Source organism: Pseudomonas fluorescens (assembly GCF_001902145.1).
GTDB classification, from domain to species: Bacteria; Pseudomonadota; Gammaproteobacteria; order Pseudomonadales; family Pseudomonadaceae; genus Aquipseudomonas; species Aquipseudomonas fluorescens_BV.
Window position 1 is genome coordinate 346,030 of record NZ_MRST01000025.1, and the last position, 57,671, is coordinate 403,700.

45 protein-coding genes and 2 pseudogenes (2 of these 47 only partly in view) are annotated in these 57,671 nt (G+C 62.3%); 19 read left to right on the top strand and 28 right to left on the bottom strand.

Annotated features, from left to right (window positions below; translation table 11 throughout):
* Positions 1 to 223, top strand: the 3' end of a protein-coding gene (locus BUE92_RS18020) for an NAD(P)H-quinone oxidoreductase (RefSeq protein WP_073525422.1). Its footprint begins 776 nt before the window's first position; the window shows 223 of its 999 coding nt (coding positions 777–999); its start codon lies beyond the left edge, outside the window; the stop codon is at positions 221 to 223.
* A gap of 177 nt (positions 224 to 400) precedes the next feature.
* Here BUE92_RS18020 and BUE92_RS18025 read toward each other — a convergent pair whose 3' ends face one another.
* Together BUE92_RS18025 and BUE92_RS18030 are read right to left on the bottom strand one after the other, a co-directional pair.
* On the bottom strand, positions 401 to 1,531 hold the full coding sequence (locus tag BUE92_RS18025) for an alkene reductase (RefSeq protein WP_073525423.1): 1,131 nt from the start codon (positions 1,529 to 1,531) through the stop codon (positions 401 to 403).
* 78 nt (positions 1,532 to 1,609) lie between these two features.
* The gene (locus BUE92_RS18030) at positions 1,610 to 2,287 is read right to left on the bottom strand and encodes a type 1 glutamine amidotransferase domain-containing protein (RefSeq protein WP_073525424.1); all 678 of its coding nucleotides are present in this window, start codon (positions 2,285 to 2,287) and stop codon (positions 1,610 to 1,612) included.
* 166 nt (positions 2,288 to 2,453) lie between these two features.
* On the opposite strand from BUE92_RS18030, the gene BUE92_RS18035 reads away from it, so the two are divergent.
* The gene (locus tag BUE92_RS18035; protein ID WP_073525425.1) at positions 2,454 to 3,392 is read left to right on the top strand and encodes a GlxA family transcriptional regulator; all 939 of its coding nucleotides are present in this window, start codon (positions 2,454 to 2,456) and stop codon (positions 3,390 to 3,392) included.
* 535 nt (positions 3,393 to 3,927) lie between these two features.
* Here the strand turns inward: BUE92_RS18035 and BUE92_RS18045 are convergent.
* The gene (locus tag BUE92_RS18045; RefSeq protein ID WP_073525427.1) at positions 3,928 to 4,566 is read right to left on the bottom strand and encodes a GNAT family N-acetyltransferase; all 639 of its coding nucleotides are present in this window, start codon (positions 4,564 to 4,566) and stop codon (positions 3,928 to 3,930) included.
* A 48-nt stretch (positions 4,567 to 4,614) separates the two neighbouring features.
* Here BUE92_RS18045 and BUE92_RS18050 point away from each other — a divergent pair, with 48 nt between their 5' ends.
* On the top strand, positions 4,615 to 5,487 hold the full coding sequence (locus BUE92_RS18050; protein ID WP_073525429.1) for an undecaprenyl-diphosphate phosphatase: 873 nt from the start codon (positions 4,615 to 4,617) through the stop codon (positions 5,485 to 5,487).
* A gap of 106 nt (positions 5,488 to 5,593) precedes the next feature.
* Here the strand turns inward: BUE92_RS18050 and BUE92_RS18055 are convergent, their stop codons facing one another.
* From BUE92_RS18055 to BUE92_RS18075, 5 genes are read right to left on the bottom strand one after another with little or no spacing between them, the layout of a single operon-like run.
* Positions 5,594 to 6,547 (bottom strand): Dyp-type peroxidase, encoded by a 954-nt coding sequence (locus BUE92_RS18055; protein ID WP_073525430.1) that lies wholly within the window; start codon positions 6,545 to 6,547, stop codon positions 5,594 to 5,596.
* A gap of 48 nt (positions 6,548 to 6,595) precedes the next feature.
* A complete protein-coding gene (locus BUE92_RS18060) occupies positions 6,596 to 7,414 on the bottom strand; it encodes a sugar phosphate isomerase/epimerase family protein (RefSeq protein ID WP_073525432.1) in 819 nt (272 codons plus the stop codon).
* Positions 7,415 to 7,416: 2 nt separating this feature from the next.
* Entirely contained in the window at positions 7,417 to 8,616 is a 1,200-nt protein-coding gene (locus BUE92_RS18065; protein WP_073525435.1) for an NAD(P)/FAD-dependent oxidoreductase, read from the bottom strand.
* The gene (locus BUE92_RS18070) at positions 8,613 to 8,939 is read right to left on the bottom strand and encodes a MocE family 2Fe-2S type ferredoxin (RefSeq protein ID WP_044272333.1); all 327 of its coding nucleotides are present in this window, start codon (positions 8,937 to 8,939) and stop codon (positions 8,613 to 8,615) included. The genes BUE92_RS18065 and BUE92_RS18070 overlap by 4 nt, the downstream gene beginning before the upstream one ends.
* The gene (locus tag BUE92_RS18075; protein ID WP_073525436.1) at positions 8,936 to 10,030 is read right to left on the bottom strand and encodes a fatty acid desaturase family protein; all 1,095 of its coding nucleotides are present in this window, start codon (positions 10,028 to 10,030) and stop codon (positions 8,936 to 8,938) included. Before BUE92_RS18075 ends, BUE92_RS18070 begins: the two co-directional genes overlap by 4 nt.
* 161 nt (positions 10,031 to 10,191) lie before the next feature.
* On the opposite strand from BUE92_RS18075, the gene BUE92_RS18080 reads away from it, so the two are divergent.
* On the top strand, positions 10,192 to 11,241 hold the full coding sequence (locus tag BUE92_RS18080) for a LacI family DNA-binding transcriptional regulator (protein WP_073525439.1): 1,050 nt from the start codon (positions 10,192 to 10,194) through the stop codon (positions 11,239 to 11,241).
* 18 nt (positions 11,242 to 11,259) lie between these two features.
* Here BUE92_RS18080 and BUE92_RS18085 read toward each other — a convergent pair whose 3' ends face one another.
* Entirely contained in the window at positions 11,260 to 13,221 is a 1,962-nt protein-coding gene (locus BUE92_RS18085) for a sigma-54-dependent Fis family transcriptional regulator (RefSeq protein WP_073525440.1), read from the bottom strand.
* Positions 13,222 to 13,408: 187 nt separating this feature from the next.
* On the opposite strand from BUE92_RS18085, the gene BUE92_RS18090 reads away from it, so the two are divergent.
* The 3 genes from BUE92_RS18090 to BUE92_RS18100 are packed head-to-tail and all read left to right on the top strand — an operon-like array spanning position 13,409 to position 16,150.
* Positions 13,409 to 14,425: a Gfo/Idh/MocA family oxidoreductase gene (locus BUE92_RS18090; protein WP_073525441.1), complete on the top strand. Its 1,017-nt coding sequence runs from the start codon at positions 13,409 to 13,411 to the stop codon at positions 14,423 to 14,425.
* Positions 14,425 to 15,204, top strand: coding sequence for a TIM barrel protein (locus BUE92_RS18095; RefSeq protein WP_073525442.1), 780 nt, complete (start codon positions 14,425 to 14,427; stop codon positions 15,202 to 15,204). Before BUE92_RS18090 ends, BUE92_RS18095 begins: the two co-directional genes overlap by 1 nt.
* Before the next feature lie 19 nt (positions 15,205 to 15,223).
* Positions 15,224 to 16,150, top strand: a complete 927-nt coding sequence (locus BUE92_RS18100) for a sugar ABC transporter substrate-binding protein (RefSeq protein WP_073525443.1) — start codon at positions 15,224 to 15,226, stop codon at positions 16,148 to 16,150.
* A gap of 128 nt (positions 16,151 to 16,278) precedes the next feature.
* Here BUE92_RS18100 and yghU read toward each other — a convergent pair whose 3' ends face one another.
* Both yghU and BUE92_RS18110 read right to left on the bottom strand, forming a co-directional pair.
* On the bottom strand, positions 16,279 to 17,106 hold the full coding sequence (gene yghU, locus BUE92_RS18105) for a glutathione-dependent disulfide-bond oxidoreductase (RefSeq protein ID WP_073525444.1): 828 nt from the start codon (positions 17,104 to 17,106) through the stop codon (positions 16,279 to 16,281).
* 42 nt (positions 17,107 to 17,148) lie between these two features.
* The gene (locus BUE92_RS18110) at positions 17,149 to 18,375 is read right to left on the bottom strand and encodes an MFS transporter (RefSeq protein ID WP_073525445.1); all 1,227 of its coding nucleotides are present in this window, start codon (positions 18,373 to 18,375) and stop codon (positions 17,149 to 17,151) included.
* A gap of 65 nt (positions 18,376 to 18,440) precedes the next feature.
* On the opposite strand from BUE92_RS18110, the gene BUE92_RS18115 reads away from it, so the two are divergent.
* Positions 18,441 to 19,427, top strand: a complete 987-nt coding sequence (locus tag BUE92_RS18115; protein ID WP_073525784.1) for an AraC family transcriptional regulator — start codon at positions 18,441 to 18,443, stop codon at positions 19,425 to 19,427.
* Positions 19,428 to 19,512: 85 nt separating this feature from the next.
* Positions 19,513 to 20,109: a glutathione S-transferase family protein gene (locus tag BUE92_RS18120; protein ID WP_073525447.1), complete on the top strand. Its 597-nt coding sequence runs from the start codon at positions 19,513 to 19,515 to the stop codon at positions 20,107 to 20,109.
* Positions 20,110 to 20,241: 132 nt separating this feature from the next.
* Here BUE92_RS18120 and BUE92_RS18125 read toward each other — a convergent pair whose 3' ends face one another.
* Positions 20,242 to 21,009 carry an SDR family NAD(P)-dependent oxidoreductase gene (locus BUE92_RS18125; protein ID WP_073525449.1) on the bottom strand — a complete coding sequence of 256 codons (768 nt, stop codon included), beginning with the start codon at positions 21,007 to 21,009 and terminating at the stop codon, positions 20,242 to 20,244.
* Between the two features lie 138 nt (positions 21,010 to 21,147).
* Between BUE92_RS18125 and BUE92_RS18130 the strand changes: the two genes are divergently transcribed.
* Positions 21,148 to 22,296 (top strand): aldose epimerase family protein, encoded by a 1,149-nt coding sequence (locus BUE92_RS18130; RefSeq protein WP_073525452.1) that lies wholly within the window; start codon positions 21,148 to 21,150, stop codon positions 22,294 to 22,296.
* Positions 22,297 to 22,417: 121 nt separating this feature from the next.
* Here the strand turns inward: BUE92_RS18130 and araH are convergent, their stop codons facing one another.
* From araH to BUE92_RS18165, 7 genes are all read right to left on the bottom strand, one after another.
* Positions 22,418 to 23,386 (bottom strand): L-arabinose ABC transporter permease AraH, encoded by a 969-nt coding sequence (araH, locus tag BUE92_RS18135; RefSeq protein WP_073525454.1) that lies wholly within the window; start codon positions 23,384 to 23,386, stop codon positions 22,418 to 22,420.
* A gap of 9 nt (positions 23,387 to 23,395) precedes the next feature.
* Complete coding sequence (araG, locus tag BUE92_RS18140) at positions 23,396 to 24,898, bottom strand: L-arabinose ABC transporter ATP-binding protein AraG (protein WP_073525455.1); 1,503 nt, start codon at positions 24,896 to 24,898, stop codon at positions 23,396 to 23,398.
* Positions 24,895 to 25,899, bottom strand: a complete 1,005-nt coding sequence (locus tag BUE92_RS18145; RefSeq protein WP_073525457.1) for a substrate-binding domain-containing protein — start codon at positions 25,897 to 25,899, stop codon at positions 24,895 to 24,897. Before BUE92_RS18145 ends, araG begins: the two co-directional genes overlap by 4 nt.
* A gap of 138 nt (positions 25,900 to 26,037) precedes the next feature.
* Positions 26,038 to 26,901: an SMP-30/gluconolactonase/LRE family protein gene (locus tag BUE92_RS18150; RefSeq protein ID WP_073525460.1), complete on the bottom strand. Its 864-nt coding sequence runs from the start codon at positions 26,899 to 26,901 to the stop codon at positions 26,038 to 26,040.
* Positions 26,902 to 26,917: 16 nt separating this feature from the next.
* Positions 26,918 to 28,498, bottom strand: coding sequence for an aldehyde dehydrogenase (NADP(+)) (locus BUE92_RS18155; protein ID WP_073525462.1), 1,581 nt, complete (start codon positions 28,496 to 28,498; stop codon positions 26,918 to 26,920).
* A gap of 10 nt (positions 28,499 to 28,508) precedes the next feature.
* A complete protein-coding gene (gene araD1 / locus BUE92_RS18160) occupies positions 28,509 to 29,501 on the bottom strand; it encodes an AraD1 family protein (protein WP_073525464.1) in 993 nt (330 codons plus the stop codon).
* A 16-nt stretch (positions 29,502 to 29,517) separates the two neighbouring features.
* Entirely contained in the window at positions 29,518 to 30,840 is a 1,323-nt protein-coding gene (locus tag BUE92_RS18165) for an MFS transporter (protein WP_073525465.1), read from the bottom strand.
* 191 nt (positions 30,841 to 31,031) lie between these two features.
* Here BUE92_RS18165 and BUE92_RS18170 point away from each other — a divergent pair, with 191 nt between their 5' ends.
* A complete protein-coding gene (locus tag BUE92_RS18170) occupies positions 31,032 to 32,768 on the top strand; it encodes an IlvD/Edd family dehydratase (protein ID WP_073525468.1) in 1,737 nt (578 codons plus the stop codon).
* Positions 32,769 to 32,816: 48 nt separating this feature from the next.
* Positions 32,817 to 33,539, top strand: a complete 723-nt coding sequence (locus BUE92_RS18175; protein ID WP_034126739.1) for a FadR/GntR family transcriptional regulator — start codon at positions 32,817 to 32,819, stop codon at positions 33,537 to 33,539.
* 7 nt (positions 33,540 to 33,546) lie between these two features.
* Here the strand turns inward: BUE92_RS18175 and BUE92_RS18180 are convergent, their stop codons facing one another.
* The 3 genes from BUE92_RS18180 to BUE92_RS18195 all read right to left on the bottom strand — a co-directional run bounded on the left by BUE92_RS18180 (position 33,547) and on the right by BUE92_RS18195 (position 37,910).
* A complete protein-coding gene (locus tag BUE92_RS18180) occupies positions 33,547 to 34,146 on the bottom strand; it encodes a hypothetical protein (protein ID WP_073525470.1) in 600 nt (199 codons plus the stop codon).
* 337 nt (positions 34,147 to 34,483) lie between these two features.
* A complete protein-coding gene (locus tag BUE92_RS18190) occupies positions 34,484 to 36,613 on the bottom strand; it encodes a TonB-dependent siderophore receptor (RefSeq protein ID WP_073525474.1) in 2,130 nt (709 codons plus the stop codon).
* A 205-nt stretch (positions 36,614 to 36,818) separates the two neighbouring features.
* Positions 36,819 to 37,910: an NADH:flavin oxidoreductase/NADH oxidase gene (locus tag BUE92_RS18195; RefSeq protein WP_073525476.1), complete on the bottom strand. Its 1,092-nt coding sequence runs from the start codon at positions 37,908 to 37,910 to the stop codon at positions 36,819 to 36,821.
* 90 nt (positions 37,911 to 38,000) lie between these two features.
* Here BUE92_RS18195 and BUE92_RS18200 point away from each other — a divergent pair, with 90 nt between their 5' ends.
* Positions 38,001 to 38,300: an ArsR/SmtB family transcription factor gene (locus BUE92_RS18200; protein ID WP_003190545.1), complete on the top strand. Its 300-nt coding sequence runs from the start codon at positions 38,001 to 38,003 to the stop codon at positions 38,298 to 38,300.
* 549 nt (positions 38,301 to 38,849) lie between these two features.
* Here BUE92_RS18200 and BUE92_RS18205 read toward each other — a convergent pair.
* Positions 38,850 to 39,878, bottom strand: coding sequence for a GGDEF domain-containing protein (locus BUE92_RS18205; RefSeq protein WP_073525479.1), 1,029 nt, complete (start codon positions 39,876 to 39,878; stop codon positions 38,850 to 38,852).
* A 2-nt stretch (positions 39,879 to 39,880) separates the two neighbouring features.
* Positions 39,881 to 40,732: a hypothetical protein gene (locus tag BUE92_RS18210; RefSeq protein WP_178380722.1), complete on the bottom strand. Its 852-nt coding sequence runs from the start codon at positions 40,730 to 40,732 to the stop codon at positions 39,881 to 39,883.
* A gap of 329 nt (positions 40,733 to 41,061) precedes the next feature.
* Here BUE92_RS18210 and BUE92_RS18215 point away from each other — a divergent pair, with 329 nt between their 5' ends.
* From BUE92_RS18215 to BUE92_RS18230, 5 genes and pseudogenes are all read left to right on the top strand, one after another.
* Entirely contained in the window at positions 41,062 to 41,952 is an 891-nt protein-coding gene (locus BUE92_RS18215; RefSeq protein WP_003190542.1) for a bestrophin family protein, read from the top strand.
* Positions 41,953 to 42,090: 138 nt separating this feature from the next.
* Positions 42,091 to 43,170, top strand: a pseudogene (locus BUE92_RS29325) (HAMP domain-containing protein); the annotation flags it as partial.
* Between the two features lie 327 nt (positions 43,171 to 43,497).
* A pseudogene (locus BUE92_RS29330) lies at positions 43,498 to 44,034 on the top strand (methyl-accepting chemotaxis protein); the annotation flags it as partial.
* A 221-nt stretch (positions 44,035 to 44,255) separates the two neighbouring features.
* The gene (locus tag BUE92_RS18225; protein ID WP_073525485.1) at positions 44,256 to 46,664 is read left to right on the top strand and encodes a glucose/quinate/shikimate family membrane-bound PQQ-dependent dehydrogenase; all 2,409 of its coding nucleotides are present in this window, start codon (positions 44,256 to 44,258) and stop codon (positions 46,662 to 46,664) included.
* Positions 46,665 to 46,721: 57 nt separating this feature from the next.
* A complete protein-coding gene (locus tag BUE92_RS18230; RefSeq protein ID WP_073525487.1) occupies positions 46,722 to 47,984 on the top strand; it encodes a carbohydrate porin in 1,263 nt (420 codons plus the stop codon).
* Positions 47,985 to 47,993: 9 nt separating this feature from the next.
* Here the strand turns inward: BUE92_RS18230 and BUE92_RS18235 are convergent, their stop codons facing one another.
* Positions 47,994 to 48,977, bottom strand: a complete 984-nt coding sequence (locus BUE92_RS18235) for a helix-turn-helix domain-containing protein (protein ID WP_073525489.1) — start codon at positions 48,975 to 48,977, stop codon at positions 47,994 to 47,996.
* A gap of 234 nt (positions 48,978 to 49,211) precedes the next feature.
* Between BUE92_RS18235 and BUE92_RS18240 the strand changes: the two genes are divergently transcribed.
* Positions 49,212 to 51,254: a TonB-dependent receptor gene (locus BUE92_RS18240; RefSeq protein ID WP_256673981.1), complete on the top strand. Its 2,043-nt coding sequence runs from the start codon at positions 49,212 to 49,214 to the stop codon at positions 51,252 to 51,254.
* Positions 51,255 to 52,153: 899 nt separating this feature from the next.
* Here the strand turns inward: BUE92_RS18240 and BUE92_RS18250 are convergent.
* The 3 genes in view from BUE92_RS18250 to BUE92_RS18260 are tightly spaced (at most 33 nt apart) and all read right to left on the bottom strand, a layout consistent with a single transcriptional unit that may run on beyond the window.
* Complete coding sequence (locus BUE92_RS18250; RefSeq protein ID WP_073525492.1) at positions 52,154 to 54,301, bottom strand: TonB-dependent receptor; 2,148 nt, start codon at positions 54,299 to 54,301, stop codon at positions 52,154 to 52,156.
* A gap of 33 nt (positions 54,302 to 54,334) precedes the next feature.
* On the bottom strand, positions 54,335 to 57,397 hold the full coding sequence (locus tag BUE92_RS18255) for a hypothetical protein (RefSeq protein ID WP_073525494.1): 3,063 nt from the start codon (positions 57,395 to 57,397) through the stop codon (positions 54,335 to 54,337).
* On the bottom strand, positions 57,394 to 57,671 hold the 3' end of the coding sequence (locus tag BUE92_RS18260; RefSeq protein ID WP_073525496.1) for an ABC transporter ATP-binding protein. Its footprint extends 607 nt past the window's final position; the window shows 278 of its 885 coding nt (coding positions 608–885); its start codon lies beyond the right edge, outside the window; the stop codon is at positions 57,394 to 57,396. The genes BUE92_RS18255 and BUE92_RS18260 overlap by 4 nt, the downstream gene beginning before the upstream one ends.

The following is a 57,671-nucleotide window of genomic DNA, read 5'->3' on the forward strand; positions in this document are numbered from 1 at the left end:
CGGCAAACGCGCAGTAATCACCGGTTCGCTGCTGCGCGCCCGCACGCGGGAAGAAAAGGCCGGGATTGCCCAACAACTGCGCGAACACGTGTGGCCGGTACTCAGTGCCGGACGCTGCCTGCCGATTATCGACCAGGTCTACGCCTACACCGACGCCGCCCAGGCCCATGCGCGGATGGAAGGTGGGGACCATATCGGCAAAATTGTGTTGCGGGTGGAGTGAGGCATTTTTGATGTGGAGAGGGGTCGCCTGGATGCCAGTCCGTCAAGCGCAGATCCCTGTGGGAGCGGGCTTGCTCGCGAAGGCGATGGGCCAGTCAACATACATGTTTGCTGGGCCGACGTCTTCGCGAGCAAGCCCGCTCCCACATTTGATTTTCATTGGTTTGAGCATCGCGTGTCACTGGTGTACGGCATACACCGGATAATCCACATACCCCGCCCGTGTCCCGCCATACAAGCCTTCGGCCTTCAACGCATTCAGCGGCCAGCCATTGAACAGCCGCTGGGGCAAGTCCGGGTTGGCAATGAAGGGCCGTCCAAAAGCAATCAGGTCCGCCAGCCCGGCCTCGACCAGTCGAGCACCGCGCTCGGCGGTGTAGCGCCCGGCGTAGATGATCCTGCCGCGGAAGGTGCGGCGCACGGCCTGGCGGAAAGTCTCGGGCAGGTCGGGCGCGTTGTCCCAATCGGCTTCGGCAATGGACACATAGGCGATGCCCGCCGCCTCCAGCACCTTGATCGCTTCGATATAGGTCGTATGCGGATCTTCTTCCACCAGGCCGATGTACACCCGGTCCTGATCGGTGCCACTGAACAGCGGCGAAAAGCGCACGCCCAGGCGTTCCGGCCCCACCACCTTGCACACCGCTTCGACAATCTCGCGCAGCAAGCGCAGGCGATTGTCCAGCGAGCCGCCGTACTCATCCTCACGCAGGTTGGAATGGGCCGAGATGAACTGGTTGACCAGGTAGCCGTTGGCCGCGTGAATTTCCACGCCGTCGAACCCGGCGTCCAGGGCATTGCGTGCAGCCTGGGCGTAGTGCCCTACCAGCTCTTCGATTTCCAGCGTGGTCAAGGCACGGGGCACGGGTGGCTGCACCAGTTCACCCCTACCCGGCCCGGTTTCAATGAAGGCTTTGGCTTGCAACGCCGGCAGCGCAGACGGGCCCACCGGGGCACCACCGTCAGGTTGCAGCGCGTTGTGGGACACCCGCCCCACGTGCCATAGCTGGGCGAAGATCACCCCGTCCTCGGCATGCACCGCTGCGGTGACTTTGCGCCAACCCTCGATTTGCGCCGGTGTATGAATGCCCGGCGTCCACGCGTAGCCCTGGCCCCGAGGTTCGATCTGCGTACCCTCGCTGACCATGAACCCCGCACTGGCCCGCTGGCGGTAGTACTCGGCCATCAGGTCGGTGGCGATATTACCCGGCTGGGCGCTGCGCTGGCGTGTCAGCGGCGGCAGTACGACGCGGTTGTTCAAGCGGTGATGCCCCAGCTTGATCGGGGTGTTCAAGATGCAGTCAGGCACGGCAATATTCCAAATTCAGGACGAACGAAAACCGTGGCGACTCCTGGAAGCCGCCACCGCGTAGATCGGTTGATTAACTTAAGCGCAGAGTGTCAGCAGGGCCTTGGCCACTTCGCTGGAGCTGCCTGGGTTTTGCCCAGTCACCAGCAAGCCGTCGACAATGACGAAGGATTGCCAGTCGGCGCCCTTCTCATACTGGCCGCCCAGTTTTTTGAATTCATCTTCAATCAGGAACGGCACGACCTCCGTCAACTGCACCGCGGCCTCTTCCGAGTTGGAGAACCCGGTGACGCGGCGGCCCTTGATCAACGGCTCACCGTTAACCGCCTTGACGTGACGCAAGGCACCCGGTGCATGGCACACAAAGCCGATGGGCTTGCCGGACCGCTCGAAGGCTTCGATCAGCGCGATGGACACCGGCGACTCCGCCAGGTCCCACAGCGGGCCGTGGCCGCCTGGGTAGAACACGGTGTCAAAGTCGGCGGCATTGACCGAGTCCAGCTTCACGGTGTTCGCCAAGGCTTGCTGCGCAGCCGGGTCTTTGCCGAAGCGCTCGGTCTGCTCGGTTTGCGCATCCGGTTCATCGCTCTTGGGGTCCAACGGCGGCTGGCCGCCGGCCGGGGAAGCCAACACTACCTCGGCGCCAGCGTCCTTGAAGGCGTAATAAGGTGCGGCAAATTCTTCGAGCCAGAAGCCGGTCTTGCGTCCGGTATCGCCAAGCTGGTCGTGAGAGGTCAGTACCATTAATACTTTCATTTTCCAGTGCCTCGATCGATGTGAATAACAGTTGTCCCATGTTAGGCAGCGAGGCAGTGGCTCACAATGTCATATCCGCAAGGATTGCGGACATGCACCAAAGTCGGTTGCCGTTTGCCGGGCACGCGCCGACAATCGCCTCTCCCCCGCCCCTTGGAGAGATGCAATGCACAGCGTTGCGCTGATGGTTTACCCGAATTTCCAGTCGTTGAGCCTCAGCCTGGGCTCGGTGTTCGAGTGCGCCAACCTGCTGCGCGGCGAGCCGGCCTATGAGTTTCACCTGGTGTCGGAAGGCGGCGGTGCAGTGATGACCTCCCAGGGTTTTTCGGTGAACACCAGCGCGCTCCGCCCAGAGGGCTATGACACCTTGATTGTCAGCGGCTACCTGGAGTTTCGCCTGCCGGAAGCCAACCTGCTGGAGCTGGTCAAGGCAGCGTCCGCGCAGTCGCGCCGGGTGGCGTCCTTATGCATGGGCATCTTTGTACTGGCCGAGGCTGGCCTGCTGGCTGGCAAGCGCACCACCACCCACTGGATCCATGCGCCGGCATTTCGCAAACGCTACCCGGATATCCACCTGGAAGAAGACAAGTTGTTCATTGTCGACGGCCAGGTGTGGACCGGTGCGGGCATGAGCGCCGGGGTCGACCTGGCGCTGGCGATGGTGGAGGACGACCTGGGCAGCGGCCTGGCCCGGCGCATCGCACGCAAGCTGGTGATTGCCCAGCGCCGCGGCAGCGAGCAGTCGCAACTGTCGGCCTTGCTGGAGCTGGACCCCAAGTCCGACCGCGTGCAACTGGCCTTGGCTTACGCTCGCGAGAACCTCACCCAGGATTTATCCGTGGAGGCCCTGGCCGATGTCGCCCGGCTCAGCCCGCGCCAGTTCAGCCGGGTGTTTCGCGAAGAAACCGGTCAAACCCCAGCCAAAGCTATCGAAGCCCTGCGGGTGGAAGCTGCGCGGGCGATGATGGAAATCAGCCGTCACCCGGTGGAAGTGGTGGCGCGCGAAACCGGGTTTGGTGATCGCGAACGTATGCGCCAGGCGTTTCTCAGGGCGTTCGGGCAGCCGCCCCAGGCGATGCAGCAGGTGTTGTTCAACCCGGGCTAGGCCCGTGACGGCCTGACAGCCGCCTCCATCTATCTGACACCCCTCGGTGCAAATGTGGAAGCTGGCTTGCCTGCGATGACGGCCTGCCAGCCGACGCCTATCTACCTGACACCCCGCGATCAAACTGTGGGAGCGGGCTTGCTCGCGAAGGCGGCCTGACAGTCAACACAGTTGGACTGGGTACATATCCGTTCCTGCGGTAACGGCCACTTAGGGTTCCGCTCTGACAGCGGGTCACTTTTGGAAAAGAGCCCCAAAGGTAACCAAAAGGGCTCTTGCCCCACCACTCGGCACCTCGCTTAGGCTCGGTGTGCCCGAACGCAGGCTTGAATCCGTGGGCCGCCGCCACGCGCCATCCATGGCGCGGGGCGGCTAACCCGGCGTCCTGCCGGGTTACCCACGAATTCAAGCCTGCGTTCGGCCAGCGTGGTTTGACGGGGCGCTTAAGATCAAGATCAAAAGCAGATCAAGAGCGGCTCGCTTCGCATCGTGGTTACCGTAGGATATCTATGCTCATCGGGAGAACACCCGCCCGTCAATGCAACGATGCCCGGGTAATCAGGTAGTTCACCAACTGTGGCTCATCGTCCAGTTCAATGCTCTGCACCGGGCGCGGCAGGTTATCCAGCACGGTGCGCCAGAACGCCTGGGACACTTCGTCCTGATCATAGAAACGCACCAACCAATTGGCCGTGCCGCTGCACAGCACCTGGCTGGCGATGGCACGGCCGATGCCCTTGCGGCGGTAGCGCTTGAGGATGAACAGGTCAGCCAGTTCCAGGGCGTCGATGCCCGGTAGTTCGCTGCCTTCGATCAACAGGAAACCGGCGATGTAGCCGTCTACCAGCAGCAGGTTGGCGCTCCATTGCGGGTCGCTCCAGTAGCGGGCCAGGTGTTCGTCGTGGATGTAGAAACGCCCATCGGCCTCGACATCTTCCTGTTCCCAGTCCGAAGACTCGTAGGCGTAGTACTGGTAAAGATTGCGGATCAGTTCGGCTTCTTCGGGGCCGGTCTGGATCAATTCGACGGTGGTTTCAGGCATGGGGCTCTCGGTGGAAAAACGCAGGGCGCCATTGTTCACAAAAGTGCTGCCCACGCCAATGGCCTGGCGAATCCTTTCTATTGGCTGAACCGATTGCAAATAGCGGTCACCCGGGCCGAAATCCTGAAACATTTAGAATAAACTTCGCCGGTTTCCCCCTATTGCTCAAGGACACGTATTTTGACCAACGTCTGTACCGCCGGCCTGGATGTGGGCTTTGCCTCCATGGATTACCTGCAAATCTTCATCCTTGGGGTGATCCAGGGCATTACCGAATTGCTGCCGGTGTCGTCCACCGCCCATATGCGCGTGGTGCCCGCCCTGCTCGGCTGGCAAGACCCGGGCTCGGCGTTTTCGGCAGCCATGCAATTGGCGGCGCTGGCGGCAGTGGTCAGTTACTTCTGGCGGGATGTGCAGCAGGTCACCACCGGCAGCATCAGTGCGGTGCGTCGGGGCGACTACGACGACCGCTGGTTCAAGCTCGCTGTGGCGATTGTGCTGGCAACAGTCCCGATTGGCATTGCCGGCCTGGCGTTGTCGTCGACGTTGAATGCCTGCAACTCACCCTTGCGCGGGCTGATGGTGATCGGCATTTCCTGCGTGGTGATGGCGGTATTGCTGGCCCTGGCTGAAGTGCGCGCCCGCCATACCCGCGACGTAAGCCAGATGCGCTTGCGCGATGCGCTGATTGTGGGGGTCGCGCAGATCGGCGCGTTGATTCCCGGCGTGTCGCGCTCGGGCTCCACGCTGACCGCGGCGCTGTTCCTGAACTTCAAACGCGAAGAAGCGGCGCGGTTTTCCTTCCTGTTAGGGTTGCCGGCCATCGCCCTGGCCGGTTTGAAAGAGTTGTGGGTGCTGCTGCGCGCCGACCTGCCCGTCCACGCCTGGCCGCACTTGATCTTCGGCCTGGTGGTGGCCAGCGTCTCGGCGTTCTTCGCCATTTGGGGCCTGATGAAGTTTCTGGAGCGCTTCTCCACCTGGCCGTTCGTGATCTACCGTGCGCTGCTGGGGGTGTTTTTGATCGTGGCCGTCAGCACCGGCCTGCTTACCTGACCCTTGTAGGAGCGAGCTTGCTCGCGAAAAACCCAAGGCCACCGCGTACATACAGAATGCCCGCGTTATCGTTGACGTTTTTCGCGAGCAAGCTCGCTCCTACAGATTATTGGCGGTCGGCCAGCGCTTCGAGCAAGTCGGCCGAGGGCACAAAGAACAGGCCGCCGGTCACCGCCGTGCTGAAGTCGAGCAGGCGGTCGTAGTTACCCACCGGGCGACCGACGAACATGTTTTCCAGCATCTGCTCCAACGGCTGCGGCGAGCGTGCGTAACCGATGAAGTAGGTGCCAAATTCACCGGCGCCAGGGCGGCCGAAGGGCATGTTGTCGCGCAGGATCTTCACTTCCTGACCGTCCTGGTCAGTGATGACGGTCAAGGCGCTGTGGGAGTTGCTCGGCTTGCTCTCATCATCGAGTTCGATGTCGGATAACTTGGTGCGCCCGATCACCTTCTCTTGAGCCTCCACCGTCAAGCCATTCCACGCGGTCATGTTGTGCAGGTATTTCTGCACCAGCACATAGCTGCCGCCTTCGAACTCAGGGTCTTCATCACCCACCAGGGTGAAGGCCTCGGCCTTGCGCCCCACCGGGTTCTCGGTGCCGTCGACGAAACCGATGATGCTGCGCATATCGAAGTAGCGAAAGCCCTGGACCTCATCCACCACCTTCACGCTATCGCCCAGGGCGGCCATCAGTTGGGTCGCCAGCTCGAAACACAGGTCCATCTGCTCGGCACGGATGTGCAGCAGGATGTCACCTGGGGTCGACACCGCCTTGCGCCCTTGCACACCGAACTCGCGAAACGGATGCAAGGCCGCCGGGCGCGGCACGCCGAACAGGCGGTCCCAGGCATCCGAGCCAAACCCGCAAACGCAAGTCAGGTTGCCCGAGGGCACGCGCTTGCCTACCGAGCGCACCAGGCCTGCGATGTCGGCGCACCAGGCCCGCACGTTTTCAACCGCATCGGGCGCCAGGGTGGCGACCATGAAGATCGCGCTGCTGGTGATCGGGTGGCACACCGATTGCGGTTCGAGCGGAGGTCGGACGGGACAGGTTTTCATGGGCATTCCACAGGCTGGGGGCGGTTTGAACCCGCGCAGGTTAGCAGATCATCGATGGCAACTGGCCCACACCTGGCGAATCAGGGCTTTGAGCTTGAGCGCCTCGGCCCAGCGATCGGTGAGTTCGCGGCCCTGTGCATCGGTAATCGCATAGGGTGGCGGGCCCAACTCGCAAGTGAAGGACAAGCTCTGCGGGGTGTCAGCGCGGCCCAGCCAGTGTTCGATTCCATAGCGCCACCAGCCGGTAAACCGCTCGACCCACGGTTGGTGCTGGGGAAAATCCAGGCCAACCTGCACCTGTTCGCTGCTGGCGATGCGGCCATGAAAGCCCCAGCTGTGACGCAGGATGGTGCGTATCTGTTCGTCGTCTTCCACACTGCCGGGCTCGGGCAACTCGCGGCCAACCACGTAGTGGGACAGGTCAGCGAGCAGTTTCAGATCGGGCATCTGAGCCAGCAGGTCGAGGGTGAACAGCAGGTCGTTGGTGAGCCGATAACGGTGGGTTTCCAGCAGGATCGGAAAGTCCACCTGTGCGGCCAGGCGTTGCCAGCCGTCGATCAGCCTGGCCGCCTCGGCCTGGGTATGCGGGCGCACGTCGGCTTGCAAGGTGAGGTGATGACAGCCGTAACGGCTGATCACCTCCAATGCCCTGGCCAGATCATCCACCGATTGCGGGAACAGTTGCCCTTCAATCTGCAAGCCCCTGGCCGTGGCCGCCGCGTGCAGGCGCTGCACCGATGCAGGTGCCCAGTAATGGTCGGTGATGCCGTCATAACCGGCGGCGGCGATGCGGTCCAGTTGCGCTTCGAGGCTGCCGGCCTCGGTCTGCATGGCCCACATCGATTGGAATACTAAAAACTGGCGCATGGTCAGCCTCGCAATAACGGCTTCAGGGATACGTCAGGGTCGGCCAGGCTGGCCGGGTTAAGCGGGATGTGGGCGGTGATCAAGCGCTCGCACAGCTTGATATCCTTGGCTGCACGGTTACCCAAGGCCCAACCGCAGGCACCCTGCAAACGGTGATGGTCGTCAAGGTAGAACAGCAGCAGGCCGCCGTCGGGCAATTCACGGCGAACCATCAGCGCAGTCATCACCCCGACGATGTGCAAGCCCCATGCGTATTGATCGGACCAGAAACCCGGGATCGTCTCGAACGCCAACTCCCGCCCCAGCAGGTTCAACGCCGCAAGACGGCCCTGGGCTTCGGCGTTGCGCCAGGTTTCCTGACGCTGATAAAGGCCCGCCAGGCGAAACTCGCACACATCCCCCGCCGCGTAGATATCCGCCGCACTGGTGCGCAAGTACTCATCGACGCGAATGCCCTGCCCGACGTCCAAACCTGCCGCCGCGGCCAACTCGATGTTGGGCTGCATGCCAATGCCGACCACCACCAGGTCGCAGGGCAGCCGTTGCCCGTCGACCAGTTGCACGGCGTCGGCGTGGATGCACTCCAGGGCGACGTTCAAACGCACGTCCACACCCTGCTCACGGTGCAATGCCAGCAACGCGTCACTGATCACCGGCGGCAACACCCGCCCTGCCAGCCGTGGCCCGGCTTCCAGTAGCGTCACCTCGCAGCCCAGGCCACGCGCTGTCGCCGCCACCTCCAAGCCGATAAAACCACCGCCGACCACCACCAGCCGTGCGCCAGGACGCAGGCCATCACGCAGGGCCAAGGCCTCATCATGGGTGCGCAGGTAAAACACATTCGCCTGCGCCTGGGGCAAACGCCGCGCCCGGCCTCCGGTGGCGAGCAGCAGGCCGGCATAGGTCAACCATTGGCCGTCGCCCAGTTGCAACCGGTGGTGCTGTGGCTCCAGGCAGCTGACCGGGTTGGCGGCGATATGCTCGACCCCGAGCGCCGCCAACTGCTGGCTGTCACACAGGCTGCATTGCGCCAGGTCAGTCGAGCCTTGCAGCAAGCCCTTGGACAACGGTGGCCGTTCGTAGGGCAGATGCGCTTCATCGCCGATCAGGATCAAGCGCCCACTGTAGCCTTCTTCACGCAGGGTCAGTGCCGCACGGCCACCAGCATGGCCAGCGCCGACGATGATCAGGGGGGCGTTCATCCTTCGGCCGTGACGGCGAGCAGCACCCGCCCCGCATCCACCCGCACGGGGTAGGTCTTGAGGTTGACGCACACCGGCGCACCCAGGGCCTTGCCGGAGCGGTAATCAAAGCGCCCGTTGTGCTTGGGGCACTCGATCACATGGTCCATCACCAGGCCGTCGGCCAGATGGATTTTCTCGTGGGTGCACAGGCCGGCGGTGGCAAAGAATTCATCCTCGGCAGAACGGAACACCGCATAGGTCTGCGCGCCATGGTCGAAGCGCAGCACGTCTTCTGCTTCTATTTCGCCCACGGCGCAGACGTCGATCCATTGATCGTTCATACATTTATCTCCAATGACTGGCTTTCACTCTGTGGCGAGCGAGCTTGCTCGCCACGGGTGGGGCGTTGGACGAAATAGCTGGGGTCGCTGCGCTGGCGCCAGATCGTCGGAATGATTTCCTGGTAGGCCTGCCACAGGTTGGCATACGGCGGCGGGCAGTCGCTGCGGATCTCTTCGTGCAGTTGACTGAGCGCGTGGTAAGGCACCATCGGGTACATGTGGTGTTCGAGGTGGTAGTTCATGTTCATGTAGATAAAGCGCAACACTCGGTTCATGTAGATGGTGCGGCAGTTACTGCGGTGGTCGAGCACATCTTCGGCCAGGCCCACGTGTTGGCTGAGACCAAACAGGTAGCCGAGCCAGGCGCCATAGAGGCTGGGCAGGCCCACCAGCATCAGCGGCAACCAGCTGTGCAGGTACAGCGCGGTGCCGATGATCAGGGCGTAGAGGCCGACCCAGATACGCGCATCCCGGTACACCTTGGGCCACTCGGATTCGGGGATGAAGTCCTGCTCCTGGGCGCTCATTCGCCCGAGCGCATGGCGGGCCACGCCGCTGAAGGTCTTCCAGGCCAGGGGCAGGTTGAACAGGCTGAGCGCCATCATCCATAAACTCGGCGGGCGCGGTTCGACGATCTCCGGGTCGCGACCGACGACGATGGTGTCGGTGTGATGGCGGGCATGGCTCCAGCGCCACACGTGGGGTTCGAAGAGGCACATGAAGCTCGCCACCTGATACAGCGCATCGTTCATCCAGCGGGTCTTGAACGCCGTGCCGTGGCCGGTTTCGTGCCAGCGCGGGTTGGAGGCCGTGCCGTAAAGCACACCGTAGGCGATAAAGAATGGCACGCAGGCCCAAGTGCCCCAGAACCAGTAGCCGCCGACACCGGTGGCCAACAACGCCAAGAACCACAGGGCGGTGTCGAGCAAGGCCGGGCCGTCGCGGCGTTGCATCAGGGCTTTCATGCGACTGCGCGGGATGGGCGACTGGTACCAACGGGCCGAGACCAGGCCCTTGTCGGCGGCGCGGGCCGCTTCGGGCCCGGTGAGGCTATAGTCGCGCCGAGCGCGGTGAGCGGTGTGTCCAGGCATTGTTATTGTTCTCCGCAAGCGTGGGTTTCAGGTGCTTTGCGAAACCAACGATAGAGTGCGGCTAAATCACCCTCAAGGCCTTGAATCCATTCCCTATCAAGCTATCATCCAGGCCCAGCGGGGCTTGATAGTTTTCTATCAAGACGCTCAAGGGGCCTGCCATGCACAACAACAAACGCCCAACCATCGCCACCGTTGCCGCCCATGCGGGGCTCAGCGTAGCCACCGTCGACCGCGTGTTGAACGCCCGCGCACCGGTCAACCCCGGCACCGCGGAGCAGGTGTTCCAGGCTGCCGAAGCGGTGGGCTATTTTGCTGCGCGCCTGATCGGCCAGCGCATTCGCGAACGTCGGCCCACCTACCGGTTCGGCGTGCTGTTGCTGGGGACCGCCCAAGCCTTCTATGCGCAGTTGGCCCACGCCATCAGCGAGGCAGCGCAGCATCACGCCACCGCCAACCTGAGCTGCCAGTTCGACTACATCAACGACCGCACGCCCGGCGCCATCGTCGCGCAAATCGAACAACTGGCCGTGCAATGCGACGCCCTCGCGGTGGTCAGCTTCGCCCATCCACTGATCAACGCCTGCCTGGCACAGATCCGCGAAGCCGGCGTACCGGTGGTTGCCCTGCTCTCGGATATCCATGAGCACGCCGCCGAACCCTATGTAGGCCAGGACAACCACGTGGTCGGGCGCACCATGGGTTGGCTGCTGGCGCGCACCTGCGGCGCACGCAAAGGCAGCGTGGGCATCCTGTTGGGCGGCCATCGTTTCCTCGGCCATCAGGCACGGGTCGAAGGCTTGCACAGCTACCTGGCCGAACACGCGCCGGGGCTCAAACCGTTGGAGCCGCTGATCAACCTGGACAACTGCGACATCACCGAAGAAGCCACCCTCGACCTGCTCAGCCGCCATACCGATTTACGTGGGTTATGCGTGGTAGGCGGTGGTGGCGACGGCGTAATCAACGCCCTGGCGCAACTGCCCAAGCGCCCGACGCTGTGCTGCATCCTGCAAGAGTCCACGCCGTTGTCGCGCCAGGCATTGAGCAACGGGTTGATTGATGTGGTGATGGACTCGCAGCCACGGCAGACGGCCGTGGCATTGGTGCAATTGCTGGTGCGCTTGCAGAGTGATGAGGGGTTTGACCCATTGAGGCACCGCGTGCATATACCGCCGCAGATAGTGACCCCGGAAAACCTGTGCAGCTGATCGGTTTGGCTGCAGGTTTCAGCGCTCACGGAAATCGGCGGCGCTCAAGCCAAACCGACTCATCTTGTTGTACAGCCCGCCCCGCGACACATCCAGTTGCTGTGCGGCCAGGCGAATGTTGCCGCGGGTGCTGGTGAGCGCGGCAACGATGGCGTGCATTTCATGGCTGCTCAAATCCTGTGCGGGTTGTGGCGAGTAGGCGCGTAAGGCCATGCGTTGCTGGGTTTCCAACGGCAAGTCAGCCGATTGAACCAGCTCGCCCATCGCCAGGTTGGTCGCACGCTCGATAACGTTCTCCAGTTCCCGCACGTTGCCCGACCACCCATGGGCTGACAGCAACGCCAACGCATCCGGCGCGAAACCTTGCACCTCTTTGCGTAGCGAGCGAGCACAGCGCTGCAGGAAATGCCGCGCCAGCAGTGGGATATCGTCACGGCGCATGCGCAGTGGCGGCACGGTCAGGTTCAGCACGTTGAGTCGGTAGTAAAGGTCTTCACGAAACGCGCCCTCGGCCACCGCCTGGCTCAGGTTGCGATGGGTGGCCGCGATGATGCGCACGTTTACTTGCCGCGAATGCTTGGCCCCGACGCGGGTGATTTCACCCTCCTGCAAAACACGCAGCAGGCTGACCTGGGCGTCGAAGGACATGTCGCCGATTTCATCCAGGAAGATGGTGCCGCCATCCGCCAGTTCGAACTTGCCTGCCGCCCCACCCCGGGCCGAGCCGGTGAACGCGCCTTCGACGTGGCCGAACAGTTCACTCTGCACCAGGTCCCGTGGGATCGCGCCGCAGTTGACCGCCACAAACGGACCGTTGCAACGCTCGCTGCCGTTATGAATGGCTTGGGCAAACAGTTCCTTGCCGGTGCCGCTTTCGCCGAGGATCAAGGTGGTGGACTCGCTGCGACTGGCAATGCGCCCCAGGTGCAGTGCGTCTTGTATGGCCCGCGAGGTCCCCAGGATGGTCTCGAAGGTATAGCGGGCCTGGGTGCCGATAATACGCCGGGTAATCTCGCGGATACGGCGATTTTCGCGCACCGACACAATCACCCCACCCTGCTCCAGCGGGCATACCGAAACGAGGCAGGCGAGTTGGCTGCCGTCGTGCAGGTGGAAGGTGCAATCGAGGTCGCGCACAGGCTCACCCAGTGCGCCGTTCAGTTCACTGCGGCCCAGGCGCTGGAAAGGACTGCCGATCAACTCCCGCCCTACCCCGAACAGTTGCCGCGCATAACGGTTGAGCGCCTTGATGCAACCACGCTCATCGAGCACCACCAAGCCTTCGTTCAGCACTTCGAGCACGGCCTGTTGTTCTTCCAGCAACACCTGCAGCGCCATCTGCCGCGACACCGCTTCGGCCGCCGCTTGAACGGTGCCCAGGGTATGGAAATGAAACCAGCCGGGCTCGGCGGTCAGGGTGAGCATGGCCAGGGTCTGGCCTTGGGTATCCTTGATCGGCGCGGCGGCGCAGTGCATGTGGCGCTGGCGCAGGCCGCTGGCGAAGTTTTCTTCAGCCAGCACATAGACCAGGCGATCTTCGGCCAGGGCCAGCCCGGTGCAGTTGGTGCCTTGCACCGATTCGAGCAGGCGACTGCCCACCGGGGTGATGTCCAGCCCGCAGAAATACAAGGTCGTGCCATCGGCATCCGTAAGGTTGATATGGCCGCGCGGGTTGTAAGCCAGCAATCCATGCATGACTTGCGCGGCGGCGGCGATCAGGGCGCGATGGTTGGCCAGGGTCGCCGCCAGCGCTTGAGGCGCAACAAAGCGATAGTCGCTGTTACCGGGCTCGATCCCCGCCTCGACACTGCGTCGCCAGGAATCCCAGATGACCTGGCGCACCCCGTCGGGACGCACGACTTGGCCAGTCAGGCATTGGCGCCACGCCTGTTCCAACGCAGCAATCGGCCCGTCGTTCAGCGCGGCAGGCCCCAGGCTCGTGAGGTATTCGAGGTCTTGCACACTGAACGCCTGGGACATTGCGGTTATCCATGTTCATATTTTCGACATGCCAGTATAGACATGTCATGAATATGAACACTTTTTTGTTCAATAGAAAAATAATCCACTATTAATCAATAACTTATAAATTGGCACACGCATTGCTCCTGCCACTGTGTCACTCAGGACTGTCCTGAGGACCCACAACAACAAAAGGGGTCGCTTCATGAGTACACAGAACATCCGCCTGGGTTTGATCGGTGCCGGTCGCATGGGCAGCTTCCATGGCCTTACCGCCGCACGCCACATCCCCGGTGCCTGCCTCGCCGCCATCGCCGATCCCGTTCCAGGCCAGGCCGCACGCCTGGCAGCAGAGCTGGGGGTGGACAAGGCCTACACCGACCCGCAACAGCTGCTGGACGACCCGGACATCGACGGTGTTCTCATCGCCGCCCCTGCCCGTAGCCACGCCGAGCTTGTGATCAGTGCCGCCCGCGCCGGCAAAGGCATCTTCTGCGAAAAGCCCATGGCGATTACCCTGGATGAAGCCGACCGCGCCATCGCCGCCGCTGCCGATGCACGGGTGCCATTGCAGGTCGGCTTCAATCGGCGCTTCGCCAAGAGCTTTCGCACGGCGCACCTCGACATCGCCGCGGGACGTATTGGCACGCCACAGCTGCTACGCTCGCTGACCCGCGACCCGGCGCTGAACAACCCGGCCAACTCACCGCAATGGGTGATCTTCCTCGAAACCCTGATCCACGACTTCGACACCTTGCGCTACCTCAACCCTAAGGCCGAAGTGGTACAGGTGCAGGTGATGGCCGACGCACTGATTGCCCCGCAATTCAAAAGCCAAGGCTTGCTCGATACCGCCGTGGTCACCCTGCGCTTCGACAACGGCGCCATTGCCACCGCCGAAGCCAGCTTCCAGGCCGTGTATGGCTACGATGTGCGCGGCGAAGTGTTCGGCAGCCAGGGCATGCTGAGCATGGGCAGCCTTAACGACTGCGATCTGGTGCGCTACCTGGCCCAGGGTATCCAGGCAGACACCCAGCGGATGGACACCGAGCTGCTGCGCGACGCCTACATCGCCGAGCTCAACCACTTTGTCGACTGCCTGCGCAGCGGCGCCAAGCCACTGGCCAGTGGTGAAGATGCGCGCGCAGCCCTGGCAATTGCCCGTGCGTGCATTGAGTCGTACCAAACCGGCAAGGCCGTGACCGTTCAAGGAGCCCGCTGATGATGCCGTTCAAATTGGCCGTCAGTGCCGAAATGGTGTTCCTCGACCTGCCCTTCATCGAACGGGTCAAACGTATTCATGCCCTGGGTTTCAGCGCCGAAATCTGGAGTTGGGCCGATAAGGACATTCAGGGCTTGGCCTCGACGGGCGCGGACTTCACCTCGATGACCGGCTACCTCAGCGGCACCCTCACCGACCCCGACGGCAGCCGCCAACTGCTCGATAGTGCCCGCGAATCCCTGGGCATTGCCGCGCGCCTCGATTGCCCCAGCCTCAACTTGCACGGCACCGGCCTGGGCGATGGCGGCCTGCCGGTGCAGCCGGTCAGCCAGACCAGCGGGCGCATGTGGCTGAGCGCGTGCAAAACCCTGGAAAAAATCGCACGGTTGGGTGAAGACGCCGGCCGTGTGTTCCTGTTGGAAAACCTCAACACCGCCGTCGATCACCCGGGTACACCGTTTGCACGTGCCGACGACACCCTGGCCCTGATCGAAGCCGTCGGCAGCCCGCATCTGAAGATGAACCTGGACCTGTACCACGCGCAGATTGGCGAAGGGAACCTGATCGAATTGATCCAGCGCGCTGGCAGCGCCATCGGGGAAATCCAGGTCGCTGATGTGCCTGGACGCAAGGAGCCCGGCACGGGCGAAATCCACTACCCGGCCATTGCCCGGGCCTTGCACGCCATGGGTTACACCGGTGTGGTCGGCCTGGAGGGCTGGGCCAGCGGCGACAGCGAGTCGGCCCTGGAGCGTTTCCGCCAGGCATTCACCCTATAACAATAAAAGGAACAGCCTCATGCACCGTTATTCATTACTAGTGGCCGCGCTGTTGTTGATGTTCAGCCAGTGGTCCTTCGCCGCCTATCGCATCGGCGTGAGCATTGCCCGGGTGGACGATAACTTCATGACCTATGTGCGCACCGGCCTGGAGGCGGCAGCGAAACACCAGGACGTGCAGATTCAATTCGAAGACGCCCAGGGCGATGTGGTGCGCCAGCTCAATCAGGTCGAAGGGTTTCTCAACCAGAAAGTCGACGCGGTGATCGTGTTGCCGGTAGACACCGCTGCCACCGCCAACATCACCCGCGCCGCCGTGGCGGCGAAGACGCCGCTGGTGTACGTCAACCGCCACCCGGATGAGCGTACGCTGCCTGAGGGCGTGGTCACGGTGGCCTCCAACGACATCGAAGCGGGGCAATTGCAGATGCGCTACCTCGCACAAAAACTGGGCGGCAAGGGCAATGTGGCGATCATCATGGGTGACCTTGCACAGAACGCCACCCATGATCGCACCGAGGGGGTCAAACAGGTGCTCAAGGACTACCCGGGGATCAAGATCGTCGAGCAGCAAAGCGCCGAATGGCAGCGCAGCAAGGGCATGGACCTGACCAGCAACTGGTTGCTGGCCGGCACCCCGTTCAATGCCATTGTCGCCAACAACGATGAAATGGCGATTGGCGCGGCGATGGCCTTGCAGCAGGCGGGCAAGGCCAAGGGCGAGATTGCGATTGTCGGCATCGACGGCTTGCCCGATGGCCTGGCGGCGATCAAGCGCGGGTTGTTGGCGGGCTCAGTGTTCCAGGACCCCAAGGCCCAGGCTGCCCAGGCCGTGCAAGCGGCGGTGCGGATGATCAAGGGCGAGCGGGTTGACGCGCAGGTGTGGGTGCCATTTGAGCTGATCACGCCTGAGCAGGTGGGGGTGTTCGAGCAGCGCTACAAATAGGTCGAACAACGCAGGCCCGTAGGAGCGAGCTTGCTCGCGAAAAACGTTCAGGCGCCGCGCTCATCCAGGAAGCACGCGTTATCGTTGACGTTTTTCGCGAGCAAGCTCGCTCCTACCTGGTTATCGTATCAATCCAGGTCACGCGCATCGTGCCGCTCGGGCAACTGATCATCCCCCGACACCCGGTTCACCCGCCGCCCACGCTGCACGGCCGGCCGCGCATCAATCGCATCCGCCCAGCGCATCACATGTTCGTATTCATGCACCGACAAAAACTCTGCTGCACCATACAAACGGCCTTTGACCAACCCACCGTACCAAGGCCATATCGCGATATCGGCAATGGTGTATTCATCCCCGGCGATGTATTGGCTGACCGCCAGGCGCTTGTCCAGCACATCCAATTGGCGCTTGGTCTCCATGGCGAAGCGGTTGATCGGGTATTCCATCTTGCTCGGCGCATAGGCATAGAAATGCCCGAAGCCGCCCCCCAGGTAAGGCGCGCTGCCCATCTGCCAGAACAGCCACGACAGGCATTCAGCCCGGGCGGCGGGCTCCGTGGGCAGGAACGCACCGAACTTCTCGGCCAGGTACTGCAAAATCGCGCCTGATTCGAACACGCGAATCGGTGTGGCGCCGCTGTGGTCCATCAGCGCCGGAATCTTCGAGTTCGGGTTCACCGCCACAAAGCCACTGCCGAACTGGTCGCCGTCGCCGATCTTGATCAGCCAGGCGTCGTATTCCGCGCCGCTGTGCCCCAGCGCCAGCAGTTCTTCAAGCAGTATCGTGACTTTCTGCCCATTGGGCGTGGCCAGGGAATACAGTTGCAGCGGGTGCTTGCCGATCGGCAGCTCTTTATCGTGGGTAGCACCGGCGATAGGCCGGTTGATGCTGGCGAAGGTGCCGCCGCTTTCGGTGTCCCAGGTCCAGACCTTTGGGGGTACATAGTCAGCCATGCCACTGCTCCTCAGAGATTGCGTTCAACCAAGCGTTCCAGACTAAACCAAAGACGGGCGGTGCGTCACACTGGTCTCCCCGTCTTGTCGAGGCACCTGTACGCGCAGAGCGATAAGCAAGGCCGCGAGCAAACTCAACACGCCCGCGCCGACAAACACCCCAGCAACGCCGCTGACGCTGAACATCAACCCGCCACCGGCAGCCCCTGCGGCAATCGCCGACTGCACCGATGCGACCACCATGCCGCCGGCACTTTCCGCCTGGTCCGGCACAGCACGGGCGACCCAATTGGACCACGCCACCGGTACACCGCCGAACGCCATGCCCCACAGCACCAGGAGCAACGCCTGGCCCGGCAGCGACACCGGCAGCCAGACCAGGGCCAGTGCCGCAATGCCCACCAGCACCGGCATTAACACCAATGTCCCACGCGGGTGGCGCACCAGTAGCCAACCGGCGAGCAAGGTGCCGACGAAATTCGCCACGCCGAAGCCCAGCAGCATCAGGGCCAGCCCTTGGGTATCAACGCCGGTAGTGCTTTCCAGGAACGGACGAATAAAGGTGAACAGCGCGAAATGCGCGGTGTGTACCAGTACGCAACCGAACATGCCCATGGCGATGCCCGGACGCAGCAGCACCTCCAGCACGGTGCGCAGGCGCGCGGTGCCATTGGGAACCAGGCGCGGCAGGGTGAACGCCTGGAACGCCAAGGTGACCACGCCCACGGCAGCCGCCGCGATAAACGCACTGCGCCAGCCGTACAGGCCACCCAGGTAGCTACCCAGCGGCACGGCGACCACGGTGCCCGCCGCAATCCCACTGAAGATGATCGACAGCGCCCGTGGCAGGGACGCCGCGGGCACCAGGCGCATGGCCACCGCCGCCGCCATGCTCCAGAAACCGCCCAGGGCGATGCCCAACAGGATGCGCATCAACAACAGCACGGTCAGGCTGGAAGACAGCGCCACCAGCAGGTTGGAGGCGATCATCAGTGTGGAAAACCCCAACAGCACCACGCGTCGGTCGATGCCCCGGGTCAGGCCGGGCACCAGCAAGCCGGCGAACAACGCCACCACCGCCGTCACCGTCACGGCTTGCCCGGCCAGCGCTTGCGAAACCCCCAGGTCCAAGGCCATGGGGGTCAACAAACTGGCCGGCAGGTATTCCGCCGTCAGCAAGCCGAACACCCCCATCGCCAAAGAAAATACCGCCAGCCAGGCCGGCTCCGTCACAACCCCGGCAGGGGCTTGAGCTGCATATTCACTCATCACAGGTCATCCTCAGGTCATTAGCAAGGCGGCCAGTCTAGGTTTGCCTGGCAGGATGATCTATGATGCAAACCCTTGAGTTTTTGACCAAAACCCCGACCATGACTGCCGCGGATGCTTTTACCCTGTCTTCCGACCTGATCAATGAACTGCTGCGGGGCATGCGTCTGCGGGGCGTGCAGTATCGGCGCATCCAGGCCGGGCCGAACTTCGGCATGGGCTTTGGCGCCAAGCCCGGCCATGCCTATTTCCACTTTCTCGCGGCCGGCCACGCGACCTTGCGCGGCGAGGACGGCGACCTTTTCGAGCTGTCGGCGGGCAATGCGGTGTTCATTGCCCATGGCGGCGCGCATGCACTGTTATCCGACGCGAACACCGATGTGCACGACATCGGCGATTTCGCCAGCGCACCGCTGGGGGACGCGGTCTGCGCCGTGGATGCATCACCCGAGACCGTCCCAAGCACTCTGTTGTTCAGTGCCTGCATGGAGTTCGAACTCGGCAGCATCCAGGGGCTTGGCAACCTGATGCCGGCACTGATGCTGATCGATGCCGCAGGTCAGCGTTACCCCGGCCTGATGCCGATCCTGGCGGTGATGGAGCGGGAAGTTTCCACGGCCCGGATCGGCTTTGCCGGCATCCTGGCGCGCCTGGCCGATGTGGTGGCGGCGATGATCGTACGTGGCTGGGTCGAATGCGCCTGTGGCAACGCCTCGGGCCTGGTGGCGGCGCTACGCGACCCACGCCTGGCCCGCGCCCTCCTCGCCCTGCACCAGCAGCCGGGCCGCGATTGGAGCGTGGCGCAACTGGCCGCGCAGTGCCATACCTCGCGCTCGGTATTTGCCGATCGCTTCCAGGCCATCCTCGGCATACCGCCGTTGCGCTACGCCACGGAACTGCGCATGCGCCTGGCCAGCCAGTGGCTGACGCTGGAGCGCATGCCCATCGAAACCGTCGCGCAACGCCTCGGCTACACCTCCCAGGCGGCGTTCAGCCGCGCCTTCAAGCGCATCACCGGGCAACCGCCCGGGGCCGCCCGCAGTTCGATGTAGCGACGGCCCCCTCAGGTATTGCGCACCCTGATCGTGACCCCGTAATCTCGTCAGCCAATGACATCGCGAAAGCAATGGAGGCTGCATGAAACTGGTCGGAATGCTGGATTCGCCCTACGTACGCCGCGTGGCGATTTCCCTGGACTTGTATGGGATGGAGTTTGTGCATGAGCCGCTGTCGGTGTTCAGCACCTTCGCACAGTTTTCCCAGGTCAACCCGGTGGTCAAGGCACCCACCCTGGTGCTGGACGATGGGACGGTGCTGATGGATTCGAGCCTGATCCTCGATTATCTGGAAGCGCTGGCGCCGGCTGACAAGAAGCTGCTGCCCCAACAACCGGCGGCACGCGCCCACGACCTGCACCTGCTCGGGTTGGCCCTCGCGGCCTGTGAAAAGAGCGTGCAGATCGTCTATGAACACAAACTGCGCCCAGCCGAAAAGCTGCATGCGCCGTGGATCGAGCGCGTCAGCGGGCAATTGCTGGCAGCTTATGCGCTGCTGGACAAGCAACTGGCAGACACTCAAGCGCTGACCCAGGCTTCCATTACCGCAGCAGTCGCCTGGTCGTTCAGCCAGTTCACTGTGGCCTCAGTGGTAAAGGCCGATGCCTTCCCCAACCTCAAGCGCCATGCTGAACGCCTGGAGCAGCACCCGGCATTCAAGCGTTACCCAATCGAATGAACTCGCCCTAATGTGTAGGAGCGAGCTTGCTCGCGAAAAATTCACAGGCGCCGCGGTTATTCAGGCTGCACGCGTTATCGTTGACGTTTTTCGCGAGCAAGCTCGCTCCTACACAGAGCCCTGTTCGCGTCGCTACACCCAACCCCCGTCAACGATAAAGTTCTGCGCCGAGCACATCGCCGAGGCATCCGAGGCCAAAAACAGCGCCATGTTGGCGATGTGCTCCGGCATCACGCTACCGGGCAGGCACTGGCTGCGAGCGATGAGTTCCTTGGCGGCGTCGTCGACCCACATGGCCAGTTGTTTTTCGGTCATCACCCAACCCGGCACCAAGGTGTTGACGCGGATACGGTTGGGCCCCAGTTCACGCGCCAGGGCTCGGGTCATGCCGTGGGCGGCAGCCTTGCTGGCGGCGTATACGGGGTAGCCGGCCGAGGCCATCATCCAGCCCACCGAGCCCAGGTTGATGATCGAACCGCCACCGGCCTCTTTCATCATCGGCACCACCGCCTTGCCGGCAAAGAAGGCGTGCTTGAGGTTGACCGCAATGAGCTGGTCGAACATGTGCGAGTCGATTTCTTCCAGGCTGTGGCGCACATCGTTCGCTGCATTGTTGACCAGTACCGTAATCGGCCCCAGGGAATGCTCGAAGCGCCCGATCGCCGCGCGGTAGCCGATCTCGTCGGTGATATCGCAGCACTCGAACTCGACACTCTGCCCTTTGGAGTTCAGCAGCGCCGCCAGGCGTTCACCCTGGCTCTGTGCACGGTCCACAAACGCCACTTTGGCACCCTGCGCGGCGAAGGCCCGCACCATGAATTCACCAATCCCCGAGGCGCCGCCGGAAACCAGCACGGTTTTGCCCTTGAGGTCGGGATAAATCGCTTGCTGGGTAGTCATAACAATCAGTGCTCCGCTTAATTAGTCTTATTTTATTTTGCAAGAACGACGTTAAAGGCTATAAATCTGCTGTCATATCGACAAAATATCTCAAATTAGTAGAACTATTCCAGCAAAACAACAAAAGGAAGTTCGACCATGAAGCACCCTCGATACCTGCTGTCCGGCCTCGCGCTGTCCATGCTGATCGCCAGCGGCGGCGCGCAATCCGCCGGGCTTAGCAGCGAACACAAACCCTTCGGCAAAACCAATGACGGCACCGCCGTCGAACAGTACATATTGCGCAACAGCCATGGCATGCAAGCCACGGTGATCACCTACGGCGGTGTGCTGCAGTCGCTCAAGGTGCCCGACAAACACGGCAAGCTCGACGACGTGGTGCTGGGCTTCGATGACGTGCAAGGCTATCAAGCCGGTACCGCGTTTTTCGGCGCGACCATTGGCCGCTTCGGCAACCGCCTGGCCGGCGGCGCCTTCGAACTCGACGGCAAACGCTACCAGGTACCGCTCAACGATGGCCCCAACTCATTACATGGCGGCGCCCAAGGCTTCGACAAGCAGGTGTGGCAAGCCAAATCGGTCAAGGACAAAGATTCGGTGGGCGTCACCCTCACCTACCTGTCCAAGGACGGAGAAATGGGCTTTCCAGGCAACTTGAAGACCGAGGTCACCTACCGCCTCAACGACAACAACGAACTGCACATCGACTACACCGCCACCACCGACAAACCCACGGTGCTCAACCTCACCAACCACAGCTACTTCAACCTGGCCGGCGCGGGCAACGGCGACATTCTCAAGCAGGTCGCCACCTTGCACGCCAGCCACTACACACCAGTGAATGCCACCTTGATTCCCACCGGTGAGCTCGCGCCGGTCAAGGGCACGCCGATGGACTTCCTGACACCGACCACCATCGGCCAGCACATCAAGGACGACCATCCGCAGCTCAAATTCGCCGAGCCGAAACAGGGTGGCTTCGACTTCAACTGGGCGCTGGATACCAAAGGGGACATCAAGCAACTGGCCGCCGAGGTGCATGACCCTGAATCGGGGCGGCGTTTGCAGCTCTACACCACAGAGCCCGGCGTACAGTTCTATACCAGCAACTTCCTGGACGGCTCGGTGAAGGGCAAAGGCGGCAAGACCTATCAGCATTGGAGTGGGTTTACTCTGGAGACCCAGCACTTTCCCGATGCGCCTAACCAACCAGGCTTTGCCTCAACACGCTTGAATCCAGGTCAGACTTACACCCAGCACACCCTCTTCAAGTTCACCGCCGATTAAAACTGTAGGAGCGAGCTTGCTCGCGAAAAACTCACAGGCACCGCGTTTGTTCAGAGAACACGCGTTATCGTTGACGTTTTTCGCGAGCAAGCTCGCTCCTACATTGATCTGATGGCTGGGATCAGCGCTGTTTCATGCGGTCGATGACAACGGCCAACAGCAGGATCGAGCCCCGAATCACATACTGGTAAAACGTGTCGATGTTCTTCAGGTTCATCGCATTCTCGATGATCGCCAGAATCAACACCCCGGCAATCACATGGCGGATCATGCCGATGCCGCCGCTCAGCGACACCCCACCCAGCACGCAGGCCGAGATCACGGTCAGCTCGAAGCCCTGGCCGATCATCGGCTGGCCGGAGGTCATGCGCGAAGCCAGGATCACTCCAGCCAGCGCGCCAATCAGGCCGTGCACGGCAAAGATCAGGATCTTGGTGCGGTCAACGTTCACGCCCGCCAGCAGCGCCGCTTCAGGGTTACCGCCAATGGCCATGGTGTTGCGCCCATAGGTGGTGTAGTTGAGCAGCCAGCCGAAGAACAGGAAGCAGACAATGGTGATCAGGATCGGCACCGGCACACCAAACAATTGGCCGTTGCCGAACACGAAGAATTGCTCCTGGGACACACCTACCGCCTTGCCGTCGGCAAAGATGTAAGCCAGGCCGCGCACGATCTGCATGGTCGCCAGGGTGGTGATCAAGGCGTTGACCCGCAACTTGGCAATCACGATGCCATTGATCAACCCCACTATCAGGCCCATCAGCAGCGCTGCGCCAATGCCCAGCATGACGCTGTCGGTATCGCGCATCACAATCGCCGCAACCACCCCGGCGCAGGCGATCACCGAGCCCACCGACAGGTCGAAGTGCCCCGAGGCCAGGCAGAACAGCATGGTGCACGCGGCGATGCCCACAGTTGAAATAGCCAGGCCCAGACCGCGCATGTTCAGCGGCGAGAGGAAGTTATCGATCAGCATCGCGCACAGTACGAAGATGCCCACCGCCGCCAAGAGCATCGCCCAGTTATCGAGCAATGCGCGCATATCGAGGGGTTTGCGTGCCGAGGGCAGCGCGTTGTTTTGGATAGTCATGGTCGTCTCTCAGTTCGCCAGGCCGCGTGGCAAGGCCAGCTGCAGCAGGTTGGATTCAGTCGCGTGCTCGCGCAGTTGTTCGCCGCGCAGGGCGCCTTCGCACAACACCAGGATGCGGTCGGAGATGCCCATCACTTCCATCAGATCGCTGGACACCACGATCACCGCAATGCCGCTGGCCGCCAGGTTATGGATGATCTGGTAGATCTCTGACTTGGCGCCGATGTCGATCCCCCGGGTGGGTTCGTCCAGCAGCAGGACCTTCATCGGCATCGACAGCCAGCGGCCAAGGATGGCCTTCTGCTGATTGCCGCCGGATAGGTACATGATCTTCTGCGCCGCGTTCGGAGTTTTGACCCGCATCGCCTGGATCTGTCGGTCGGCGTTACCTTTCTCCCAGCCTTCGCGCAACAGCCAGCCAAAGGTGGAATGGGCGCCACGGGCGCTGATGTTGATGTTTTCAGCGACGCTGCCCAGCGGAATGATGCCCTCTTTCTTGCGATCCTCCGGACACAGCAATACCCCGGCGGCGATGGCGTCGCGGGGTGAGCGCAGTTGCAGCGCTTGCCCGCACAGTTCCAGGCTGCCGGCACTGGCGCGCTCTAACCCACTGAGCAGGCGAAACAGCTCGGTACGCCCCGCGCCCACCAGCCCGAACAGGCCCAGGATCTCGCCCTTGCGCACCTGGAAACTGATCGGTTCACGCAGGCCAGGACCGAGTAAGCCGTCCGCCCTGAGCGCCACTTCGCCCTGCTCACGCGGTCGGTAATCGTAGATATCCTGGATATCGCGACCGACCATGCAGGTCACCAACTGGTCGTGGGTCAGCGTGCTCATGTCCTCGAACGTGCGCACGTAGCGGCCGTCCTTGAACACCGTCACCGCATCGCAAATGCGGAACACCTCCTCCATGCGGTGGGACACGTAGAGCACCACTTTGCCCTCCTCGCGCAGGCGCGTGATGATGGCCATCAAGCGGTCGATTTCCCGCGCCGAGAGGCTGCTGGTCGGCTCATCAAAGGCGATCACATGGGCGCCGCGGGACAGCGCCTTGGCGATTTCCACCAGTTGGCGCTGGCCCAGGGACAGGCGCCCGAGTTTTTCGTCGGGGTCGATTTCATCGGCCAGACCCTTGAGGCAAGCCAGGGCCTGCTTGCGCAGCAGGCTCCGGTTGACCACGCCAAAGCGCGTGGGCAAATGCCCGAGGAACAGGTTCTCGGCCACGCTCATTTCCGGCACCAGGTGCAGCTCTTGGTGAATCACCGCCACGCCACTGGCAATGCTGTCGGCGGCGCATTTGAAGGCCATGCTCTGCGCGCCGATCTGCACCGTGCCGCTGGACGGAATGTAGGCGCCGCCGAGGATTTTCAGCAGGGTCGACTTGCCTGCGCCGTTCTCGCCCATCAGCGCGTGCACCTGCCCAGGGTGAGCGGTGAAACAAATGCCATCCAGCGCCTTGACCCCGGGAAAGGTCTTGCCGATGCCGTCAAACCTCAGGGCCGCAGCGGTCATTTCCACAGCCCGATCTTGGTCAGTTCCGCCTGAAAGTTTTCACGGGTAATCAGCGTCACTTCGTCCATGGCCGTGTATTTCGGCGGCTCGGTGCCCTGGGTGACCCACTCGTACATCATCTCAGCGGTTTTGTAGCCTTCAATGTGCGGGCTGGGCAGCATCGAGCCGAAGAAGCCGCTGTTGGCTTTCTTCAATTCGCCGATGGCGTCGGTGCCATTGATGCCGATACCGATCACATTGGCTGCGGCGAAACCGGCACTTTCGGTGGCGCGCACGCCGCCGAGCACGGTGTTGTCGTTCATGCCGCCGATGATCAGGTTTTTCGCGCTACCCGGCAGCTTGACCAGTGCCGAGTTGGTGGCGTCCATGCTGCCTGGCACGTCGAGGGTTTTCAGTGGGGCGGTGAGGATGTGATCTTTAGGAATGCCAGCCTCTTCCAGGGATTTGATCGAGCCGTCGGTGCGTTTCTTGCCGGTGTCGAGTTCGTTGAAGGTATTGATCACCGCGTAGGTGTCCTTCCAGTCCCAACCGCGTTTTTTCGCTTCGGCGGCCATGGCGGCGCCCTGCTTCTGGCCCACTTCAAACGCGGCCATGCCCAGGTACGGCACGTCTTCCATGAAGTTGCCCTTGGCATCGACAAAGCGATCATCCACGGCCATCACTTTCAAGCCGTTGACCTTGGCCTTGGCGACAATGGCCGGGCCCAGGGACACGTCCGGCGGGCAGATCACGAAGCCTTTGGCGCCGTTGGCGGCCAGGCTGTCGATGGCCGAGAGGGTTTTCTCGCCGTCTGGCACCGCGATCTTGATGAGTTTGAAGCCTTTGTCCTGGGCGGCTTTTTCCGCAAACGCCCACTCCGTCTGGAACCAGGGCTCTTCGGCCTGCTTGACCAGAAAACCGATCTTTATTTCTTCAGCGGCCAGCAACAGACCGCTCAAGCTCATGGCCGAGACCGCCACAGCGGCGCAGCACAGGGAACGCAAACCACGACGACGATTCATACGGGTGACTCCTTGTTGTTGTTTTAGGTAGAACTTTGTAGGAGCGAGCTTGCTCGCGAAAAACCCGAGGGCGACGCGTTCATCCAGCATGAACGCGTTATCGTTGACGTTTTTCGCGGGCAAGCCCGCTCCTACACGTTATCCGGCAAAGCGGTGACAGGGCTTGCCTGGCACGTCGACCTCAATGGCCAATACCGCACCATCAAGGGGGTGATCCAATGGGCTCGCGGCGCTGGTGATGTAAAGCGTGGTGAGCTCGGGCCCACCGAACACGCAACTGGTGGGACGGCTGACCGGCAGTTCGATAATGCGATCCACCTCACCTGAGGGCGTTAGCCGCAGCAGGCAACTGCCGTCCCAGCGCGCGTTCCAGATGTAGCCGTCGGCGTCCATGGCCGAGCCATCCGGCCCGCCGCGTGTGTGCGGCCCGAACCAGGCCTGGGCGGCGCCGAGTTGGCCGTCAGCCTGGATCGAATGCTGATAGAGCGTACCGTCCATGCTGTCGCCGAAATGCACCTGGCTGCCCGCCTCGTTCCAGAGCAAGGTGTTGGGAATGCCCAGGCCCGCCAGCAATGGCGTGACCCGCGCATCGGCATCGATGCGAAACAAGCCACCGGAGCGCCGGGTAATCGGCAGGTCTTCGCCCTGCTCGCCAATGTTGTTCTGCATGGTGCCCAACCACAGCCGGCCCTGGGCATCGCAGCGTGCTTCATTGCCGCGGTTGCCCGTTTGTGGGTCGGCTACGCACAGCAGGGTCAAGGCTTCGGTGACCAAATCCAGGCGATACACGCCGCTGCTCAAGGTCACCAGCGCATCACCGCTTTGACAGGGGATGAACGCCGAGACGTGCTCAGGCAATTGCCACACCTGCAATTGCCCACCCATCAGACGCAGCGCCTGACGGGCGGCGATATCCACCCAATACAGGGCCTGGGTCGGTACATCCCAGAACGGCCCTTCGCCCAACCGGGCACGGTGCGGGGTGACTGCGCTCAACGACATGAAACCTCCTGATCAGTTACAGCGATTCGCGCGATGGCGTGCCATTCACCAGCCGCTGGATACGCAAGGGGTTGGCGTTTTTCAACGCCTCGGGCAGCAGGCTATCAGGGTAGTTCTGGAAGCACACCGGGCGCAGGAAACGGTCGATGGCCAAGGTGCCGACCGAGGTGCCACGGGCGTCGGAAGTCGCCGGGTACGGCCCGCCGTGAACCATGGAATCGCACACTTCCACGCCAGTGGGGTAACCGTTGAGCAGGATGCGCCCGACTTTCTGTTCCAGCAGGGGCGTGAGTTCGGCGAACTGTTGCAGGTCGGCCGATTCACCGATGATCGTGGCCGTCAGTTGCCCGTGCAGCCCCTGCAGGGCGGCGCTGAGTTGAGCTTGGTCGGCCACTTCGACGAACACCGTGGTGGGGCCGAAGACTTCTTCCTGGAGCACTTCATCGCCGTCAATCAACAGACGTACATCCGCCTTGAACAGTTGCGGTTGCGCCTGGTTGCCCGACTGCGCGCTGCCCGCCAGATGCTGGATGCCCGGGTGAGACCGGAGTTTTTCCAGGCCCTTGCCGTAGCTGCCCAGGGTGCCGGCATTCAGCATGGTTTGCGCCGGTTGCTCGCCGATCAATTGCGCGACCTGTTGTGTGAACGCGGTGAACGCAGGCGAGGCGATACCGATCACCAGGCCTGGGTTGGTGCAGAACTGGCCGCAGCCTTGTACCACCGATGCGGTCAGGTCGCGGGCAATGCTTTCGACGCGGGCTTGCAGCGCCTGGGGCAGTACGATCACCGGGTTGATGCTCGACATCTCGGCAAACACCGGGATCGGTTGCGGGCGCGCCGCGGCCATGTCGCACAGGGCGCGGCCGCCTTTGAGCGAACCGGTAAAACCCACCGCCTGGATCGCCGGGTGCTTGACCAGCGCTTCGCCGACGCCGCCGCCAAAGATCATATTGAACACACCAGCCGGCATCTCGGTGGCCTCGGCGGCGCGGATGATCGCATCGGCCACGCGCTCGGCGGTCGCCATGTGCCCGCTGTGGGCCTTGAACACTACCGGGCATCCGGCGGCCAGCGCGGCGGCGGTGTCACCGCCGGCGGTGGAAAACGCCAGGGGGAAGTTGCTGGCGCCGAACACCGCCACCGGGCCGAGGCCGATGCGGTATTGGCGCAGGTCCGGGCGCGGCAGCGGCTGGCGCTCTGGCAGGGCTTTGTCGATACGCGCCCCGTAGAAGTCACCCCGGCGCAGCACGGTGGCGAACAAACGCATCTGGCCGCTGGTGCGCCCGCGTTCGCCTTTGATGCGTGCGGCCGGCAATGCGGTTTCGCGGCAGACCAGTTCGACGAAGTCATCGCCCAAGGCGTCCAGCTCATCGGCCACCGCATCCAGGAACTGCGCACGGCGCGCGGCACTCAGCGCACGGAACGCCGGATACGCAGCGGCGGCGGCCTTGGCGGCGGCATCGACCTCTTGCGGTGTGGCCTGGTAGAAATCCTGGGGCAAGGCTTCGCCGGTGGCGGCATCGATGCTTTGCAGCTTGATGCTGCCGTTGGCGCTGCGCTGGCCGCCGATGTAGTTGTGGCCGAGGAACTGGGTCATGTTGATCTCCTTAAAGGGGGGTGACTTGGCCGGGTTCAAATGCCGCATCGCTGCTGCCGATACCGTTGATCAACGGCGCGCCGAACTCGGCCTGGCTGATCTCGAACACATCGCCCGGCTGGGTACGTATACCGTCGGCGAATGACAAGGTGGCGGTGCCGAAGAAGTGAATGTGCACATCGCCCGGCTTGAGGAACTGGCTGTATTTGAAGTGGTGATATTCGAGGTTTTCCAGGCTGTGGCACATATTGGCCTCGCCGCTGAGGAATTCGTTCTGCCAGATGACTTCGCCATTGCGCAGGATGCGGCTGGTGCCCGCCAGATGCTCGGGCAGTTCGCCCACACGCAGCTCCGGGCCATAGCTGCAACTGCGCAGCTTGGAATGGGCCAGATACAGGTAGTTCTTGCGCTCCATCACATGGTCGGAGAACTCGTTGCCCACCGCAAAGCCCAGGCGATAGGGTTTGCGGTCGTGGCCGATCACGTAGAGGCCGCCGATTTCCGGCTCTTCGCCGGCGTCTTCGGCGAACGGCGGCACCGGGAAGGCCTGGCCCGGGCGCACGACGATGCTGCCATCGCCTTTGTAAAACCACTCCGGTTGCACGCCCGGTTGGCCAGCGGCGGGTTTGCCGCCCTCCACGCCCCATTTGAAGATGCGCATGGTGTCGGTCATCGCGCTGTCGTCGCCAGCCTGCTGGTGCATCTTGTCGCGGGCCGAGGCACTGCCCAGGTGGGTGAGGCCGGTGCCGCTGATCAGCATGTGGGCCGGGTCCGGGTGGTCCAGCGGGGGCAGGATTTTGTGTTCCGCCAACAAGGCGGCGTAGTCATGGCTGGCGCCCAGGCCGAGGGCCTCTACCTGTTGCTGCAACTTGCCGCCGGCATCGATGGCGGCCAGCGCCAGTTCACGCACGCTGTGGGCGCCGCGCACTTCGCGTACCTGGTTGCCTTCTACCACGCCGACGCGGCGCTCACCGTTGCTCAACTCGAACTGAACTAAACGCATGCAGCTTCTCCTGGATTTAAGTGCGTGTGGCGCCACGGGCGCTGGCGGCGAATTGGTCGACGGGCAGCACGTGCTTGCGCTCCAGCAAGCGGTAGACCACGAAGGTCAACAGCAACCCGAACACCATCACACCGGATAAGAAATACAAGCCTGAGGCCAGGTTGCCGGTGTACTCCTTGAGCGCACCGATCACGAACGGGCCGATATAGCCGCCGAGGTTGCCCACCGAGTTGATCAAGGCAATACCGGCCGCCGCACTGGCGCCGGCAAAAAAGCGCCCCGGCAGGGTCCAGAACACGGCGGTGCAGGAAAACATGGCAAACGCCGCCAGGCACAGTGCGGCCATTTGCAGCACTGGCACCGTGAGCCAGGCACTGCAGAACAGGCCGATGGCGCCCAGTACATAGAGCACGGCGAGATGGCCGTAACGGTCGTTCAAGCGGTCGGAGCTGCGCGGGATGATCAACAGGCCGATGATGCCGAAGATATAGGGCACGGCGGAGATGAAACCGGTGGTGAGGTCGCTGCCGCCAAACTGTTTGATCAGGGTCGGCAGCCACAGGCCAAGGCCGTAGATGCTCAAGGTCACCGGCAAGTAGAACAGCGCCAGCAGCAACACGCGCTTGTCCTTGAGCGCATGCAAAGGGTTGCCATGGCGCGTCTGGCCGTAGGCTTGCAGGTCTTTGTGCAGCTCGCCGGTGAGCCAGGCTTTTTCTTCCTCGCTCATCCAGTTGACCTTCTGGGGGCCATCCGGCAGGTAACGCAGCACCGGCCAGGTCAGCAGGATCGCCGGGGTGCCGATCACGATGAACAGCCACTGCCAGCCATGCAGGCCAAGGATGCCGTCCATGCCAAGCAAACCGCCGGACACTGGGCCGGTGATCATCATTGCAATAGGTTGGGAGAGGATGAACAGCCCGAGGATCTTGCCGCGATGGCGCACCGGGAACCACTGGGTAATGTAGTACAGCACGCCGGGAAAGAACCCCGCCTCCGCCGCGCCCAGCAGAAAGCGCATCACATAGAAGCTGTGCGGCCCCTGCACGAACGCCATGCCGATGGTGATGGCGCCCCAGGTGATCATGATGCGCGCAAACCAGCGCCGCGCGCCGAAGCGGTCGAGCATCAGGTTGCTGGGAATCTCGAACAGGAAATAGCCAATGAAGAACAACCCGGCACCGAGGCCATAGGCGGCGTCACCGATGCCCACGTCAGCGCCCATGTGCAGCTTGGCGAACCCCACGGCGGAACGGTCCACGTAGGCGATCAGGTACAGCAGGATCAGGAAGGGAATCAGTTTCAGCGTGATGCGCCGAATAAGCCGCAGTTCCTGGCTCATGGGGTCGATCTCCGATTGTTGTTTTTATAGAAGCTCGGGGGACGCCTCTGGCGAAATTCGCCAGGGTCATACCTCAGTTAACATCGACTATATAGTATGACTATTTGCAAAACAACACTTCCAAAGCGGCGATTTTGCGCTTATGTTTAAGCACGCATAGAACATATAGTCATACAATAAGAGAAACGATCATGCCTGACAAAAAGCCCGGCCTACGCTCTGCCCAGTGGTTCGGTACCGCCGACAAAAACGGCTTCATGTACCGCAGTTGGATGAAGAACCAAGGCATTGCCGACCATCAGTTCCATGGCAAGCCGATCATCGGCATCTGTAACACCTGGTCGGAGCTGACCCCGTGCAACGCGCACTTCCGCCAGATCGCCGAGCACGTCAAGCGTGGCGTGATCGAGGCCGGAGGCTTCCCGGTGGAGTTCCCGGTGTTTTCCAATGGCGAATCCAACCTGCGCCCTACCGCCATGCTCACGCGTAACCTGGCGAGCATGGATGTGGAAGAAGCGATTCGCGGTAATCCGATTGATGGCGTGGTACTGCTCACCGGCTGCGACAAGACCACCCCGGCGCTGCTGATGGGCGCGGCCAGTTGTGATGTGCCGGCCATCGTGGTCACCGGCGGACCGATGCTCAACGGCAAGCACAAGGGCCAGGACATCGGCTCGGGCACAGTGGTGTGGCAGCTCAGCGAACAGGTCAAGGCCGGCACCATCACCCTGGATGACTTCCTCGCGGCCGAGGGCGGCATGTCGCGCTCGGCGGGCACCTGCAACACCATGGGCACGGCCTCCACCATGGCCTGCATGGCCGAGGCGCTGGGCACTTCCCTGCCCCACAACGCGGCGATTCCGGCAGTGGATGCACGTCGCTATGTACTGGCGCACATGTCGGGCATGCGCGCCGTGGAGATGGTGCGTGAGGATTTGAAGCTGTCGAAAATCCTCACCAAGGAGGCGTTTGAAAACGCTATCCGCGTGAACGCGGCCATCGGCGGCTCGACCAACGCCGTGATCCACTTGAAAGCCATCGCAGGGCGCATCGGCGTCGAACTCGACCTGGATGACTGGACCCGCATCGGCCGCGGCATGCCGACCATCGTCGACCTGCAGCCCTCCGGGCGCTTTCTGATGGAAGAGTTCTACTACGCCGGCGGCCTGCCCGCGGTGCTGCGTCGCCTGGGTGAGGCCAACCTGATCCCCCACCCGAACGCCTTGACGGTCAACGGCAAGTCCCTGGGCGAGAACACCAAGGATTCGCCGATCTACGGCCAGGACGAAGTGATCCGCACCCTGGACAACCCGATCCGCGCCGACGGCGGCATCTGCGTGTTGCGCGGCAACCTGGCGCCGTTGGGTGCGGTGCTCAAGCCGTCTGCCGCCAGCGCCGAACTGATGCAACACCGTGGCCGCGCAGTGGTGTTCGAGAACTTCGACATGTACAAGGCACGCATCAACGACCCGGAGCTGGACGTGGATGCCAACTCGATCCTGGTCATGAAAAACTGCGGCCCCAAGGGTTACCCCGGCATGGCCGAAGTCGGCAACATGGGCCTGCCCGCCAAGCTGTTGGCCCAGGGCGTGACGGACATGGTGCGCATTTCCGATGCACGCATGAGCGGCACCGCCTACGGCACCGTGGTGTTGCACGTGGCACCCGAAGCCGCTGCCGGCGGGCCGTTGGCGACAGTGAAGGAAGGTGACTGGATCGAACTCGATTGCGCCAATGGCCGCCTGCATCTTGATATCCCCGACGCCGAACTGGCGGCGCGCATGGCCGACCTGCCCCCCGCGCAGAACCTCATCGTCGGCGGCTATCGCCAGCTGTACATCGACCATGTGCTGCAGGCCGACCAAGGCTGCGACTTTGACTTCCTGGTGGGCTGCCGTGGCGCCGAAGTCCCACGGCATTCCCACTAATCGGGATGCTATGATGCGGCGAATCTAAGCCAGAGCCTCCCCGTCGTTATGGATCACCAGCCGCCCAAGCCGCGCAAGAGCCAGCATGCCCAGATCGTTCAGGACTTGGGCATGCACATCGTTTCCGGTCGCTTCAAGCCTGAAGAACGCTTGCCCATGGAAGCCACGCTGTGCGAGGAATACCAGGTCAGCCGCTCGGTATTGCGCGAAGCCACGCGGGTGCTCAGCGCCAAGGGCCTGGTGTATTCCAAGCCACGGGTGGGCGCGGTGGTACGGCCACGCTTGAAATGGCACCTGCTCGACCCGGACGTGCTGTCCTGGTTGATGCAGTCCACGCCCCACAGCGAGTTCTTCAACACCCTGGCCGGGGTGCGCCGCATCCTCGAACCGGAGATCGCCGCCATGGCCGCGACCACCGCCACCGATGAAGACATCGCCACCATCGAACAAGCCTACCAGGGCATGGAAACCGCCAAGACCCACGAGGACCTGTTACAGGCCGACCTGGACTTCCACCGCGCCATTGCCGATGCCACCCGCAACGACCTGCTCGCCTATATGTGCAACATGCTCTCGCTGCCGTTGCGCGAGTCGATCAACATCACCAACCGCCGTCCGGATATCCAGGGCCTGAGTCTGCCTCGGCACAAAGCGATCCTCACGGCGATCCAGAACCGCGATGCCCTGGGTGCGCGGCATGCGTCACTGGTGCAACTGGATGACACCCGAGTGGCGCTGGATACGGTGATGAATGTGTTGACGCCGTTGTGAGCCCGCGTCATTCCTGATTGTTATTGTTGGCCCTGGGGCAGGTGTTATCGCCCTCTTTTTTCAGCGCCAGCACGGCCTGGCGCTCGGACAGCAAGTGGGTGATGGCCCCGCCGATCGCAGCCGAAATCAACGCCAAGGCTTCTTTAGGCAAATTGATCGCCGCCCAGGTCAACCCACCGATCAGCAAGATGACAAACAGGATATTGAAACGTGACACACCGAGTTTTATCGAGCGGACGATATCGGACGTGTCCTGCATTTTCTCGAAGCGCTTAAGGTCTTCGAACTTGCGCACCGATTCCAGGGTTTCCAGGTAATGGGTTTCGGCCCGCTTCAGTTTCTTGATGACATCGGCTTCGAGCATGACCTCCTCTATTTCGATCCTGACCAGGCTGATATTGGCGCCTGGCCGGCCTAGAATTTCCGAACTCAGCGAACTTTCGGCCAGCTCGGCCAGTAGATAGGTATAGGAGGTTTCGCTGATCTCCTTGGCATATTTTTGCAAGGCTGACGTGTAGCACTTGGTGGCATATCGGGTGAACAGACGCTCGGCATCGTTGGTCTTTTTGATCAGGTCTTCAGCTTTCTCGATCAGTTCCCGTTCCATTTTTAATATCCCTATTAAGCGTGGCTTCGAAAAGCAATGAGCGCCGACCGCTGCGCTGGCACGTTACGAGCAAACATCCCTCGATCGCCCGCCAGTGTCTACTGTCAAACCTGACAGGTGAAGCTGATGCAGGCCCCTGTGGCGAGGGAGCTTGCTCCCGCGACGATCTGGCAGCCGACACAGACCTAACTGACGCGCCGCAATCAGACTGTGGGGTGTCAGGTAGATAGGCATCGGCTGGCGGGCCGTCATCGCAGGCAAGCCAGCTCCCACAGTTGGATCGCTGGGTGTCAGGTAGATAGGCGTCGGCTGGCAGGCCGCCATCGCAGGCTGTTCGTCACAGGGTATAGGCGATGCCCACCTGCACGGTTCGCGGTGCGCCGGGGTAGGCGTAGATATTGCCGAACGCGCCTTCCTCATATTCACGGTTGAACAGGTTTTTGACGTCCAGATTCAGGCGTACCTGTTCGTTGACTTTGTAGTAACCGAGCAGGTCGACCACCGTGTAGGCGTCCATGGAGAATGCCGTGTTGGCGGTCTGGCCGGCGCGTTGGTCGACGTACTTGCCGCCGGCGCCCAGGCCCAGGCCTTTGAGCGCGCCGTCCTGGAACTCATAGACGTTGAGCAGGCTGAAACTGTTGCGCGGGATGTTCATCAAGCGTGTGCCGGAACGCAAAGTGTTGTCACGGGTGACTTCGGCATCCACATAGGCGTAGCCACCGATCACGCGCCATTCGGGGGTGAGATTGCCCGCCACGTTCAGGTCAAATCCACGACTGCGCACCTGGCCCGCCGCGACACTGAAGGTATTGTCCACGGGGTCGGTGGTCAGCACGTTTTTCTTCTCGATCTGATAGATCGCCGCATCCACGCTCAACTGCCGTTCCAGCGCTTCCCACTTGATGCCCATCTCGTAGGACTTGCCTTTCTCCGGCGCAAAACCACCGCCTTCGCGGCTGGCGCCGGTGTTGGGCTTGAACGAACGTGCGGCATCGGCATAGACCGCGACGGTGTCGGTGAGGTCGTAAATCACCCCCACACGCGGGGTGACGGCGTTGTCGGCGGCCTGCCAGCTTTTACCTACATAGTTCTGGTAATCATGCTCGAAACGCTCAAAGCGGGCACCGGCCAGCACTTTCAGGCGTTCGGTGAGCGCGACCTGGTCCTGTACAAAAGCGGCGTAGGTCTTGAGGTTTTCCTTATCGTGGGTGGGCGTGCGGGTCAGTGCCGGACGGGTTTGACCGTACACCGGGTCAAAGATGTCGATTGGATAGGTGCCCGCCGCGGCGCTGGAACGCTGGATGATCGACTTGTAGTCGTAATCCTCGTACTCGATACCGGTGAGCAAGGTGTGATCGAAGCCGCCAGTGGAGAAGTGCCCGGTCAGGTTGAGCTGATAGTCCTTGTCGGTCCATTCCAGCTTGCGGTAATTGAAGTTGCGTTGCAGGGTGCGGCCATCAGCGCCCAGGCTGCCCGGCCCGTTGGCTTCGATGGCATTGCCTTTCAAGCTGCCGTCCAACCACTGGAAACCGCCGCCCAGGGTCCAGTTGTCGCTCAGTGCATGCTCGAAACGCAACTGCGCCATGTTGTTGTCGTTGTGCAGCTTGCCAGCGTCCTTGTCGCCCCAGAACGTATCACGCGAGGGCGTGGCGCGCTGGTTGGGGAAGCGCGTCAGGCCACGGTCCAGCGGGTGGTTGTTGCGCATGAAATCGCCTTCGAAGGTCACCTTGGTGTCATCGGTGGCCTGCCAGGTGATCACCGGCGTCACGCCGTAGCGTTCCGTCTCGACGTGATCGCGGAAGGTGTCGCCGCCCTCGCCCACCACGTTCAGGCGATAGGCCAGGCGACCTTCTTCGTCCAGCGGGCCGGAGGCATCCAGGGTGCCGCGTTTCATGCCCTGATCATTGAGCTGGCTGCCCAGGGTGACGGTGCGTTCGGCCAGCGGCTGCTTGGACACCACATTGAAGGTGCCGCCCGGGTCGCCACGGCCGTAGAGCATGGTCGCGGGGCCGCGCAATACTTCAAGACGCTCGATGGTGTTGGCGTCCGGCATGTTCGGGTAACCGCGGTTGATCGGGAAGCCGTTGCGGTAGAACTCACCGGTGGTGAAGCCGCGCACGGTAAAGGTGGTCAGGCCCTGGCCGCCGAAATTGTTGGCGCGGCCCACGCCGCCCGCGTAATCGAGGGCATCCTGCAGGCGCGTGGCACCGAGGTCTTCGACCACGTCCTTGGACACTACGCTGATGGACTGCGGGGTTTCATGAATGGCGGTGTCGGTGCGCGTCGCACTGGCTGAGCGTGTGGCACGGTAGCCCTGCACCGGGCCCTGGGCTGATTCAAGGTCCGCGGTGGCGGTGACATTGGTCGCTTGCAGCTCGATACTGGCGTTCTCGGCAGGCACCTGCTCTGCCCACGTGAAGGGGGAAAACGCCTGGAGCACACAGATGGAAATCAGGGTACGACGCATGGGTGTAGAACCTAGTGAATGAGCCAGATGGGGCGGCAAACCTGCCAAGAATTCGCCGCGCATCATATATCAGGGCATTCTCGTTTGATATCGGTTCTCATTTGTTATTTTTCCCGTATCTGCTGTGTGTCCAGTGGGTAGCGCAAAAACCACAGGCGAAAAAAAGCCACTCAATCGAGTGGCTCATGCAACGCGCAGGCGTACCTCAGCGATAGCGTTCCAGCCAGTGCGCGTAAGGCGCCGGCAAGGTCCAGGAGGACTTGTCCACGCCCAGCTCCTTGGCAGCAAAGTAGGCCCAATGCGGGTCGGCCAGATGCGCACGCCCCACCGAAACCAGATCCAGGTGCCCGGCCTGCAACGCGCCTTGCGCCAGTTGCGGCGTGCCGAAGCCCCAGGCCGATGTCACCGGGATGCCGGCTTCACGGCGCACCCGCTCAGCAATCGGCCCCATGAAGGCCGGGCCCCACGGGATGTTGGTGTCAGGAATGGTAAAGCCGACGCTGACGCTCAGCAGGTCCAGGCCACCGTCCTTGAAACGGCGCGCCAGTTCGATGGACTCGGTGAGGGTCTGCTCATCACGGCCGTCGTATTCGATCACACCGAACCGGGCGGTGAGCGGCAGGTTTTCCGGCCAGACTTCACGCACTGCAGCCAGGGTTTCGAGGAGGAAGCGGCTGCGGTTATCGAAGCTGCCACCGTAGGCATCGGTACGCTGGTTGGAATGCTCGGAGAAAAAGCTCTGGCCCAGGTAGCCGTGGGCGAAGTGCAGTTCGATCCATTCAAAGCCGGCATCGCGAGCGCGGCGGGCCGCGTCGACGAAGTCCTGCTGCACGCGGGCAATGTCTTCCAGGGTCATGGCACGTGGTACGTTGGGCAGGTTGGCACCGAACGCGATGGCAGATGGGGCGATGGTTTCCCAGCTACGGGGATCGGAGGCCGGGATGTGGTCATCACCTTCCCAGGGTCGGTTGGCGCTGGCTTTACGACCGGCGTGGGCGATCTGGATGCCCGGCACCGAACCTGCGGCCTTGATGGCCTTGACCATGGGCACGAATGCCTGGGCATGGGCGTCGCTCCAGATCCCGGCGCAGCCTGGGGTGATGCGTCCTTCAGGGGCGACCGCGGTGGCCTCGACCACCAGCAGGCCGGCGCCACCACGGGCCATGCCGGCCAGGTGGACGTGGTGCCAGTCGTTGACCATGCCGTCGTCGGCCATGTATTGGCACATCGGTGGGATAGCAATGCGATTGCGCAAGGTCACATCTTTGAGTTTGAACGGTTCGAACAAGGCCGACATTGAGAACTCCAGGAAGGGGTGGGTGATTCGATAGTTCGATGGTAATCGAACTATGGTATTGAACGCTACCCCCCTGTTATCATCCGCCCCATGCGAGCCTTCAAACACCCTACCCCGCAAGAATTGACGCTTGAGCGTGTGCTGTACGCCTTGAGCGACCCCGTGCGCCTGGACATCGTGCGCTACCTGGCCAACGTGCCAGAGGCCACCTGTGGCGAACTGGACGGGGGGCGGCCCAAGTCCAGCATGTCCCATCACTTCCGGGTATTGCGCGATGCCGGCCTGGTGCACACGCGCAATGTGGGCACCACCCATATGAACTCGTTGCGCCGTGACGAGCTGGAAAGCCGCTTCCCTGGGTTGCTGGCCAGTGTGTTGTCACAACACTAGACGCATAACTTCGGCGCGACGCTTGGCCTGTGGCGAGGGAGCTTGCTCCCGTGAGGGCCTGCCACCCGGCGCTTGCCTACCTGACACCCCACAATCCAAATGTGGGAGCTGGCTTGCCTGCGAAGACGGCCTGACAGGCGACACTGTTATACCGAGTACATATCCATTCCTGCGGTAACGGCCACTTAGGGTTCCGCCCTGACGGCGGCTCACTTTTGAAAAGCCGGAATGCCGGCCCAGACAAAAGTAAGCAAAACGCTCTTGCCCCACCACTCGGCACCTCGCTTAGGCTCGGTGTGCCCGTAATCCGCCAGTGATTTGGGGGGCCGCCGCCACGCGCCATCCATGGCGCGGGGCGGCTAAACCGGCATCCCTGCCGGTTTACCCCCCAAATCCCTGTCGAATTCCGGCCAGCGTGGTTTAACGGGGCGCCTGAGATCAAAAGCAAGATCAAAAGCAGATCAAGAGCGGCTCGCTTCGCATCGTGGTTAGCGTTGGCTGCTGCAACTTGGAAAGTTGTGTAGATACCTATGCGCTAGACGGCAAGCCTCAGGACAAGATCGCCTTTAACAGCGCGCCGTCCAGGTGCACACAGTCCTTGCCATTGCGCTTGGCGCCGTACAGGTTCTTATCCGCCATCTTGAGCACGGCCGACAACTCGTCGCCCGGCGAAAAACGCGCCATCCCCGCACTGCAGGTGTAATGGTGGGGCGCAGGCACACTGCTGCGGATCGCCTGCAACAAGTCCAGGGCATAATCACAGGCCACCTCCACATCGTCGCCCTGCAATAACACGCCGAACTCTTCCCCGCCGATCCGTCCAAAGCTGTGGCTGCCCTTGGCGTTTTTCAGGCACAGGGCCATGGCGCGCAGGATCTTGTCCCCCACGTCGTGGCCATACAGGTCGTTTTTTTCTTTGAAACTGTCGATATCCAACATGATGAAGTAGCCGCCCTGCTCCCCACCGAGCAACTTCTCGAAGCTCTGCATAAAGGCGCGCCGGTTGAGGATGGAGGTCAGATAGTCGGTCTCGGCCAAGGCGCGAAACTCGCTTTCCACCAGCAATACCGAACGCAGGTTCTTCAAGTAGGAGTAACTCAAGATAAACCCGATGGACACCGACGCCGCGCAGAACAGCAGCAAATACACCTCGGTGCCCGCGTATATATCCGCCTGCATGGGCGGCCACAGGATCAGCCAGATCAATAGCGCATCGGCCAGATAATCCTGGACACTGATAAACAAGATCGCGCTGCCCACCACCAGGGTCACGGCCAACGGCAAGCCATAGATACGCAACTCTTTGTTCATATGAATCAGATAAGCGAAGCCGACGGACAACAACACCATATAGGTGACCCCCAGCACTCGCCAGAGCAGAAAGTTCGTGGTAGTGGCATGTACCCGGCAAACAATCAGCAGGCCCACCGTGACGCCCAACATATAAAAATTCAACTTCAGTGCCGCAGGAATCAGGAGCATGCCGACCCAGGCAATAATCCCTATCCCTTCGGCTTGGGCTACCGCAGGTGACAACAAACTGCGCATTCTGGGCCGCAACTTCAAGTTAGCAGGCATCCTTACGCTCCCATCTCAATAGCATGCAGGCCCATCGCAAATGAAAAGGCCATAAACCGCTTTACCAGGCTGGCAAAGGGTGGCAGAACTTCCAGCCGGGTTTTGGAGTGGGCTTTGAAATAACCCTTTTCAACCCCCTCCTGCACCATACGGATAATGTGGGTCTTGGACACGGACAGTTGCTTGGCCAAGGCCAGGTAGGAAGACGACCGGAAGGTGGCGCGGTCGTTCTCGGGGGCAAAGGCGTCGTTGTAGATCGCCAGCATCAACAGATGGCCGGCGTCGCGCTTCACCAGCCAATAACATTCGGGCAGCAAGACATCCACCGTCAACTCGGCCGCGAGAATCATGGCAAAACCCTTGAAATAGAGCGCCAGAAACTCGCGATCATCCAGGTCGCGCATCTGCCGGAACACCTCCCTTTCGGGGTAGAGCAGCGCCAACGACTCAGTGAGGGCGGTGAGCATCAACCGCGCTTCGCGGCAGGCTTCATCCGAGGGTGCATACACCCTGAAGCGACTGTCTTCGGGGTGCGGCGCGACTTCCATGAAACCCAGGGCCCGGAACAGCAAAAAGATCGATTCCAGGCTGTTTTTCGAACAATATTTGCGCGATACACACAAGGCTTTAACTTCTGCCAACAACGGCAGCGGTGTGGAAAAGTATTGGCTCAATAATGCAAACGACACCATCAAGCGGCTGTATTTAAGGGCACTCTTGTAGAAAAACGGTCGTCTCGAATAGGGCACGAGCAGCACGTGGTAATGCGCTCTCATGCACGATTCAAAATCCTTATGACGTTCGAGCGCTTGCGCGGTATTACACATAGCCAACTTCAACGAACTGACACGCATGAAAGAGCCCTGATCATCCAACTTGATGCCACTGATCTCAGCTACGAAATCCCTGCAGCCCGGCCCCAAAACAAATCACTTCAAAATTCCTGCCATTAATGGCTTTTTGCCTCGAACGCAATGTACAGCGATTGCCGGACAAGACGTCATCAGTACCAAAGTTGTTCCACAGTCAAATGCCCCGTGGCACACACTTACGCGCAACCTTTGGTTACATTCTCTCCGCCTGGCGGTTAGAGGACTAATCGATTCAGCACACCGCGAACCTTCCTTCCTCGCCGGCGTCGTAACAGGGGATTGTTGCCAACCGCCCGCCGCGAGGTTCTCGTTTGAAAGCTGCCCTTCTGAAGAAATACCGCCTGATCATCAAGACCATGGGCTATGTGGGCTGGGCGTTGTTCTGGCTGTTGTTGTGGGATGTGGCGGTGACGGTGGATTTCATGCTGTTTCTCACCGCCAAGATCAATTTGCCGCTGATGCCCCTGACCTTGCTCGGCTCGGCACTGGTGGTGCTGATCAGTTTTCGCAACAGCAGCGCCTACAATCGCTGGTGGGAAGCACGCACGCTGTGGGGGGCGATGGTCAACAACTCGCGCAGTTTTGCCCGGCAAGTGTTGACCCTGCTCGATGACGCCCCCGGTGAGGTGAACCCGGTGAAGTCGACGCTGTTGCGCCGTCACGTGGCTTACGTCAACTGCCTGGCTGCGCACCTCAAGGGCCAGCCATGCCCGGAGGAAGTGCGAGCCTTTATCCCCGCCGAAGAATTTGCGCGCAACGGCGCCACCAATAACTTCGCCAATGACATCCTCACCGGTTCGGCCTCGTTGCTGGCGCGCGAGTACCAGGCCGGACGCCTGGACAGTATTCGCCTGGCGCGGTTGGAGTCGACCCTGGTGGACCTCTCCAACGCCCAGGGCGGCATGGAGCGGATTGCCAACACGCCACTGCCCTACCCTTACGTGTACTTCCCGCGGCTATTCATCTCGCTGTTCTGCCTGATCGTGCCGGTGGGCCTGGTGGAATCGCTCGGTTGGTTCACGCCGTTGGCCTCCACAGTCGTGGGCTTCATGCTGCTGGCCATCGAACGCATCGGCACCGACCTGCAAAGCCCGTTCAATTCCAGCGAACACCAGATCCAGATGGAAAGCATCTGCGAAACCATCGAGAAGAACCTGCAGTCGATGCGCCGTGATGCCCTGGTCGGTGACCCGATCGCCTGATTGCCCTTGCTCAAGTGCCAGCGCCCTCGGCCGATAAACCGAGGGTACGCATGGCCTCGCCTCTCACAAAAACGCCTGCGGCACGCAGTACCCATTTTTCTCCCCTTGCCAAAACTATAAATACCCGCGGGTGAAGTCATGAATATCAAGCAGAAGCTGACATGGGCGTTTGCGGCCATCGCGTGCGTGCCGGTCATCCTGGTCGCCATTATCGTGGTGCTGAACCTGCGCGAGGGTGCGCTGGCCAACTTCCTCGACAGCAGCGGCCGCGAGATCCGCCAGATCGACAATGGCATGCAGCAGTTTTTCGACGGCATCAGCCAGAATGTCGACTTCGTCGCCAAGGACCCGCGTGTGATCGCGGCCAAGAACCTCAAGAACTACGCCGGCGCCGATGCAGCGCAAATTCCGCTGACGCCGACCAACACAGAACTGCTGGCGATTTTCGATCAGTTCGCCAAAAGCCACCCCAGCACCGCCTACCTGTCCCTGGGCCTGAGCGATGGCGGCTACGCCAGTTGGCCGGACGACGCCAAACTGACGCAATACGACCCGCGCACCCGCCCCTGGTACCAGGCCGCCATTGCAGCGCCAGGCAAGACCGTGCGCACAGGCGCCTACTACTGGGCCCCGGACGATGTGGTACTGATCGGCACAGTGCGCACCGTCACGGATGCCACGGGCAATGTCCTTGGGGTGGTTGGCCTGGACGTGTCGCTCAAGCAACTCACCGAGCTGGTGCGCACCATCAAGCTGGGCGACAGCGGCTACCTGATGCTGGTGGAAGCCGACGGCAACGTGCTGGTGGACCCCAGCGATGCCACGCACAACTTCAAGCCCCTGGCGGGCCTGGGCGCGAACTACGCCGAACTGGCCAAGCATGGCGATGGCGTGACCGAGGTGAGCATCGATGGCGTGGCCTACATGGCTAACGTGGTCAGCTCCAAAGACTTGGGCTGGCGCTTTATCGGCCTGACCAAGCGTGACGAAGTGATGGCCGGCGCCACCCGCCTGACGTGGTTGATCGCGGCGATTGCCGCCGTACTGGCCGTGGTGTTCGCAATCGTCGGCGCCAGTTTCGCCCGTGTGATCGTGCGCCCGATTCGCGGTGTGGCCGACGGCCTGCAGGAAATCGCCGAAGGTGAAGGCGACCTCACGCGCCAGCTCAAGGTGCAAGGCAAGGACGAAACCGCCAGCCTGGCCGGCTGGTTCAACCAGTTCCTGAGCATGATCGCGCAACTGGTGCAGCGCATCGGCAACGCCTCCTCAGACCTGCAAGCCGCCGCCGCCGACACCAGTGCAGTGGCCAACAATATGAACCAGGCCGCCGGCCGCCAGCGCGAAGCCGTGGAACTGGTGAGCACCGCGTTCAACGAGATGGTCGCCACCGCCAACGAAGTCGCGCGCTCATGCAGCGCCGCCGCCACGAGTGCCGATGAGGGCTATCGCGACGTGCACACCGGTCAGCAGCACATCGGTGAAGCCACCGGCAGCGTGCTCAAGCTCAGCGAAAACCTGCAAAAATCCACACAGACCATGCAGTTGCTCGAGCAAGACAGCCAGAACATCAACACCATCCTCGACACCATCCGCTCGATTGCCGAACAGACCAACCTGCTGGCGCTCAACGCCGCGATCGAAGCCGCCCGCGCTGGCGACCAGGGCCGCGGCTTTGCGGTGGTCGCCGATGAAGTGCGTGCACTGGCACGTCGCACCGCCGACTCCACCGGCGAAATCGACAGCCTGCTGGGCAACCTGGCCCGCCGCACCCAGGAAGTCACCCAGCAGATGCAAGGCAGCTTGCTGGTGTCCAACACCAGCGTGGAGCGCATCCAGCAGGCCCGCGACAGCTTCGACAAGATCCGTGGTTCGGTGGACTCGATTCGCGACCAGAACACCCAGATCGCCACCGCCGCCGAAGAACAGCACCAAGTGGCCGAAGAGATCAACCGGCATATCGCGCAGATCCACGCCGACGCGCAGCTGGTGGAAGGCTTGGCGCATTCGGCGCAGACCGGTTCAGGGCGGCTGACTGATATTTCCGGCCAGCTCAATGGGCTGGTGGGGCGCTTCAAGTTCTGATGCCCGCCCATTAAAAGGCAGCACTGTACCGTGGCGAGGGAGCTTGCTCCCCTCGCCACACAGATTGTCGATTGCCTGCGCCACCTACCGACCACTTCATAAGCGGCCCACCCCATCATCGCAGTACCTGCAACAGTCTATTGCAGGACTCAAATGTACTAACCGGTTACTTATCTTGCTAAAATCGCGTCTTTGCCCTCTCTCACTCGAGTCCATTCGACATGAAACGAGCATCGCGCGCCGCTGGCGTCTCTAGATTCTTACTCCTGGGCCTGGGCGTCGTCATCGCCCTGCTCGGCCTTGCGCTTGCCGTCGGCGGCGCCAAACTGGTCAGCCTGGGAGGCTCCTGGTACTTCCTGCTGGGCGGCGTGGTCATGGCCATTTCCGGGTTGCTGATTGCCCGCTGCAAGCCTGCCGGCGCCTGGTTGTTCGCCGCGTTTCTGGTGGCTACCGCCGTGTGGGCGGTGGCCGACGTGGGCCTGGAATACTGGCCGCTGTTCTCGCGATTGTTCATGTTTGCGGTGATCGGCGTGGTGGTCGCGCTGGTGTATCCATTGCTGGCCGGCAAACCGGCGCGGGGTGCCTATGGCGTCGCCGCCGTGTTGGCCCTGGGCGTGGCGGTGGCAGCGGGCAATATGTTTGTCGCGCACCCCAGCGTTGCACCCACCGGTGCAGGCCCGGGCGTTACCCCGGTGGCGGCGGCCGATGCGCAGAAAGACTGGGCACACTACGGTAATACCGAAGGTGGCAGCCGTTTCGCCGCGCTGGACCAGATCAACCGCGACAACATCGACAAGCTCAAAGTCGCCTGGACCTACCACACCGGCGACGTGGCCATCAGCGACGGCAACGGTGCCGAAGACCAGCTGACGCCCCTGCAGGTCGGCAACAAAGTGTTTATCTGCACCCCGCACAACAACCTGATCGCGTTGGATGCCGACACCGGCAAAGAACTGTGGAAGAACGAAGTCAACGCTAAATCGGCAGTGTGGCAGCGTTGCCGGGGCATGGCGTATTTCGACGCCAGCGCGCCGATTGCCCAGCCGACCCAGCCCAACAGCTCGCCGATCCTGGCCGCCAGCGTGCCTGCCGGTGCGCAGTGCCAGCGTCGCCTGCTGACCAACACCATTGATGCGCGCCTGATCGCCGTGGATGCCGACACCGGCAAGTTCTGCGAAGACTTCGGCACCCACGGCCAGGTGGACCTCAAGGCCGGCCTGGGCAATGTACCGGACAGCTACTACCAACTGTCCTCGGCGCCGCTGATGGCCGGCACCACCGTGGTGGTCGGCGGCCGCGTGGCGGACAACGTACAGACCGATATGCCCGGTGGCGTGATCCGTGGCTTTGATGTGATCAGCGGCCAGATGCGCTGGGCGTTCGACCCAGGCAACCCTGAAGACAAGCAGGCCCCGACGGGCGACGCCACCTACGTGCGCAGCACCCCGAACAGCTGGGCGCCGATGTCTTACGACCCGCTGATGAACACGGTATTCCTGCCGATGGGCAGCTCCTCCACCGATATCTACGGCGTGGAGCGCACCCAGCTCAACCACAAATACGGCGCTTCGGTGCTGGCACTCGACGCCTCCACCGGTGCTGAGAAGTGGGTATACCAGACGGTCCACAACGACCTCTGGGACTTCGACCTGCCGATGCAACCAAGCCTGATCGACTTCACCCCGCCAGGCAGCGACAAGGCTGTGCCGGCCGTGGTCATCGGCACCAAGGCCGGGCAGATTTACGTGCTCGACCGCGCCACCGGCAAGCCACTTACCGATGTACAGGAAGTGCCGGTCAAAGCCGCGAACATTCCCAACGAACCCTATTCCCTCACCCAGCCGAAATCCGTGGGCATGCCGCAGATTGGCGCGCAAACCCTGACCGAATCGGACATGTGGGGCGCCACGCCGTATGACCAGTTGCTGTGCCGCATCGACTTCAAGGGCATGCGCTACGACGGCCTGTACACCGCGCCGGGTACCGACAAATCCCTGAGCTTCCCGGGCTCCCTGGGCGGCATGAACTGGGGCAGCATTTCCACCGACCCGGTGCACGGTTTTATCTTCGTCAACGACATGCGCCTGGGCCTGTGGATCCAGATGGTGCCCTCGCAAAACAAGGCCCAGGCCTCCTCAGGTGGTGAAGCGCTGAACACCGGCATGGGCGCCGTGCCGCTCAAGGGCACGCCGTATGCGGTGAACAAAAACCGCTTTCTGTCGGTAGCCGGCATTCCGTGCCAGGCACCGCCATTCGGCACCTTGACCGCCATCGACATGAAGACGCAAAAGGTCGCCTGGCAAGTACCGGTGGGCACCGTTGAAGACACCGGCCCGCTGGGTATCCGCATGCACTTGCCGATCAAAGTAGGCTTGCCGACCCTGGGCGGTACGCTGTCCACCCAAGGCGGCCTGATCTTTATCGCTGGCACCCAGGATTTCTACCTGCGCGCCTTCAACAGCGGCAATGGCGATGAAATCTGGAAAGCCCGTCTGCCCGTGGGCAGCCAGGGCGGACCGATGACCTACGTGTCGCCGAAAACCGGCAAGCAATACATCGTCGTCACCGCCGGCGGCGCACGCCAGTCCACCGACCGTGGCGACTACGTGATCGCCTACGCCCTGCCGTAACCGCCCTCTGTTCGCGCGGTGCTCCGGCACCGCGCTTTGTGTTTGGAAAGATCCCCCATGACCCCTACTCCTCATACCGCCTGGCGCCTGGCGCTGGGCCTGGCATTTGCGGCCGCCCTGCCCGTTCAAGCCGACGACACCACCCTGACCGGCGACTGGGGCGGCCTGCGCCGCGAACTCGACGCACAAGGCGTGCGCTTTACCGGTGACTACAGTGGCGAGACCGCCTACAACGCCCACGGCGGCCAGCACCGTTCGGCGCGCTATTCGCAGAACCTCAAGCTCGGCGTGCAGTTCGACCTGGGCAAGCTCTACGGTTTCACCAACGGCGACCGCATCCAGCTGACCATCAACGACCGACGCGGCAACAGCGCCTCCGAGGACCTGGTGGGCAACCGCCTGCCGATCCAGGAAAACTACGGCGGCCTCTACACGCGCCTCACCGAGCTGAGCTACGAGCGCACGCTGTTCACCCCGGCGCTGAACCTCAAGCTGGGCTATATGGCCATGGGCAATGACCTTGGCGGCCTGGACAGCGGCATCCTGTGCAACTTCATGAACGCCGGGTTCTGCGGGCATCCGCTGAACATGTCCGGCGGCAGCGGCTGGGCCAACTACCCGAATGCGCACCTCGGTGCCCGGGTGAAATACGACTTTTCGCCCAACTGGCAACTGCGCGTGGCGGCGTTCAATGTCGACCCCTCCAGCAACGGCAACTCCAGCCGTGCCTGGCACCTGGGGCCCAAGCACACCACCGGCACCGTGGTGCCCATCGAGCTTATCTACAAGCATGCGGGCGCACTGCCCGGTGAATACAAGCTCGGGTATTACTACGACAGTTCCGATGTAAAACGCATTGGCAGCAACAAGGATGTCAGCGGGCGTGGCGGTCACTACCTCTTGATCGACCAGGCTGTGTGGGCTTCCCAATCATCCCAAGGCCGTAGCCTGCACGCCTTCGGTCAATACTCCGCCGCCAGCGAAGCGGCCTCGCCGTTCACCAAGTGGTATGGCGCAGGCGTGGTGCTGTACAAGCCGTTCGAAGGTCGCCCGCGCGATACCGTCGCCCTGGGCTATGGCCGTGCGGTGCCGAACCCGCGCAGCCGTGATGTGCAGGAACTGGCAGCGTTCAACGCCGGCACGGCCTATCCCGACCTGGACACGGCCGAACAGCTGATCGAACTCAGTTATGGCTACCAGGCCACGCCTTGGCTGACCTTGCGCCCGGATGTGCAATACATCATCGAGCCAGGGGCGTTTTCCGGGGAGAGCATCGACAATGCGCTGGTGCTGGGTTTGCAGGTCAAAGCGATGTTCTGATCGCCTGCCTCAGCCAGCCCCCAAGGATTTGCCGCGGCCACCGTTCTTGAGCATCGACGGGTTGATCCCGAACTGTTTACGGAACGCCGTGGCAAAGTGACTGGCGTTGGCATACCCCAGGTCCGAGGCGATGCGCATCACTGATTCATCGCCGCTCATCAAGCGGCTGCGCGCCTGGATCATGCGAGTCTGCTGGAACATGCCGTAGACGCTGTTGGAGAACAGTTGGCGGAACCCGCGAGTCAGCTTGGGCTGGCTCAAGCCGGATTCACGGGCCAACTCCGACAGGCTCGGCGCCTTGCCCAGGTCTTCCAGTAAACGATCGCGAGCACGCACCAACCGCTGACGGTCGGTGTGACTGACCCGGCAGGTGCATTCAGCGTCCTGGCGCGCTTCCAGGAACAAGCTCACCAGCGTGACACTCTGCCCGTACAACCACAGGCTGCTGCGTGGCTGGGCCGGCGCCAGCTGGGTGCCGTGGTCCATGGCCAGGCCGAGCATGTGCGCGGTGGCGCTCATTTCGCCGCTGCGATGGCCGTCGAGGAAGCAATGCTCGCAGGCCAAGGCCTTGTTCAGCAGCGGGTCGAGTTTCAATTCCCACTGGGCGAGCAGCTCGGGGCGGATCATCACGGTGATGTTGTCGATTTCGCCGTGCTGGTGATAAAGGCCATGGCGGCAGCGACCAAAGCTGATATTGCCCGCGCCTTCATCAATCGCATAGCGACGTTGCCGGCGCCCATCATGGAAGCTGCACGCAGCCTTGCCCTTGAGCAGGTTGGTAAAACTGAAGTGGATGCATTCGCTGTCGTCCTGCAGCGGCAGTTCAACCGGCTGCTCGAACGTGCTTTGCCAGCGCACGATATCCAGGCCCTCCTGCAGCGTCATGCGGGTGACGCGGCAATGCGCCCCTGGCCCGAGATCGCTCCCATACCCGCCCGTAATGATTCGCGAGACTGGCATCGGCTCCCCTGCGCCTCCTTGAACGGCTGACATCGTAAATCTCCTGGCTGACCGGATACGGCTCGAATCAGATCACATCAGGGTAGAAGACCGCAATTGATAATTATTAGCATTTGGAGCACTGCACGCTTTATCAAACCGCCGCTGCCCCTGCGCAACGCCCCGATCAATCTGTTCAGTCAAGGTCTTATCATGTCTGCACGAGGCAACACGACGACTACCCGTCAATCTTGCTACAAATGTAATAGTATAACAATAGCAATTGCTTTGACACTGTCCCCTTCTGCCTTTGCCTCCGGCGAGCTATTGCAACTGCCCGCCTCGACAGTGACCGCACGCATGGCCCAGGAAGACCTCAAGGACGTGCCCATCAGCGTCAGCGTGATCAGCGGCGAACAGCTGCGCACCCAACGCCTCGACACCCTCGAAAGCGCCCTGCGCAACACCGCCGGCGTCAGCGTGAATTCTTCCGGCGGGCCGAATGATTTCAACGTGCTGATCCGCGGCGTCGGTTCGTTGTATCAAATGTCCATGGATGACAGCTCGGTGGCGTTCAATATCGACGGCGTGCCGGTGTCGTCGCGCAGCCTGGGCTTCGGCACATTGGATATCGATCGCATCGAGGTGCTCAAGGGCCCCCAAGGCACACTGTCCGGCGCCATTGGTCAGGCCGGCGCGGTGAATATCACCACCCGCCAACCCACCCGCGAACTGGAAGGTTATGTGCGTGGCGAAGTCGGCCAGAAAGGCCAGTTCCTCACCGAAGGCGCCATCGGCGGCCCGCTCAGTGACCGCTTCAGCGGCCGCCTGGCAGTGCGGCGTGCCGGCTACGACAGTTGGATCGACAACGACCAGACCCACCACCCCATCACCAAGCCACGCAATGAAGCCTATCGCGGCAGCCTGCTGTGGGACCTCAACGATGACACCCACCTGTTGCTCAGCGCCGAACGCCAGCAAACCGAACGCGCCACCAACTCCCTGGTGTTGCGCCCCTACGGCAGCCACCCGAGCCTGGACCTGACGCCCGGCCTGTTCGACGACAACGACAAGACCACCGAGCGCTACACCCTCAAAGTCGATCACGACTTCGCCAACAGCCGCCTGACGTCCACCACGGCTACTGGCACCGCCGACTTCACGGGTTTGATCGCCTACGACAGCAAACTGATGGGCGCCCTCTACGGCACGCCCAGCGAGTTCTGGGTGGTGGACAAATCCTTCGAGCGCAGCTGGAGCCAGGACGTGCACCTGGGCTCACTGCCCGACGCTGAGGTGTTCTGGGTCGCCGGCGTCGCCGCCAGCCGCAACGAACGCAGCTACGATACCCCGCGCAACACCTACGGCACGTCCGGCGCCAGGTTCCGCGACTTCACCACCACCACTTACGCAGGCTACGGCGAAGTGACCTTCCCCCTCAGCGAACGCCTGAAGCTCACCACCGGCTACCGCCACTCCTGGGACCGTAAGACTTACAACGGCCAATACTTCGCCGGCACCAGCGCCGTGGACGACTCGCGCAGACTGACCGACCACTACGGCACCGGACGCGCCGCCCTGAGCTATGCGATCACCCCACAAACCAACGTCTACGTGCAACTGGCACGGGGCTATAAATCCGGCGGGTTCAATGACTATGCCTCCCAGGTCAGCGACAGCACGCCCTACAAGGCCGCCGTCAGCAAAGCCGCTGAACTGGGCTTCAAAAGCACGACAGAAGAGGGGCGTGGCAGCCTCAACGGCGCGCTGTTCTACACCCGCGTGCACGATGACCATTTGCTCGGCTATGACGCGGCGACCTTCGCCACCAACGCCTTCAACGCCGACACCCGCACCCGCGGCGCCGAACTGGAAGGCAGCTGGCGCTTCGACCAGGGCCTTACCCTGGCCGCCAGCGCCACCTACCTCGATGCCAAGATCACCCGTGGCGTGCAAGGCATCCAGGCCGGTGACGTCGCAGCCGGCAACCGCACCCCGGATGTGCCACGCTGGAGCGCCAACCTCAACGCCAGTTGGAAGCACCCATTGGGCAGCATCGCCAGCCTGGGTGATACCACTCTCAACACCAGCCTCAATTACCACCTGGTGGGTGAACGCGCGGCCGATCCGCAGAATCATTTCAACCTGGATAACTACGAGAAGCTCGACCTGCGGGCTGGGCTGGAGAGCAGGTTCGGGGAAGTTTATGCGTTCGCCGACAACCTGTTGAACCAGACGTACGACACCTATGGTTTCTACAGTGAGCCGGTAGCCTATGGCGGGCCATCGCGGCGGCGTACGTTGGGCCTGGGCTATACCTATCAATTCTGAACCGGCCAGGCAGCCGACCTGGATTCCACCTGAGGTGCAGAGATCCAAATGTGGGAGGGGGCTTGCCCTAATGCCGTTCAGTTAAGGCTTTTTGTAGGAGCGAGCTTGCTCGCGAAAAACTCACAGGCGCCGCGTTCAATCAGGAAACACGCGTTATCGTTGACGTTTTTCGCGAGCAAGCTCGCTCCTACAGAGGGCGATATACGCTTAACTGAACGGCATTAGGGCTTGCCCCCGATTACCATAGGTATCTACACAACTTTGTAGGCTGTAGCAGCCGACGGTAACCACGATGCGAAGCGAGCCGCTCTTGATCTTGATCTGCTTTTGATCTTAGGCGCCCCGTTAAACCACGCTGGCCGGAATTCGACAGTGATTTGGGGGGTAAACCGGCAGGGATGCCGGTTTAGCCGCCCCGCGCCATGGATGGCGCGTGGCGGCGGCCCCCCAAATCACTGGCGGATTACGGGCACACCGAGCCTGGGCGAGGTGCCGAGTGGTGGGGCAAGAGCCTTTTGGTTACTTTTGGCTGGGCCGGCATTCCGGCTCTTTTCAAAAGTGACCCGCTGTAAAAGCGGAACCAATAGCAGCCATTACCGCAGGAACGGATATGTACGCGGTCTGATCCGAGATCCTGGTCGGCTTTCAGGCCGCCTTCGCAGCGATGCGGCGACCCGACAAGCCAGCTCCCACATTGGATCGCGGGGCATCAGTTAGATCAGCGTGGGCTGCCAGGCCGTCTTCGCGGGAGCAAGCTCCCTCGCCACAGGTCCTGCGTCGCATTAAAGTTGTGTAGATACCTATGTCCCGATGGCGGTGGGTCAGTCAGCAAATACAGTGACTGATACCCTGCAATCGGGGGCAAGCCCCCTCCCACATTTTTGCACCCAGTGACTGCCTCAGAACTCGTAGCTGTACCCCACCCCCGCCGAACGCCCCCTGCCCGGCATCCCGGTCAGCACCGCGTCGGTGGAATAAGCGCCATACAAGTCATACCGCGCATCCAGCAAGTTATCGCCCCACAGATAAACTTCCGATCCACCGCTCTGCAGCCCCAAGTGCAAATCCAGCTTGGCATAGCCCTTGAGGTCATAGTGATTCTGCGGGTCAGCCGGGCGGTTTTTCTGCACGCGGTAGTTGAGCAACGTGTTCAGGCGCGGCGCCGGCAAGCCCAGCAGTTCACCCAAGGGCTTCTTCCAGGCGATGCTGAAGTTGCCGCTCCACAGCGGCACGTCCGGCACGCGACTGCCCTTGGCCACATCACCGCCGGATACCCCCGGCGCATCGGAGGTTACGACCGCGTTGGTGTAGCTGATGGCGCTGCCCAGGGTCAGTTCATCGGTGACATGCCAGGTACTCGACAACTCGGCACCTTTGCTGCGGGTATCGGCATTCACCGCGCTGACCGCCAGGGACGTGAAGTCATAACCCAGCAAGTGGTCATCCTGCACGCGGGTAATGAATAACGCCCCTTCCAGGCTCAGCGCACCGCCTTCGCTTTCATGCTTGAAACCGACTTCCGCGGAGTTCACCTTGGCTGCCTTGTAGGGTTGGCTGTCCTTGATCGACGTCGCGTAGTCGTTGAACCCGGCCGACTTGTAGCCCCGCGACAACACCGCGTACAGGTTGGTCTGCGGTGTCCATGCGTAGCTCAGGGCCACGCGCCCGGTGTTGTAGTCGTCCTGCAAGCGTCGGCTGTCGTTGATCAGGTTGGCGCCACTGCTGTAATCGGCGCCGTAGGTCTTGCGGTCCCAGGTGTGGCGCAGGCCGGTGGTGAGCTTCCAGTCCTCGGCAATCGGGAAGGTCACTTCGCCGTACGCGGCATAGCTGTTGGTGGTGAAATCGCGCAGTTGCCGGGCGCCATTGGTGAAGTTGCTGGAGTCAAAACTGCGCTCGGAACGGGACAGGTTTACCCCGGTTACCCAGAACACATCGGCGTCTGCCAGTGAGCCCAGGCGCAGGTCCTGGCTCCAGACTCGCTCGTGGGCCGAGTCTTCGATCAGGTACTCAAAAGGCTGGCCGTACAACGCGCGGGTGATGTTGCGATCATAGCCCTTGACCGCATTGAAGTCGGTGCTGGTATAGGCGCTGATCGAGGTGATCCGGGCCTGGGCCAGGTCATGGTTGAGCTCGAAGGAATAACGCTCGTTGGTCTTCTTGTTGCCATTGAACGTGCCAGGGGTGTAATCGAGGCTGGGGCGGTTGCCGAACGGTCGCAGGATTTCCAGGCCGGCATAGTGATCGGCGCGCTGGCGCTCGGCGGTCAGCAGGCCAGTGGTGCCAGCGTCGTTGTCCCACAACAGGCTGCCGCGCAGGGCCAGGTCGCGGGGTTTGGTCAGGGGGTTGCCGTCTTGTTGGTCATCGACCCAGTTATCAAAGCCGCTGCGACGCACGGCAATGCGCCCGGCCAACGACTCCGTCAACGGCCCGCCCACCGCACCCTCGGTCATGAACTGGCCTTGGTTGCCCACTTCGCCGCGCACGTAGCCCTCCAGCTCGCGGGTGGGTTTGCGCGTGGTGACGTTGATCGCGCCCGCTTCGCTGTTACGCCCGAACAAGGTGCCTTGGGGCCCCTTGAGCACTTCCACTTGCTGCACGTCGAGGGTGGCCATCGCTGCGTTGCGCACCGACATCGGCACGCCATCCACGTTCAGCACCACCGAGCCATCGTCCATGCTCATCTGGTTCAGCGAGCCAACCCCACGGATACGCACGTTGGCATCGTTGGCGCCGCCCCAGGAGTTCACATCCACCCCAGGCGTTGTGCGCAAGGCGTCTTCCAGGGTGCGTAAACGCCGGGTCTCGAGGGTTTGGCCATCGAGCACCGAAAGGCCGAACGGAATGTCCTTGGCACTTTCCTGGTTCAACCGTGCGCTCACCGTCACCGGCGCCAGCTCGATGGTCTCGGTATTGGCGGCCGGTTGAGCCTCAGCGGCATAAGCCGTACACATCTGGCTGGACAAGGCCAGTGCCATGGCTTGGGTCAGCACGTTGGCCCGCCAACCGATGGGACGGCGTAGCGGCTGGATAGACAGTTCAGGTGACATGACAAAGCTCCACAAGGCAGGGATGGTTCACATTCATTGCGCAGGCCCCCAGCGCTTGAGCGCGGCGGCAATCGCGTGTTCGGAGGGCGCGCCCAGCAGGCGCTGAAGCTCAGTGGGCCATCCCTGGCCGTGACGGACGTCGGCGGTCATCGCCGTGAGGTGTTCGGGGGATTGCGCCGCCACCCAATCAAGGCTGACCAGCGCGGCATAGTGGGCGGCCCAGCCCTGTTCGCGAGCATCGGCCAGGGTGCCGACAGGCTCACCGTCATTGCCCAGGGCGCGCGTCAGGTCGTCGGCCATCAGCTTGACCAGCGCGGCACGGGCGCCAGCACCGTCGACGTCTTCCACGCACAGCAAGCCCACCGCCCCGGCCACACCCTGGCTCAACCCCAGATAACCGGGGATCTGGCGCAGGTCGCTGGCCTCGATCAGCCATTGGCGGGCAAGCAGCTCGGCAATGTGGGCGCGACGCGTCCAGCGCCCGACGCCGACCGGCGCCACGTCCCAATTCGGTGACTGGCTGAGCAACAGATGGCCGTGGCTCAAACGGCTGGCGCCCATGCCCGCAGGCCACAGGCTCAGGTGTTCGATACGGGGCCGGCTGCCCAGGCGCCGTGCTACGCAGGCGCTCATTAAGTCCAGGTCTTGCTGTACTTCAGTGCGGGTGTGCGCACGGCTGGGGTCTGCCTGAGCCGGCGTGACATAGGCAAAGTCCAGTGAGCCAAGGCTGCGACCGCTAAAGGTGCGGCCATCGACCTCGACCTGCCATTGCCAATCGCCGGCTGGGGCAACAGCCTCCACGGCCACCGCCGCGCCCGTCGGCAGTTGTGGCACCAACATCGGCAACCCGGCTTCACTGCGCTGGGCCGGCGCACGCAGTAGGCGCTCGCTGTCCAGGCCCAAGCGCGGCACTACGCGGCGCGCTTGCAGCCACACACCCTGAGGCCCGAGCCAGAACGCCTCACCTTCGGCTGGCCAGCCGTCGGCGTGCACCGTCCAGTTCAACGCCACCTGGCAACCGCTCGCCGCGCAGCCGTCCAGCGGTACGCGCAGATGCTCGCTAGCCTGTTCGAACCTGACGGGCCGGCCCATCACGCTGGCGGCCGTCACCTGCAGGCCCGGCGGTAACTCGGCGTCCAGATAAGCCGCGACCACCCCTTGCAACGTCCATTGACCCACTACCTGTCGCGCCGCCGAATCAACCCGCAGTTGCAACTGCCCACCGGCCACCTGCCAGGCGCTCGCGCCGGGCAGCCAGCGTCGTTCCCAGTCAGCGCGTTCGGCACGTTGCGCAGCGACAGACTGGTAACCGCCCAGCTCCACCAGATGCCGCTGCAACAGCACGCCGCTACCGAGCATGCCCACGGCGCCGAGGGCCAGCAACACCCCCGGCAAACCGAGCAAACCGTCACGCACATCACTCAAGCGCCGTCGCTCTGGCCCACGGGGCAACACCAGTGCCGCCACCGCGAGCAGCACCAGGCAACCGGCGAGTTTCCAGCCGGCCAATGCAGCGAGAAACGCCAGCCAAGGCGCCCAGCCGGTCAGCAGCGACACACTCACATGCGCGGGGATCGCCATGGCATAGGGCGGGTAACTGACCAGCCCCAATTCATGGTTGAGCACCAAGAAAAATGTCAGCAGCATCGAGGTGGCATACGCCAGCCCCGAGCGACGAATCAGCGCATGCACCAGCACCGTGAGCATCGCCAACTCCATCAGCGGCGGCGCGAACACCAGCGCTTGATAGACCAGCACAAAGCCCGGCGCCAGGCTGTCGGGCGCGGCAATCGCGCTGATCAGCAAACTCGCCAGGCCCGGCACCAACGCCAGGGCCAGCGTCGAAAGCAGCACACAGGCCACCCGGCCCAGCAGGCGCAACCACGCCGGCGCCGCAGTGGCCTGCAACATGGCGCCAAAACCTTCGACATCATCGCGCCGGCACACCAGCCCGACCAAGGCGGCGACGATAAACGCGATCACCAGAAACAACGCGCTCGACAGCAATGGCAGGGTCAGATCCGCCCGAGGCACCATCGGCCCACGCGCATGCCACACCCCGTGGACAAACCCACTGAGCACACCCATCACCAGCAGCAAGCCCAGCGCCACCCAGCCGATACGCCGGGCAAACACTTGGCGTACCTGCCAACGCGCCTCGCGCCACAAAGCCCGTGGCCACTGGCTGCTAACCAGCGGGCCAGGCAACGTCACGGCGTTCGCAAACAGCATCGGCGGTTCTGCCAACACCGCCCCGCTACGCTTGCCCATCAAACCCTGACGTGTGGTGCGGGCCAACACCACGGCCAGCAACAGCAGGGGCACTGCGCACCACAGCAGGCGGTTAAGCCAGAAACCCGGGGTCAGCGCCAACAGCGATTGGGATTTCTGCGCGGCACTCCAGGTTTCCACCTGGGCCTGGGCAAAGGTAAACAACGATGGGTCCAGGCTGGCCGCCAACAGCGGGTTGATATGCCCGCCCTTGAGCACCACCACGGCAAACATCCACAACAGCATCAACACCGTCGCCAACCCGAATGGCGCGGCCAAGCCACGGCTGCGCAAGGCCAGCAGGTAATACAGCGCGCCGATCCCGGTACTCACCGGCAATAACAAGGCGACCCAGGCAAATCCCAGCGCCGACCACATCGGCGCACCGATACTCGCTGCCGGCACCCAGCCGAGCCAACCCAGCACCGGGCTGACCAAAAACCCGACGATCAGCGAACTGGCGAGCAAGCCGCCCACCAGCGCTGCGCCAATGAACCGCCCCCACAACAATGCCGGCAGCGACAGCGGCAAGGCCAGCAGCACCTCTTCCAACTGCGCCTTGCGATCGCGCAGCGCCGGTTGTGCGAAGATCCAGGCCCAGGCGAAGAACAGGAAGAACATGCACCCGCACGACATCAGGTAGATCAGGCTCGGGGCATTGCGCGCAATGTCGCTGGCGCCCATTTTCTGCACGTAGTCGGCATTGGTCAGGGACATCAGCAAATAGCCGGTGAGGCCCAAGAACACCAGCAACGGAATACCGCTGCGCAGCCCGGCGCGCACTTCCACCCAGGCTTCACGCATCAACAGAGCAAAGGTATTCATGCCTCGCCCGCCTCGCCGACCTGGGCCAGCGCCAGGTAATAGATATCTTCCAGGCGCGGCGTGTGGGGCGTGAAGCGCGGATCAGCCGGGCGCTCGCCGTGCACGATCACCCGACTGCCAACGGGGCTTGCGGCCACATGCAAGGCAACCGGCAGCGGCTCACCACGGGCGAACGCAGCCTCCCACAAGCGGCCCTGTTCGGCGCGCAGCAAATCCTCCGGACGGCCTTCGATGATAATCCGCCCCCCGGCCAGCACCGCCAGGCGGCTGCACA

Coding starts and splice junctions, on each gene's coding strand:
- BUE92_RS18030 (WP_073525424.1), bottom strand. CDS start 2,287: ATGAAAGTATTAATGGTACTGACCTCTCACGACCAGCTTGGCGATACC.
- BUE92_RS18035 (WP_073525425.1), top strand. CDS start 2,454: ATGCACAGCGTTGCGCTGATGGTTTACCCGAATTTCCAGTCGTTGAGC.
- BUE92_RS18045 (WP_073525427.1), bottom strand. CDS start 4,566: ATGTTTCAGGATTTCGGCCCGGGTGACCGCTATTTGCAATCGGTTCAG.
- BUE92_RS18055 (WP_073525430.1), bottom strand. CDS start 6,547: ATGAAAACCTGTCCCGTCCGACCTCCGCTCGAACCGCAATCGGTGTGC.
- BUE92_RS18060 (WP_073525432.1), bottom strand. CDS start 7,414: ATGCGCCAGTTTTTAGTATTCCAATCGATGTGGGCCATGCAGACCGAG.
- BUE92_RS18065 (WP_073525435.1), bottom strand. CDS start 8,616: ATGAACGCCCCCCTGATCATCGTCGGCGCTGGCCATGCTGGTGGCCGT.
- BUE92_RS18070 (WP_044272333.1), bottom strand. CDS start 8,939: ATGAACGATCAATGGATCGACGTCTGCGCCGTGGGCGAAATAGAAGCA.
- BUE92_RS18075 (WP_073525436.1), bottom strand. CDS start 10,030: ATGCCTGGACACACCGCTCACCGCGCTCGGCGCGACTATAGCCTCACC.
- BUE92_RS18080 (WP_073525439.1), top strand. CDS start 10,192: ATGCACAACAACAAACGCCCAACCATCGCCACCGTTGCCGCCCATGCG.
- BUE92_RS18085 (WP_073525440.1), bottom strand. CDS start 13,221: ATGTCCCAGGCGTTCAGTGTGCAAGACCTCGAATACCTCACGAGCCTG.
- BUE92_RS18090 (WP_073525441.1), top strand. CDS start 13,409: ATGAGTACACAGAACATCCGCCTGGGTTTGATCGGTGCCGGTCGCATG.
- BUE92_RS18095 (WP_073525442.1), top strand. CDS start 14,425: ATGATGCCGTTCAAATTGGCCGTCAGTGCCGAAATGGTGTTCCTCGAC.
- BUE92_RS18100 (WP_073525443.1), top strand. CDS start 15,224: ATGCACCGTTATTCATTACTAGTGGCCGCGCTGTTGTTGATGTTCAGC.
- yghU (WP_073525444.1), bottom strand. CDS start 17,106: ATGGCTGACTATGTACCCCCAAAGGTCTGGACCTGGGACACCGAAAGC.
- BUE92_RS18110 (WP_073525445.1), bottom strand. CDS start 18,375: ATGAGTGAATATGCAGCTCAAGCCCCTGCCGGGGTTGTGACGGAGCCG.
- BUE92_RS18115 (WP_073525784.1), top strand. CDS start 18,441: ATGCAAACCCTTGAGTTTTTGACCAAAACCCCGACCATGACTGCCGCG.
- BUE92_RS18120 (WP_073525447.1), top strand. CDS start 19,513: ATGAAACTGGTCGGAATGCTGGATTCGCCCTACGTACGCCGCGTGGCG.
- BUE92_RS18125 (WP_073525449.1), bottom strand. CDS start 21,009: ATGACTACCCAGCAAGCGATTTATCCCGACCTCAAGGGCAAAACCGTG.
- BUE92_RS18130 (WP_073525452.1), top strand. CDS start 21,148: ATGAAGCACCCTCGATACCTGCTGTCCGGCCTCGCGCTGTCCATGCTG.
- araH (WP_073525454.1), bottom strand. CDS start 23,386: ATGACTATCCAAAACAACGCGCTGCCCTCGGCACGCAAACCCCTCGAT.
- araG (WP_073525455.1), bottom strand. CDS start 24,898: ATGACCGCTGCGGCCCTGAGGTTTGACGGCATCGGCAAGACCTTTCCC.
- BUE92_RS18145 (WP_073525457.1), bottom strand. CDS start 25,899: ATGAATCGTCGTCGTGGTTTGCGTTCCCTGTGCTGCGCCGCTGTGGCG.
- BUE92_RS18150 (WP_073525460.1), bottom strand. CDS start 26,901: ATGTCGTTGAGCGCAGTCACCCCGCACCGTGCCCGGTTGGGCGAAGGG.
- BUE92_RS18155 (WP_073525462.1), bottom strand. CDS start 28,498: ATGACCCAGTTCCTCGGCCACAACTACATCGGCGGCCAGCGCAGCGCC.
- araD1 (WP_073525464.1), bottom strand. CDS start 29,501: ATGCGTTTAGTTCAGTTCGAGTTGAGCAACGGTGAGCGCCGCGTCGGC.
- BUE92_RS18165 (WP_073525465.1), bottom strand. CDS start 30,840: ATGAGCCAGGAACTGCGGCTTATTCGGCGCATCACGCTGAAACTGATT.
- BUE92_RS18170 (WP_073525468.1), top strand. CDS start 31,032: ATGCCTGACAAAAAGCCCGGCCTACGCTCTGCCCAGTGGTTCGGTACC.
- BUE92_RS18175 (WP_034126739.1), top strand. CDS start 32,817: ATGGATCACCAGCCGCCCAAGCCGCGCAAGAGCCAGCATGCCCAGATC.
- BUE92_RS18180 (WP_073525470.1), bottom strand. CDS start 34,146: ATGGAACGGGAACTGATCGAGAAAGCTGAAGACCTGATCAAAAAGACC.
- BUE92_RS18190 (WP_073525474.1), bottom strand. CDS start 36,613: ATGCGTCGTACCCTGATTTCCATCTGTGTGCTCCAGGCGTTTTCCCCC.
- BUE92_RS18195 (WP_073525476.1), bottom strand. CDS start 37,910: ATGTCGGCCTTGTTCGAACCGTTCAAACTCAAAGATGTGACCTTGCGC.
- BUE92_RS18200 (WP_003190545.1), top strand. CDS start 38,001: ATGCGAGCCTTCAAACACCCTACCCCGCAAGAATTGACGCTTGAGCGT.
- BUE92_RS18205 (WP_073525479.1), bottom strand. CDS start 39,878: ATGCCTGCTAACTTGAAGTTGCGGCCCAGAATGCGCAGTTTGTTGTCA.
- BUE92_RS18210 (WP_178380722.1), bottom strand. CDS start 40,732: ATGCGTGTCAGTTCGTTGAAGTTGGCTATGTGTAATACCGCGCAAGCG.
- BUE92_RS18225 (WP_073525485.1), top strand. CDS start 44,256: ATGAAACGAGCATCGCGCGCCGCTGGCGTCTCTAGATTCTTACTCCTG.
- BUE92_RS18230 (WP_073525487.1), top strand. CDS start 46,722: ATGACCCCTACTCCTCATACCGCCTGGCGCCTGGCGCTGGGCCTGGCA.
- BUE92_RS18235 (WP_073525489.1), bottom strand. CDS start 48,977: ATGTCAGCCGTTCAAGGAGGCGCAGGGGAGCCGATGCCAGTCTCGCGA.
- BUE92_RS18250 (WP_073525492.1), bottom strand. CDS start 54,301: ATGTCACCTGAACTGTCTATCCAGCCGCTACGCCGTCCCATCGGTTGG.
- BUE92_RS18255 (WP_073525494.1), bottom strand. CDS start 57,397: ATGAATACCTTTGCTCTGTTGATGCGTGAAGCCTGGGTGGAAGTGCGC.